Annotated in this window: 54 protein-coding genes and 1 pseudogene (1 of these 55 only partly in view); 15 read left to right on the top strand and 40 right to left on the bottom strand. The window is 46.2% G+C overall.

Annotated features, from left to right (window positions below; translation table 11 throughout):
• Positions 1 to 5 precede the first annotated feature (5 nt).
• Both MHB49_RS03940 and MHB49_RS03935 read right to left on the bottom strand, forming a co-directional pair.
• Positions 6 to 440: a BrxA/BrxB family bacilliredoxin gene (locus MHB49_RS03940; RefSeq protein WP_247900640.1), complete on the bottom strand. Its 435-nt coding sequence runs from the start codon at positions 438 to 440 to the stop codon at positions 6 to 8.
• Between the two features lie 168 nt (positions 441 to 608).
• Entirely contained in the window at positions 609 to 2,303 is a 1,695-nt protein-coding gene (locus MHB49_RS03935) for an ATP-binding protein (protein ID WP_405155115.1), read from the bottom strand.
• 196 nt (positions 2,304 to 2,499) lie between these two features.
• Here MHB49_RS03935 and MHB49_RS03930 point away from each other — a divergent pair, with 196 nt between their 5' ends.
• Entirely contained in the window at positions 2,500 to 3,765 is a 1,266-nt protein-coding gene (locus tag MHB49_RS03930) for an NAD(P)/FAD-dependent oxidoreductase (protein WP_405155114.1), read from the top strand.
• Positions 3,766 to 3,940: 175 nt separating this feature from the next.
• On the opposite strand, the gene MHB49_RS03925 is transcribed toward MHB49_RS03930, so the two are convergent.
• The 4 genes from MHB49_RS03925 to MHB49_RS03910 all read right to left on the bottom strand — a co-directional run bounded on the left by MHB49_RS03925 (position 3,941) and on the right by MHB49_RS03910 (position 8,145).
• Positions 3,941 to 4,324 carry a hypothetical protein gene (locus MHB49_RS03925; RefSeq protein ID WP_405155113.1) on the bottom strand — a complete coding sequence of 128 codons (384 nt, stop codon included), beginning with the start codon at positions 4,322 to 4,324 and terminating at the stop codon, positions 3,941 to 3,943.
• A gap of 109 nt (positions 4,325 to 4,433) precedes the next feature.
• The gene (locus MHB49_RS03920) at positions 4,434 to 5,684 is read right to left on the bottom strand and encodes an ABC transporter permease (RefSeq protein WP_405155112.1); all 1,251 of its coding nucleotides are present in this window, start codon (positions 5,682 to 5,684) and stop codon (positions 4,434 to 4,436) included.
• 17 nt (positions 5,685 to 5,701) lie between these two features.
• A complete protein-coding gene (locus MHB49_RS03915) occupies positions 5,702 to 6,427 on the bottom strand; it encodes an ABC transporter ATP-binding protein (protein WP_405155111.1) in 726 nt (241 codons plus the stop codon).
• Positions 6,428 to 6,825: 398 nt separating this feature from the next.
• The gene (locus MHB49_RS03910) at positions 6,826 to 8,145 is read right to left on the bottom strand and encodes an MFS transporter (RefSeq protein ID WP_405155110.1); all 1,320 of its coding nucleotides are present in this window, start codon (positions 8,143 to 8,145) and stop codon (positions 6,826 to 6,828) included.
• 434 nt (positions 8,146 to 8,579) lie between these two features.
• Between MHB49_RS03910 and MHB49_RS03905 the strand changes: the two genes are divergently transcribed.
• A complete protein-coding gene (locus MHB49_RS03905; RefSeq protein WP_405155109.1) occupies positions 8,580 to 9,041 on the top strand; it encodes a MarR family winged helix-turn-helix transcriptional regulator in 462 nt (153 codons plus the stop codon).
• A gap of 83 nt (positions 9,042 to 9,124) precedes the next feature.
• Here MHB49_RS03905 and MHB49_RS03900 read toward each other — a convergent pair whose 3' ends face one another.
• From MHB49_RS03900 to MHB49_RS03880, 5 genes are all read right to left on the bottom strand, one after another.
• Positions 9,125 to 9,310: a hypothetical protein gene (locus tag MHB49_RS03900; protein ID WP_247900631.1), complete on the bottom strand. Its 186-nt coding sequence runs from the start codon at positions 9,308 to 9,310 to the stop codon at positions 9,125 to 9,127.
• Between the two features lie 31 nt (positions 9,311 to 9,341).
• The gene (locus MHB49_RS03895) at positions 9,342 to 9,827 is read right to left on the bottom strand and encodes a hypothetical protein (protein WP_405155108.1); all 486 of its coding nucleotides are present in this window, start codon (positions 9,825 to 9,827) and stop codon (positions 9,342 to 9,344) included.
• Positions 9,828 to 9,945: 118 nt separating this feature from the next.
• The gene (locus tag MHB49_RS03890; protein ID WP_405155107.1) at positions 9,946 to 11,472 is read right to left on the bottom strand and encodes an MDR family MFS transporter; all 1,527 of its coding nucleotides are present in this window, start codon (positions 11,470 to 11,472) and stop codon (positions 9,946 to 9,948) included.
• A 33-nt stretch (positions 11,473 to 11,505) separates the two neighbouring features.
• Complete coding sequence (locus MHB49_RS03885) at positions 11,506 to 12,078, bottom strand: GNAT family N-acetyltransferase (protein WP_405155106.1); 573 nt, start codon at positions 12,076 to 12,078, stop codon at positions 11,506 to 11,508.
• 198 nt (positions 12,079 to 12,276) lie between these two features.
• On the bottom strand, positions 12,277 to 12,573 hold the full coding sequence (locus tag MHB49_RS03880; protein WP_247900628.1) for a hypothetical protein: 297 nt from the start codon (positions 12,571 to 12,573) through the stop codon (positions 12,277 to 12,279).
• Between the two features lie 186 nt (positions 12,574 to 12,759).
• On the opposite strand from MHB49_RS03880, the gene MHB49_RS03875 reads away from it, so the two are divergent.
• Positions 12,760 to 13,248, top strand: a complete 489-nt coding sequence (locus MHB49_RS03875; protein WP_064642430.1) for a GAF domain-containing protein — start codon at positions 12,760 to 12,762, stop codon at positions 13,246 to 13,248.
• Between the two features lie 156 nt (positions 13,249 to 13,404).
• Here the strand turns inward: MHB49_RS03875 and MHB49_RS03870 are convergent, their stop codons facing one another.
• From MHB49_RS03870 to MHB49_RS03840, 7 genes are all read right to left on the bottom strand, one after another.
• Positions 13,405 to 14,226: a TipAS antibiotic-recognition domain-containing protein gene (locus MHB49_RS03870; RefSeq protein ID WP_405155105.1), complete on the bottom strand. Its 822-nt coding sequence runs from the start codon at positions 14,224 to 14,226 to the stop codon at positions 13,405 to 13,407.
• A 304-nt stretch (positions 14,227 to 14,530) separates the two neighbouring features.
• Entirely contained in the window at positions 14,531 to 15,955 is a 1,425-nt protein-coding gene (locus MHB49_RS03865) for an aldehyde dehydrogenase family protein (RefSeq protein ID WP_405155104.1), read from the bottom strand.
• 87 nt (positions 15,956 to 16,042) lie between these two features.
• Positions 16,043 to 16,465: a universal stress protein gene (locus MHB49_RS03860; protein WP_405155103.1), complete on the bottom strand. Its 423-nt coding sequence runs from the start codon at positions 16,463 to 16,465 to the stop codon at positions 16,043 to 16,045.
• 19 nt (positions 16,466 to 16,484) lie between these two features.
• Positions 16,485 to 17,705, bottom strand: a complete 1,221-nt coding sequence (locus MHB49_RS03855) for an MFS transporter (protein ID WP_247900624.1) — start codon at positions 17,703 to 17,705, stop codon at positions 16,485 to 16,487.
• A gap of 181 nt (positions 17,706 to 17,886) precedes the next feature.
• Positions 17,887 to 18,327 (bottom strand): MerR family transcriptional regulator, encoded by a 441-nt coding sequence (locus tag MHB49_RS03850; protein ID WP_247900623.1) that lies wholly within the window; start codon positions 18,325 to 18,327, stop codon positions 17,887 to 17,889.
• Positions 18,328 to 18,576: 249 nt separating this feature from the next.
• Positions 18,577 to 18,936, bottom strand: coding sequence for an SdpI family protein (locus tag MHB49_RS03845; protein ID WP_405155102.1), 360 nt, complete (start codon positions 18,934 to 18,936; stop codon positions 18,577 to 18,579).
• Positions 18,937 to 19,036: 100 nt separating this feature from the next.
• A complete protein-coding gene (locus MHB49_RS03840) occupies positions 19,037 to 21,445 on the bottom strand; it encodes a heavy metal translocating P-type ATPase (protein ID WP_405155101.1) in 2,409 nt (802 codons plus the stop codon).
• A gap of 264 nt (positions 21,446 to 21,709) precedes the next feature.
• On the opposite strand from MHB49_RS03840, the gene MHB49_RS03835 reads away from it, so the two are divergent.
• Positions 21,710 to 22,081, top strand: coding sequence for a metalloregulator ArsR/SmtB family transcription factor (locus MHB49_RS03835; RefSeq protein WP_053779670.1), 372 nt, complete (start codon positions 21,710 to 21,712; stop codon positions 22,079 to 22,081).
• Positions 22,082 to 22,220: 139 nt separating this feature from the next.
• On the opposite strand, the gene MHB49_RS03830 is transcribed toward MHB49_RS03835, so the two are convergent.
• The 10 genes from MHB49_RS03830 to MHB49_RS03785 form a co-directional block, all read right to left on the bottom strand.
• Entirely contained in the window at positions 22,221 to 23,381 is a 1,161-nt protein-coding gene (locus MHB49_RS03830) for an AI-2E family transporter (RefSeq protein WP_405155100.1), read from the bottom strand.
• Positions 23,382 to 23,726: 345 nt separating this feature from the next.
• A complete protein-coding gene (locus MHB49_RS03825; RefSeq protein WP_247900620.1) occupies positions 23,727 to 24,761 on the bottom strand; it encodes an LLM class flavin-dependent oxidoreductase in 1,035 nt (344 codons plus the stop codon).
• A gap of 164 nt (positions 24,762 to 24,925) precedes the next feature.
• Positions 24,926 to 25,237: a helix-turn-helix transcriptional regulator gene (locus MHB49_RS03820; protein ID WP_063567799.1), complete on the bottom strand. Its 312-nt coding sequence runs from the start codon at positions 25,235 to 25,237 to the stop codon at positions 24,926 to 24,928.
• A 92-nt stretch (positions 25,238 to 25,329) separates the two neighbouring features.
• Positions 25,330 to 25,911: an NAD(P)H-dependent oxidoreductase gene (locus tag MHB49_RS03815; RefSeq protein ID WP_405155099.1), complete on the bottom strand. Its 582-nt coding sequence runs from the start codon at positions 25,909 to 25,911 to the stop codon at positions 25,330 to 25,332.
• Between the two features lie 187 nt (positions 25,912 to 26,098).
• On the bottom strand, positions 26,099 to 26,521 hold the full coding sequence (locus MHB49_RS03810; RefSeq protein WP_405155098.1) for a MarR family winged helix-turn-helix transcriptional regulator: 423 nt from the start codon (positions 26,519 to 26,521) through the stop codon (positions 26,099 to 26,101).
• 379 nt (positions 26,522 to 26,900) lie between these two features.
• On the bottom strand, positions 26,901 to 27,578 hold the full coding sequence (locus MHB49_RS03805; RefSeq protein ID WP_405155097.1) for an NAD(P)H-dependent oxidoreductase: 678 nt from the start codon (positions 27,576 to 27,578) through the stop codon (positions 26,901 to 26,903).
• A gap of 264 nt (positions 27,579 to 27,842) precedes the next feature.
• On the bottom strand, positions 27,843 to 28,202 hold the full coding sequence (locus MHB49_RS03800; protein WP_405155096.1) for a DUF523 domain-containing protein: 360 nt from the start codon (positions 28,200 to 28,202) through the stop codon (positions 27,843 to 27,845).
• Positions 28,203 to 28,262: 60 nt separating this feature from the next.
• Positions 28,263 to 29,522 carry a hypothetical protein gene (locus tag MHB49_RS03795; RefSeq protein ID WP_405155095.1) on the bottom strand — a complete coding sequence of 420 codons (1,260 nt, stop codon included), beginning with the start codon at positions 29,520 to 29,522 and terminating at the stop codon, positions 28,263 to 28,265.
• Positions 29,519 to 30,097 carry an RNA polymerase sigma factor gene (locus tag MHB49_RS03790; protein ID WP_405155094.1) on the bottom strand — a complete coding sequence of 193 codons (579 nt, stop codon included), beginning with the start codon at positions 30,095 to 30,097 and terminating at the stop codon, positions 29,519 to 29,521. The genes MHB49_RS03795 and MHB49_RS03790 overlap by 4 nt, the downstream gene beginning before the upstream one ends.
• 177 nt (positions 30,098 to 30,274) lie before the next feature.
• Complete coding sequence (locus tag MHB49_RS03785) at positions 30,275 to 31,009, bottom strand: class I SAM-dependent methyltransferase (RefSeq protein ID WP_405155093.1); 735 nt, start codon at positions 31,007 to 31,009, stop codon at positions 30,275 to 30,277.
• A 138-nt stretch (positions 31,010 to 31,147) separates the two neighbouring features.
• On the opposite strand from MHB49_RS03785, the gene MHB49_RS03780 reads away from it, so the two are divergent.
• Positions 31,148 to 32,503, top strand: a complete 1,356-nt coding sequence (locus MHB49_RS03780) for an MATE family efflux transporter (protein WP_405155092.1) — start codon at positions 31,148 to 31,150, stop codon at positions 32,501 to 32,503.
• Between the two features lie 134 nt (positions 32,504 to 32,637).
• On the opposite strand, the gene MHB49_RS03775 is transcribed toward MHB49_RS03780, so the two are convergent.
• A complete protein-coding gene (locus MHB49_RS03775; RefSeq protein ID WP_405155091.1) occupies positions 32,638 to 32,994 on the bottom strand; it encodes a FlxA-like family protein in 357 nt (118 codons plus the stop codon).
• A 392-nt stretch (positions 32,995 to 33,386) separates the two neighbouring features.
• Between MHB49_RS03775 and MHB49_RS03770 the strand changes: the two genes are divergently transcribed.
• The 6 genes from MHB49_RS03770 to MHB49_RS03745 all read left to right on the top strand — a co-directional run bounded on the left by MHB49_RS03770 (position 33,387) and on the right by MHB49_RS03745 (position 40,113).
• The gene (locus MHB49_RS03770; protein WP_405157034.1) at positions 33,387 to 34,244 is read left to right on the top strand and encodes a carbohydrate ABC transporter permease; all 858 of its coding nucleotides are present in this window, start codon (positions 33,387 to 33,389) and stop codon (positions 34,242 to 34,244) included.
• Complete coding sequence (locus tag MHB49_RS03765) at positions 34,241 to 35,125, top strand: carbohydrate ABC transporter permease (protein ID WP_405155090.1); 885 nt, start codon at positions 34,241 to 34,243, stop codon at positions 35,123 to 35,125. The genes MHB49_RS03770 and MHB49_RS03765 overlap by 4 nt, the downstream gene beginning before the upstream one ends.
• A 53-nt stretch (positions 35,126 to 35,178) precedes the next feature.
• Positions 35,179 to 36,570 (top strand): ABC transporter substrate-binding protein, encoded by a 1,392-nt coding sequence (locus MHB49_RS03760; RefSeq protein ID WP_405155089.1) that lies wholly within the window; start codon positions 35,179 to 35,181, stop codon positions 36,568 to 36,570.
• A gap of 130 nt (positions 36,571 to 36,700) precedes the next feature.
• A complete protein-coding gene (locus MHB49_RS03755) occupies positions 36,701 to 37,708 on the top strand; it encodes a LacI family DNA-binding transcriptional regulator (RefSeq protein WP_405155088.1) in 1,008 nt (335 codons plus the stop codon).
• 34 nt (positions 37,709 to 37,742) lie between these two features.
• Positions 37,743 to 38,735 (top strand): N-acetylglucosamine kinase, encoded by a 993-nt coding sequence (locus tag MHB49_RS03750; protein ID WP_405155087.1) that lies wholly within the window; start codon positions 37,743 to 37,745, stop codon positions 38,733 to 38,735.
• 52 nt (positions 38,736 to 38,787) lie between these two features.
• On the top strand, positions 38,788 to 40,113 hold the full coding sequence (locus MHB49_RS03745; protein ID WP_405155086.1) for a 6-phospho-beta-glucosidase: 1,326 nt from the start codon (positions 38,788 to 38,790) through the stop codon (positions 40,111 to 40,113).
• 255 nt (positions 40,114 to 40,368) lie between these two features.
• On the opposite strand, the gene MHB49_RS03740 is transcribed toward MHB49_RS03745, so the two are convergent.
• Complete coding sequence (locus MHB49_RS03740; protein WP_405155085.1) at positions 40,369 to 41,598, bottom strand: glycosyl hydrolase family 8; 1,230 nt, start codon at positions 41,596 to 41,598, stop codon at positions 40,369 to 40,371.
• A gap of 564 nt (positions 41,599 to 42,162) precedes the next feature.
• On the opposite strand from MHB49_RS03740, the gene MHB49_RS03735 reads away from it, so the two are divergent.
• Complete coding sequence (locus MHB49_RS03735) at positions 42,163 to 42,723, top strand: hypothetical protein (protein WP_405155084.1); 561 nt, start codon at positions 42,163 to 42,165, stop codon at positions 42,721 to 42,723.
• A 201-nt stretch (positions 42,724 to 42,924) separates the two neighbouring features.
• Here the strand turns inward: MHB49_RS03735 and MHB49_RS03730 are convergent, their stop codons facing one another.
• Positions 42,925 to 43,614, bottom strand: coding sequence for a hypothetical protein (locus tag MHB49_RS03730; RefSeq protein ID WP_405155083.1), 690 nt, complete (start codon positions 43,612 to 43,614; stop codon positions 42,925 to 42,927).
• Positions 43,595 to 44,107 carry an RNA polymerase sigma factor gene (locus MHB49_RS03725; RefSeq protein WP_405155082.1) on the bottom strand — a complete coding sequence of 171 codons (513 nt, stop codon included), beginning with the start codon at positions 44,105 to 44,107 and terminating at the stop codon, positions 43,595 to 43,597. Before MHB49_RS03725 ends, MHB49_RS03730 begins: the two co-directional genes overlap by 20 nt.
• 151 nt (positions 44,108 to 44,258) lie before the next feature.
• Between MHB49_RS03725 and MHB49_RS03720 the strand changes: the two genes are divergently transcribed.
• Complete coding sequence (locus tag MHB49_RS03720) at positions 44,259 to 44,840, top strand: RNA polymerase sigma factor (RefSeq protein ID WP_405155081.1); 582 nt, start codon at positions 44,259 to 44,261, stop codon at positions 44,838 to 44,840.
• A gap of 966 nt (positions 44,841 to 45,806) precedes the next feature.
• Here the strand turns inward: MHB49_RS03720 and MHB49_RS03715 are convergent.
• Together MHB49_RS03715 and MHB49_RS03710 are read right to left on the bottom strand one after the other, a co-directional pair.
• Positions 45,807 to 46,013, bottom strand: a pseudogene (locus MHB49_RS03715) (hypothetical protein); the annotation flags it as partial.
• A 7-nt stretch (positions 46,014 to 46,020) separates the two neighbouring features.
• Positions 46,021 to 46,419, bottom strand: coding sequence for a winged helix-turn-helix transcriptional regulator (locus MHB49_RS03710; protein WP_405155080.1), 399 nt, complete (start codon positions 46,417 to 46,419; stop codon positions 46,021 to 46,023).
• Positions 46,420 to 46,555: 136 nt separating this feature from the next.
• Between MHB49_RS03710 and MHB49_RS03705 the strand changes: the two genes are divergently transcribed.
• On the top strand, positions 46,556 to 47,590 hold the full coding sequence (locus tag MHB49_RS03705) for a zinc-binding alcohol dehydrogenase family protein (RefSeq protein WP_405155079.1): 1,035 nt from the start codon (positions 46,556 to 46,558) through the stop codon (positions 47,588 to 47,590).
• 330 nt (positions 47,591 to 47,920) lie between these two features.
• Here the strand turns inward: MHB49_RS03705 and MHB49_RS03700 are convergent, their stop codons facing one another.
• The 6 genes from MHB49_RS03700 to MHB49_RS03675 form a co-directional block, all read right to left on the bottom strand.
• Positions 47,921 to 49,141 carry a TraB/GumN family protein gene (locus tag MHB49_RS03700; protein ID WP_405155078.1) on the bottom strand — a complete coding sequence of 407 codons (1,221 nt, stop codon included), beginning with the start codon at positions 49,139 to 49,141 and terminating at the stop codon, positions 47,921 to 47,923.
• 888 nt (positions 49,142 to 50,029) lie between these two features.
• Positions 50,030 to 50,749 (bottom strand): glutamine amidotransferase-related protein, encoded by a 720-nt coding sequence (locus MHB49_RS03695; protein WP_405155077.1) that lies wholly within the window; start codon positions 50,747 to 50,749, stop codon positions 50,030 to 50,032.
• A 372-nt stretch (positions 50,750 to 51,121) separates the two neighbouring features.
• The gene (tkt, locus tag MHB49_RS03690) at positions 51,122 to 53,134 is read right to left on the bottom strand and encodes a transketolase (protein WP_405157033.1); all 2,013 of its coding nucleotides are present in this window, start codon (positions 53,132 to 53,134) and stop codon (positions 51,122 to 51,124) included.
• Positions 53,135 to 53,236: 102 nt separating this feature from the next.
• Complete coding sequence (locus MHB49_RS03685) at positions 53,237 to 54,496, bottom strand: PTS ascorbate transporter subunit IIC (RefSeq protein WP_405155076.1); 1,260 nt, start codon at positions 54,494 to 54,496, stop codon at positions 53,237 to 53,239.
• 28 nt (positions 54,497 to 54,524) lie between these two features.
• Positions 54,525 to 54,794 (bottom strand): PTS sugar transporter subunit IIB, encoded by a 270-nt coding sequence (locus tag MHB49_RS03680; protein WP_405155075.1) that lies wholly within the window; start codon positions 54,792 to 54,794, stop codon positions 54,525 to 54,527.
• A complete protein-coding gene (locus MHB49_RS03675) occupies positions 54,791 to 56,857 on the bottom strand; it encodes a BglG family transcription antiterminator (protein WP_405155074.1) in 2,067 nt (688 codons plus the stop codon). Before MHB49_RS03675 ends, MHB49_RS03680 begins: the two co-directional genes overlap by 4 nt.
• Positions 56,858 to 57,586: 729 nt before the next feature.
• On the opposite strand from MHB49_RS03675, the gene cynS reads away from it, so the two are divergent.
• On the top strand, positions 57,587 to 57,671 hold the start of the coding sequence (gene cynS / locus MHB49_RS03670) for a cyanase (protein WP_253497794.1). 359 nt of this gene lie beyond the right edge of the window; only the first 85 of its 444 coding nucleotides appear in the window; its start codon is at positions 57,587 to 57,589; its stop codon lies beyond the right edge, outside the window.

Below are 57,671 nucleotides of genomic sequence, written 5' to 3'. Positions count from 1 at the left end.
GCTGATTAACGGCAATAACGGTCAAACGCACTTGTGAGCTCAGCCGCAATTTCCGCTGCAGAGCGGTCTTCCACTTGATGACGCTCAATAAAGTGAACGAGTTCTCCATCTTTCATCAGAGCGATGGAAGGTGAAGATGGAGGATACGGTGCAAAGTATTCACGTGCTTTCGCTGTAGCTTCCTTATCCTGACCAGCAAATACCGTGTACAGGTGGTCTGGTGTGATATCATGCTGTAATGCTTCGGCTACACCTGGGCGGCATTGACCTGCCGCACATCCGCAGACGGAGTTAATAACAACCAAGGCTGTACCTTTGGCATCCGGCAGACTTGCTTCAACTTCTTCTGGTGTACGCAGCTCCTGAATTCCCAAACGAGTCAAATCATCCCGCATCGGTTGAACCATATCTTTCATGTATTGATCAAATGACATAGACATTCGGTTTCACTCCTTAAACATTTGAGTTCTATTATTTAAAAAATTAAATGCTTTTGTGCTATTCCTATTATACATCCCTAATCAATGAAAGCAAGGTTCAAACACCGCCTGCGGAAGGGCTTCTCCTTCAATATTATGTCTCATTCCTTGGCAAAACATGCTTGAAGTTCAGCGTTGAAATGCAACCTTGAACGTTGTACCCTGGCCTTCCTCCGATTCGATGCTAATAGTTCCATTATGCCGTTCAATAATGCTCAGACACATGGATAATCCCAGTCCGGTTCCTTTCGCCTTGGTCGTAAAAAAAGGTTCGAACAATTTCTCCTGCTTCACTCTGGGGATACCCGTGCCTGTATCTCTCACACGCAGTTCCACGGTATCATCCACTAACCGTGTCTCAAGGGTAAGCACCCCTTTTTCATTCATGGCTTCCATGCCGTTACGAGCCAGATTAAGAACCACCTGTTTGATTTCTTTTGAATTGAGATGCAACTTGGGTATATTATGATCCAGCATAAATTCAATACTCTGACCACGCAGATTCGCATCCGCCCATAGCAATGGACTTAGTTCATGGATGATATCATGCAGTTGGGATTCTTCTTTCTCGGCAATTCGATTCTGAGCCAATGACAGAAAATCATTAATAATGCTGTTCGCCCGATCAAGCTCTTCCAGAACGATTCGGTAATAGTGATCCAGAGTCTCAGGACTCTTTTCCTGCATCAATTGAAGGAAACCACGCACAACCGCCATCGGATTCCGTACCTCATGGGTAATACTTGCCGCCATTTGACCTACAAGACTGAGGCGATCCACATTATCAAGCTCACTTCGCAGCATTTCAAGCTCAGTGATATCCTGAATGATCAGCATTGCCCCTATAGCCTCTCTTGGCAGTTCTTCTGAAAACGAGTAGATGGGAACTGCACGGGACTGGAACACATTTGAACCATAACGTACTGTCAGCCCACTCACTTCTCCATGGACAATGGCTTTGCGGATACTGTTCTCCATCTTGTCTGCCTGTGCTTGTTCAACAAATTGGCTCACAGGTTGCCCAACCAAATCCGGCGTTGTTGTGCAAGGCAGTTGATCCCGCGCCGTTTGCACCATGGTATCATTAACGAACTGCACGGTTCCCTCCTTATCTACAGTCGCTATGGATAAAGGAACGGCATTCAAAATTTGGTTAAGCTTCTCGGTTTCGGCTATGTATCTATGATGAACTTCGGATAGATGTTGCTCAAGTCCCCGGTGATGCTGCATCTGTTCAATCCAGAGCATACTAAGACTTCCGGCAAGAATTGCGCCAAGCGTATAACCTAGAGCTGTAAGTACCCACTGTACTATTGAGAAAGTTGGCTGGCTTGCCATGAATGGAATATATAATACATTGGCTACAACCAGCTCGGCCGTAATGAGGGCAATCACGGTTCCCATTTTTCTTGAACGTGTATAATGCTTGAATCGTGTGGCTGACAACCATACAATAGGATAGAGAAGAATGCCCGTTTGAAGTAGAAATCCGTACAAATTATAGGGATGCGCAAAGAGAAAATAGAAGAGTAACTGTAGAAGAGACAGCGTTAGGCCTATTCGAGGCCTGCAATACAATATGACGAGAGTCAAGGGCACAACGCCCAAGGAGATGGGAAATGACACAGTGCTTCCATAGTGAGCAAAAAGCAGACACAACAACATGCTCACCACACTGGTCATGGCAAAACTGATCTGTACCATCCAATGATACCCTGCCTTGGCGGCGGCTTGCCTAGAGAGCCCCAAGTGAAATAATGGAATCAGGAAAACCGCAGCTCCTGCAAGCAGTATTTGTAAAAGAATGTCCTTTAACGCAACCACAACCCCATCTCCCTCCTCTGCCTGCACATTCCCTCATGTATTTCTGATTAAAACATAGGCGACAGTATATTACAATATATCCCTTAAGACTGCATAGTAGAACTGCTAATACATTTGAATTGTTTCATAAACAGGCAGGAGTAGACAGAAGTTTCGGAAAACAGACAAAATCAATGAAAAAAGAGGGTAATAAAGCATGTATGATGTCATTGTAATTGGTGGTGGATCTGCAGGCCTCATGGCCTGTGTTGCTGCTGCTGAGCATGGAGCCTCGGTGCTTCTGCTGGATAAAGGCGATCAACTCGGCCGCAAACTCGGAATCTCTGGCGGCGGTCGCTGCAATGTAACCAATGCCAAGGAGACGGATGAACTGATTCGGCACATTCCGGGCAATGGACGCTTTTTGTATAGTTCATTTCAGAATCTGGACAATCAGGGCATTATACGTTTTTTTGAAAATCTTGGTATTGCCCTGAAAGAGGAGGATAACGGGAGAATGTTCCCGGTAACCGACAAAGCCAAAACGGTCGTTGATGCGTTGGTAGGCAAAATCGTTTCCCTTGGGGTAGAGATTCGCACCAAACAGCCGGTTAAGGAATTGATTCAGAATGGTCAACACGTGCAGGGCGTAAAGCTGGCTTCCGGCACAACGATACTTGCACGCTCTGTTATTATCGCTACCGGGGGCAAATCAGTCCCCCAAACCGGATCAACCGGGGATGGCTATCCTTGGGCTGAAGCGGCTGGACATACAATTACAGAGCTATATCCGACGGAAGTGCCCATTGTGTCCGGCGAGAGCTGGATTCAATCCAAAGAACTGCAAGGTCTGTCCTTGCGGGATGTTGAGTTATCTGTTCTGGATGCCAAAGGTAAATCGGTTATTTCCCATCGCGGTGATATGATCTTCACCCATTTTGGCGTATCGGGACCGATCGCGCTTCGCTGCAGCCAGTTCATTCGCAAGGTGCAAATGAAAACCGGGAACACCCAAGTCACGATGAGTATTGATCTATTCCCGGAACTGTCCGCTGGAGCACTGGAAAACCAGGTTCAACAGGTGTTGGAGCAAGAGTCCCGAAAGGCCGTCAAAAACATACTCAAGACGTGGGTTCCTGAGCGCATGATTCCATTGATAATGAAGCGAGCGGAAATCAGCGAAGACCTCACATTTCACCACTTTCCCAAAGGCATGTTAACGACGTTAGTGGGGCTAATGAAGAGTTTTACTTTCCGAGCAGACGGAACTCGTTCTCTCAAAGAAGCCTTTGTTACTGGCGGGGGAATTCACCTTAAGGAAATATACCCAAAAACAATGGAATCCAAGCTGCTGCCGGGGCTATTCTTTTGCGGTGAAGTTCTGGATATTCATGGCTACACGGGAGGGTATAATATTACTGCCGCCTTCTCTACGGGATACACGGCTGGTATGCATGCTGCAGAGTATAAAAACACTCGCTAAGGCCTTAAAGACATGACGTTGATGAACCGATTCTCGTTTCCATATTAGATAAGATAGATAAGATAAATATGAAAAAACCTCGAACTCCCGCTATCGGTGGGGGTTCCGAGGTTTTTTTGATATCTATGCCAATTCAGAATCACTGTAATCAACAAGGCAGTTGCCCATGTTGTATTTACGCCTTCACACTGCCTGAGAAACCATCGACTGAATCATCGAATGTCGGATCTTCATCCCGGTTATGCATCTCCTGTTCGGAATTACTTCCCTGCATTCCGCTCGCGTAACCTTCATTCCAATCTTCATTCACGAGATGAGCTGGAATGGAAATATTCTGAAACTGGTCCAATCCATCTGTTTCGGAGAGAAACACGGCACTGCCTCCGTGTGACTGTACGATTTCCACAGCGGACTGCGTATCCTGTCGATCTGTAGGAATGTACAATTCGAGTGGTCCTGACTGGTAAGGCTTATATCCCAGTTCCTCCAACGTTGCCTGCGCTGCGAGCAGCGCTGCATGATCTGCGAAGTGCACCTGAAGTTCACTATCATCCAACATGTTTTTTTCCTCCTTGCGAGAGCTGATCCCTTACTTTCAAAATGGTAAGATCCGTCTCCTATAGCATGGTCAGTTACTTCATCTGATATGCTACTTCACAAGGAAGAATTTAAGCAGATTGGATGTAACGAACCCAGCCTGTTATAGACAGGACGAATAGGCCAAATGCCACTACAGCCGCAGCTGTAAATATACCTTCGAGCCAGCCCAGCCAGGCTGCACCTAGTGAATATCCCATCAGAATCCCGATTGGAACGTATAACATTCGGACCATGGTCACACCTGCACGATTTAACGCCTCCGAATCGTAGGATACGAGCTGAACATAGTCCGAGGTTGCAAATACTTCCCATGAACGATAGAAGAGCACACTCAGCATGATGACTAACAATCCACACACAATGACATTGACCGGAAAGGGCGGCAAAGCAACGGCAGCAATGGACAGGCCTCCGATCTGTAAATACAGCTTCATGGTCGATGAGTTACGAAAAAATGCCTTGAATGCCGTCTCCGCTGTCCGATTAGAGATGGAACGATGACGCAGCAGCTTGCGCGGCTTGCGGAAGATCATCGTCCGTGTACGCGGTGCTTTCGGCTTGGTGATGGATCTGCTTAGTAAAAGTGCAGTAAACTTCAGCCTTTCCCGTAAATCCTCTCTCACATCGCCCTCAAAGGTTCCCTTCATCTCCAGCCTCATTCGACCAACCATAATCAGAAGGAGGATTGCGACCACGATGCCTGCAACCAATGACCAAATGTGTCCATGCATCCAGGACGTTACCCCAATCGTGATGATGCCCATTGCGATTACCAAAGGAATCATGCGAAGCCAGCGTCTCCACCCGGTATAACGCACTTTCGTCATATGGAGCACAATAACCTGAAATGAAGCTACTGTGCCAAACCAAATCGCTATTAGTGCGATATGAATAAATGACATGTCATACACACGGGACCATAGTGGTGAGGTCAACACCATAATGGCAATCATTTTACCCAGATGCTGCAAACAAGCCCGGTAGATCCCCTGTCTCATCAATGTGCGCATCCACAGTGATCTTGACTTTAGGAATAACACATCCGCTTCCTCTACAAATATAAGAATCCCACCTGTAAGCATTACGAGGTCGATTATTCCTGTAAGTGTCGGCAGCGTTAATCCGGTTGCCCATGATGGCAGCGGTTTGGACCATAAACTTGCATACCATCCGCTAAAATACAGCAGACCCGGAACAAGCAGGTATACCCATACCGTCCAATCTACTACCAGTTTCAGGTTTTTCAACTGTTCATTGAAGTGCTCCTTGCGCCTGCGTCTATATAAGCGAAGGGGTGTGTATGCTTGAAAGCTCTCCATCTCTTTTCCCCCTCCGTTTAGGATGTCAGTGTGTCAAAACAATCAAACAACGAGGCATCCGGCAAATCTGCGGCTGCACGGATTTCGTCCAGTGTTCCTTCGGCAGCGGATCGCCCGGAGTGGATAAGAATAAAACGATCACAGATTCGCTCAGCGGTATCCAGTACATGCGTTGACATAAGTACACCTGCACCACGGCGGCGCTCATCGTCCAGCAATTTCAAAAAATCCTTGGTTGCTCGTGGATCCAGTCCGATGAAAGGCTCGTCCACAATATATACATCCGGCGAGGACAGGAAGCCGATCATCAGCATCATTTTCTGCCGCATGCCCTTGGAGAAACTGGCCGGGAGATCATTACGAACATGATCCATACCGAAACGAACCAACAGCTCCTCCGCCCTGGCGACAAAAACATTTTCCTCCATCTCGTAGGCGGCCGCAGCCAGGTCGAGATGTTCCCACAGGGTCATATATTCGTAAAAAACAGGTTGTTCCGGTATATAGGCATAGCGTCCCTCTTCACCAATGGTTACTTCATAATTTGCGTGCTCAAGCAGGCCAAGCATCGTTTTGATCGTCGTGCTTTTGCCAGCACCATTCGGTCCAATAATGCCCACCAATTCCCCCGGTGCCACATGTAATCGGATGTTTCTTATCGTGGATTGACCGGCCTCATATCCTGCTTCCGTAATATGTACGTCCAATATGGACTCCTGTACAGCTGTATTTTCGTTTTCCATATCATTCACTCCCTGTCCTATCAGGTGCTTGTTCGGTTCTTTATTGATATTGTAATCGAGTTCGTGAGGAATTGTTTGATCATTTTGAGCTTTTGTATAATGATTTTACACCGTATTCCTTTAATGCAGAGGGCATCGCAAATATATTAAAGGACCATTCAATAATGCTGTAACATAATTTAGTATAAACGAAAAAAAGCAGGGGTTCCGGAACCCCTGCTTCTTTATATTACAGTGAAAATCTCATATTACCGATTTGACTCCACCACAGTTGAAGACGTTTGATCAAACGCTTTTCTCCAAAAAGTTTAAATTTTATATGAAATTCCTGCCAAGGGATATTCCTTTCTCTACCTCTGAAACTAAGGTGTTTGCAAACTCGCTTCACTCATCTGAAATCATGAATTTGCTGCAACTCTGCTATCCATGTCGTGCTTTTTTTGTCTGCGAATCACTACATAAATCACACCGAGTAACGTCAGCAAAATGCCTGAGCAGATAAAAGCCGGAATAACTCCGAATGAAGTGACCAGCAATCCACCTACCACCGGGCCCATGATGTTACTCGCCGTCATAACGCTGCCAACCGTTCCAAAGACACGCCCTGTCATGGATTCAGGTGTTTGCTCCTGAAGCAGAATCTGGAACGGAACAATGGCAAACCCAACACCCACACCTGCCAAGGCAAATAACGATATCAGCAGCAAATTGGCACCAATCCCTGCATGCGGCCATACGCCAACGATCATTCCTACTCCACCAATGACAAGACCCATTAATGATGTTCCAAGCCCCATTTTGATGACATGCCCTGCCCTTTTCCATTTCTGAACACTCATCGCCGCAATTAACGTCCCTACCCCGCTGGCCGCGACGCACCATCCGAGCAGATCACTTGAAATGCCGGGAAGCTGTCTGAACAGGACTACCGTCTGTGAATCCGCAAATTGCAGAAACAGAAGGGCTGATGCAAGCAGAAACAGCGAGGTACCCACATGAGGAAGAGAAGCGAGCATACGGATGCCTTCGATTGTATCTTTCAAAAACGTAGTTTTTTTACCTGCTTGAGCAACAACTGCTGCCTCTTCCCTTACTTGTTCTACGTTCTGATTTGCGGATTGGATCACTCGTGCTCCAGGAATCCATAGCAAAATAATGCCGGAGATCAGAAAGGACGCAGAATCCAATGCAAAACACCATGTGATTCCAAAAACAGCAACCAACAGGCCGCCAAGTGCCGGACCGATAATTTTGGACATCTGTTCAATCACCGAGCTGATCGATACCGCTTGCCCCAATTGATCCTGCGGTACAATCTCTTTCAGCTTGCCGTTCTTGGCCGGTGAGAACACCACATCGAACAAAGACTTGAGAATAAGTAATACATACACATGCCAAATTTGATCGGCAAAAATGAGCCCGCCAACAATCACAATCCGCGCTCCATCAGCAACAATCATCAACCACTTCCGATTCACCCGGTCCGCGAGCGCCCCTGCGAATGGACCCGTCAGCAAGACAGGCAATGCTGCACAGAGCGTAGTAAACGTAATCTCCCACGGCGTGGCATTCCAGCGAATACCCACCAGCGTGAGGATTGCCAGCAGATGCAGCCAGTCACCCAGATTGGAAATGGCCTGCGCAGCCATCAACGTTATGAAAGACCGATTGTGCCTCAAGGATCTTGGTTCTTGCATCGTTAATTCGTTTGTCATCATTCTTCTCCTCCGCCCTCAACCCATTCATGATATGGATTTATTATAGAGAGCAGGCTGAGCCCCCACCTCCTGCCAGAGACGGAGAAGAATCGGCGCCTTCAGAATGATTTTTTCGAGGACAGAAATAACTTGAAGAAGTGCCACGTTCGCTTTTATCCCCGGATTTTCCCCCTTGAAAAGGGAATCCCAAAAATCTGGGGATAACAGCAATCGGAAGGTTGTTCTGTCAGCGCAGTGACAAGTGTAAATTTTCTTTAGTTCAATCTATATAGACAAAAAATGATTAAATTTTAATTGCTAAAAATGCAAATCTTGTGACATATCGCATGTTTTTCACACCAACAGACGCTTACAATAAAAACATGGCGAACCTTTGAATCGTCAAATGTAAATTCATTATCAATTTCAAACTAATCTGAAAAGGCGGGATCAGCATGCTGGAATTACAGGAAATCGGAACCGAACGTTCTCTTCATCTGTACCGCACCTTGGCCCAGACATTTAAGAGCGTGAATGAACACGCTGTATCCGGAAGCAAAGTGCATGGCTTCAACCCCACCGCTTACGGGGTGCTCGAAGTGTTATATATGAAAGGAGCACAGCCTATTCAACAAGTTGGTGCACAGCTTCTGCTGCAAAGCGGGAATGTCACTTATGTCATTGACAAGCTGGAGCAAAAAGGACTTTTGCATCGAAAACACTGTCCGCAGGACAGACGCATCATTTTTGTAGAACTGACCGAGGAGGGCCAGCGTACCATGGATGACATTTATCCAGGCTACGCACACAAAATAGATCGTGCTGTCAGCGGACTGAGCGAGGATGACAAAATATTGCTGTCTGAGCTGTTGGAAAGGCTTGCACTCGGTGCAGATCGTTTATCTGCAAACGGCTAAGGCCAGTCCCACATCAACTGATACAACTTAAAAATAACCGGTCCGCCTAAATAGGCGGTACCGGTGTTAATCGTGTTTGTTAATCAAAAATACAGGATCCACATCAACACCGTGAGGGCTGCGACGACCAATCCACCTGCAATCAGCAAATCGACAACGTATCTGGACAGATCTGAGCGACTATGCCCCTCAATCTCCCTCTGAGTCTCTTCATACTTGCGTTTGGCTTCATCTTCCTTCGACGAATTCAGATTATTGGGAAACATCATCCTCACCTCTACTCCCAATGAGATATCTATATTATTTTGTGTTGGTTTGCGCCTGATTACGGGCTCTATTCCATATCCATCCCAAACCGGATTGCCACAACAAAAATACAAAGGTTGTTATTACTACGTATGGATAAGCGCCGACATACTGAAAGGCATCCATTTTGAACACAAAAATGGCGAACAACAGCGCACTGCCTAAACCAAGAAGAAAATAAACTAAGATTGTACATATCACCTTGGTTATATGTCCTTTCATTTTCAGGGAAGCAAGCACACTGTCCGCAATTAACGATAAAGGCAGGATCAGAAACAGAAGAACAGCCAGGTTGATAAGAATGCTTATGATCAATGTATACCAGAAGGGATAGTAATATGTATGTTCCGCTCGTTCCGCCAAGGGAACATATTTCATGAGTCCGACAACGATGGAAAGCGAGACGCAGGTTATAAGGACTGCCAGCAGCTTAATTGGAAAGTGTACATATCGGTACGATTGCAGGGATTGCTTACTCATCTTAACTTGCCTCCCACTCCATGACTGTAAATTATAGATAATCTCTCCTAGAAAATAATAACAAAAAAGCAGCTGAGAAACAGCTGCCTTGATTCAATAATTATTCTTTTCACTTCGTTTACTTCCCAGAAGTCTGCGCTTGCGGCGGAGCATCTGCATCTTCGGGAACGATCAACCGTTTGCGCAAGGCCAGAGTCGTCACCCACGAGATTATAGCGATGACAAACATGATGACGAACAACGAGTGCAGACTTCCTTCCAGCACATTACGCAGCAGTGCCCATTTTTCATCCGACAGAGCAGCTTCCGTATGCGGAGCAAGCAGTTGGTTCAGATCTCCATCCGAGATCCCCGCTTCAGCCAGGTGCTGCTCGCTTGACAACGTTGATATTCGGTAATTCAACCATGTGCCGAAGGCTGCTGCACCAATGGTTTGTCCAAGCGTACGCATAAAGGTATGCAGCGCCGTGGAAGATCCACGTTCCTTATATCCGACAGATGACTGCGCAATAATGGTGAATATGGTGAACGCAAATCCGAAGCCAAGTCCGTAAATAAAAGTCAATATGAACAGCACGGCTTGGGGTGAGGTCCCACCAACCAAGAAGAGTCCTCCCGATCCGATGGCGATTCCGGTTAATCCAATCACCGCTGTTAAGCGTGATCCAATCTTCATCAACAGACGGCCGGCAACAACACTGCCGATCAGCCAGCCAACAGACATCGGTGCAAGCAACAATCCGGATTCTGTCGCGTTACCGCCCCGAACCCCCTGGACCCATAGTGGCAAATAACTGGTTAGGCCAATCATCAGGGTACTTGTGAGTAATCCGGCAATATTCGCCACCCGGATGTCACGAATACGGAACAGATGGAGAGGAACCATCGGGGCCTGGGCTCTTTTTTCCACCACAAAAAATAAAATCATAAACAAAATAGCTACAATACTCAGTCCCACAATAATGGGAGAACTCCAGGCATAATACTGACCACCCGCGGACAGTACAAAGAGCAATGCGGTGATACCGACCGTAAAGGTCAACGCACCCATATAGTCAATTTTCGCGGTACGCGGAGACATTTCTTCCTTCAAATAACGAAATACAAACCACATTGCCAGCAGTCCGAACGGCACATTGAAGCCAAAGATCCACTGCCATCCCAGATTGTCTACGAAATAACCGCCCAGCAGTGGTCCAGCCAGAGATGAAATGCCCCATACGGAGCTGATCCAGCCCTGTATTTTGCCCCTTTCTTCAATACGGTAGATGTCACCGATGATGGTAAACGTAACTGGAACAACCGCACCCGCTCCAATCCCTTGAATCGCCCGAAAAATAATTAATTGCTCCATGTTCTGCGATAGACAGCAAAGAAGCGAGCCTAGTAAAAATAAGGCACAGCCAATCAGGAATACTGGCTTTCGTCCGTATATATCACTGATTTTACCGAAAATCGGCGTACTCACAGCCATTGTTAACAGATAAGCAGTGAAAATCCAGCTCAACAGCTGCACACTTCCCAGTTCACTGACAATGGTTGGCCCTGCCGGACCAATAACTGTACCTTCAATTGCAGACAAAAAAGTCGCCAGCAGCAATCCCGCCAGGATGAAACTGCGGTTCAAACCTCTGGTTGCATTCACACGAACCCTTCTCTCTTTAAATCGTTCTAATCTCTATTTATCTCCCTTACGCAAAAACTCATCGTACAGCAAGGAATACATGACCATATCCTTATATCCGGTAGACGTATGCTGCACCTGACGCAGCAGGCCTTCCCGCGTGAAGCCGCGGTTCGCCAGAAACTCTCCCGAAGCGAGATTACGTGGATCAACCAGCGCTTCAATCCGATTAAGACCCATCGTCTCGTACCCGAAGGGCAGCATAACCGAAAATGCTTCCGTCATATAACCATGACGCCAATAGTCGCGCCCCAGTTCATAACCGATCTCCCCACGAAATGCGCCTTCAAGCTGCCACGTGTTATATCCGCAGCTTCCGATGAGCTGGCCCGTTTCCTTGAGTTCAATGCCCCAGCGAATCGCCTCCTCTTCTCCTGCCATATGATTCAGCAGCCCAATCATATCCGCAGCCTCACTTGTCCCAATCATGGGCGCCAAATTCATATAACGGGTCACTTCCCGGTCTGACCAGCAAGCGAACATCTGGGCCGCATCCCGGCGGCGCATTTTGCGCAGACGCAGTCGCCCTGTCTCTAGTTCGGGAATTCTCCCTTTGCATCTATACATGAAAAGACACTCCGATCCGATCTATCCCACAGACCTCATATTCATTAGCCATCTAACCATAACCTGCGCCGAATGGCAACAGTTCAGTCAGTGTAATTACGTTAAAAAACCGGGCTGCTTCCGCTCCCGGTCTTGCTGTTCGTATGGTTCAATTCAAGTTCACATCATATTTCGGCATATCCTATCCAAAAATTAGGTTCAGGCTGTAGACGTCTTTTGGTCCCTTGCCAGCAATTCATCACTAACCCGGCCTAACACGGCTATGATATCCTTAAATTCCTCAATACCAGTCCCGGTAAGACTCCATTGATCTCCGTGGGCCGTCAGGAAGTTCTCCTGTGTCAGATGTTCAAGCTCCTGCTTGATCTCCCGTTCTCCAACGCGATATCCCCGTTCTTCCAATAGAGGCAATGCGTCGCTAATGGTTAAATCCTGATTCTGGGCCAAATATAGAAGATGAATTCGTACAAAAAGATTCTGTACCTCTGCATGCATAAGCCAAGCTCCTTCCCGGGTTGTAGCCCGCCGTGGTTGCTAAGTAATTACCCCACGCAGGAAGATGAGAAACAACAGGCATATTAGGGCATGACCTGCTCTTTCCGAAATCCTCCGCTTGACTAACCGCAAACTCTGCACTATCTTGAAAATAAGTATCATTTTTGCTCGGGAGGGTGATTCATCATGTTTCAAGCTGTTTCTTATGAAGGAACACGAAGCGAGCAGCAAACCGCCGTCCTGGGACAGTTAAGCGCTCTGATCCGCGATGAACCTAGCGCCATTGCCAATCTGGCAAACGCTGCGGCGCTGCTCAATGTATTTATGACCGATACCAATTGGGTCGGATTCTATCTGTATGATGGAAAAGAACTTGTACTCGGTCCATTCCAGGGACTGCCTGCCTGCATCCGTATTCCACTTGGACGTGGTGTATGCGGCACCTCTGCTGCGGAACGACGTACGATGGTCGTTGAAGATGTTCATGCTTTTCCAGGCCATATCGCCTGTGATGCCGCATCGAACAGTGAAATTGTTGTACCCATTATCAAAAACGGCGAATTGTACGGAGTGCTCGACATCGACAGCCCGCTGAAGAATCGTTTTGACGATGAAGACCGCGTCTTCCTGGAAAAGGCGGTAAGTCTGATTACAGAACAGTTGGAACTATCCTGACTGCCTGAAGTACGGTCCGTAAGCCGAATAGAGTTCCATCGGCTTACGATGATGTACAATAACAAAGAGCGCACTCCTCCTTGGAGGATCTGCGCTCTTTGTTATGATTATTTTTCTTCACACCCATGTTCTGCTCGCCCATAACATTTTATGCATCTAGGATAAATCCTGTTCCGCCTTAATCATCATCCCGTCACGCAAAAACTCGGCCAACTCGGGGTGGTAACCATCATACATCTGGCGGAAATTTTTGTGCTCGACATACAGATTGGCCAAATCACGGTAAATCTCGGCCGTTGGGGTGTAATAACCCTTGATCCACTCAAGATGTCTGCCAATAATCTGTTGTACCTCCGAACTTTCGGGTGTTAAACCATCCTCAATGGCCGCCTGCAAATCCAAATGAATTCGGTCTATTTTCGCCTGTGAATCGAGAAAATCTTCCTTTGATTTCATCTCCTGAGCCTCAGGTAGTGTGGAGCGCTCCGGCTCATTCGCATTGTACTTCTGACTCGTCTCTGTTGTCCGCATCTGTTCAGAATAGTCATTCTTCGCCGCATGATCAGAGGTCGTTTCATTCATTAAAAGCGGGTGTCGCCCCTTATTGGAAAAACCAGCGTACAGTTCATGTTCATCCATGTCCTGCTCTCCACGTAAATGGGAGATGGTTTTGTCCAGTGTCTGAATCAATCCATGCAAATGAAGCGCCTTCTCCAACATCTCAATCCGATGCTGCTGCATGATACGGATCATATCACGGGGAGCATCCCTGAGCATGGGGCCGATCTCTTCCTCCTCCATGCCTACCTCTTTACAAAACAGAATCTGCTGCAATCTCAGCAGCTCCCGCTTCTCATAGTAGATATCCTCATCTTGACCCACAAAGGCAGGATTCAATAGACCCTTCTCTGCGTACTGCCCCAATTCACTTAGACTTACACCGGACATCCCGGATACATCTTCCATGGAATATGCCATTTTGAATACACCTCCTGTCTGTCCTGCAGCTCCCAGGCTCAGGCTTGTTCATACTGTATTTTATTTATAGTTTAAGTGTTGGATTTTAAGACTTTCGACAATTTTGCACCCAGATTCGAGGTATGATAAGTATTTATACCCTTCTCATCGGATGTGAACCCGCGGTCAGTGAAAGAATGGCTATGTATTTTTGTTACGGAATGGACCGGATATAAACAGAAAAAATCCTGGACCCGCTGACGTGGGCACAGGATCATCTTGCTCTATTTTTCACCCAGGTGTCTGCTCACCCTGAGGTTGTAGCTTAATTTTTGTTAAACATGACAAACTTCAATTCCGTCATTTCCTCAACGGCATATTTGACACCTTCACGACCCATCCCGCTCTGCTTCACACCACCATATGGCATATGATCCACACGGAATGTAGGAATATCGTTAATCATCACTCCGCCAGCTTCGATGTGGTCCGCTGCATGCAATGCGGTATGAATATCATTGGTGAATACACCTGCCTGCAGACCATAGATGGAATCATTCACATGCTCAATGCCTTCTTCAACCGAATCCACTGTATTAATGACAACAATCGGCGCAAATACCTCCTGGCAAGACACTTTGGCATCCCGCGGAACGTTAACAAGCACGGTTGGACGCAATACGCCTCCCTCGGCTTCGCCGCCTGCCGCCACCTCAGCGCCTGCCTGCTTCGCTTCATCGATCCAATCCAGCGTACGCTGTACATCCTTGGATGTGATGAGCGCAGACACAACGGTATCCGGATTCAATGGGTCTCCAACTATGACTTTTTGGGCTGCTTCCGCAAAACGACGAATGAATTCATCCGCGATCGTGCTATGCACATAAATCCGCTGGAGCGAGATACACACCTGACCTTGGTAAGTAAACGCTCCGGTCACACATCTCGGTACCACCTTGTCCAAATTGGCATCTGCGTCTATAATAACGGCTGCGTTGGACCCCAGCTCCAAGGTTACGCGTTTCAGTCCGGCTTTGCTGCGAATGCTGGTGCCTACAGCGGGGCTGCCTGTAAACGTAATATGGGCCACGGCAGGATGCTCTACTAGCACATCACCAATCGTTTTGCCGTCACCGCTCACCACATTCAATGCGCCATCCGGTAATCCGGCTTCCTGAAGCAGACTGGCGATATAATACGAAGACAGCGGCGTCTGCTCCGCAGGCTTCAGCACAATCGTATTGCCTGCCGCCAGTCCCGGACCTACTTTGTGAGCCACCAGGTTCATTGGAAAATTAAACGGCGTAATGGCTCCAATAACGCCCAAAGGCTGCCGCATCGTGTAGCCTACACGTCCTTCCCCGCCTTTGGCTGCGTCCATGGGCACGGTTTCTCCGGTGAGCCGCTTGGCTTCCTCTGCGGCGAAACGATACGTTTCCACGGTACGATCCACCTCGGCAAGCGCCGCAGTAATCGGCTTCGCTGCCTCCAGCGCAATAATCCGTGCCGCTTCTTCCTTGCGCTCTTCCAGCAGGGTGGACAGCTTGTAAAGGATGTCTGCACGCTGGTGGGCAGGCATTCTGCGCATCTCTTTGCCTGCCTGAACTGCGGCGGCAATCGCTGCTTCGACTTCCTCAGCTGACGCCGAGGCTACTTCTGCCAGTGTTTCTTTCGAGTACGGTGCCTGAAGTGTTATATAGTCTACTGATTCGGCGGGCTTGCCCCCGATGAACAGATGTTGTTTTTTCATTGCTGTATCCTCCATTCATGTTTAACGCAGCGTTCCCCCATACCTATTAATACACCACTTTAACAGCATCAACACAAGTCACTCTTCTTATTTGACAGTCATCACCGGACTTCCTGCCTGTTTCAATACACCGTGGCTGACACTGCCCACCACAATTTCAGCGAGTACGCTTTTTCCGGCCGTTCCCATTACAATGAGATCACAATCTCTATCCTTCGCTACACGGCAGATCTCATTCACGGGATCACCAGCAATCAGCAACGTTTCATAATGAACAGAGCGAGCAGCTAACAATTCATTAACAGGTTGTATAATATGCTGCCCTTCTTCAGCGATCCGGGCTTCCAGATCCACACCCAGTGCGGGCTCATTCAGCGAGATCGAAGGATTAACGTGTACGATGATCAAGGAAGCCGGTTGTTTCAAACTTTCTGCCAGATCAACAGCTTGCTCCAAAGCCTTGTGTGCATGATCCGACCCATCGACAGCAACCAATATTCGTTTCAGCATTTTCCATTCCTCCTGTTCATTAATGATGCGTAATGGCAGCATCGATATCACGCAGATGTCTGCGGCGTACCAGAAGCACAACGACCCCGATCAGAACCATCAAAGCGCCAAAATAAAACGGTGTCTCCGGCAGGAACCACTCGGATAATTTACCAGCAAGCCAAGGTGCCAGCGCACCGCCAAGGAACCGGACAAAGCTGTAGGCAGCCGATGCCACAGAGCGTTCCACTGGCGCAGCTTCCATAACTGCCGTTGTAATTAACGTGTTGTTAATCCCGAGGAAAATCCCGGCAACGATAACAGCTACGATAACGGTTGTGGATGATCCCATTACCGTACCTACCGCCATCACCAGCAAATCAAGAGCAAATAGCGTCAGCATAACGCTCATGGAAGGAACCGATCCGAATCGGCGTTGCAGTCTTGGGGCGACAAATACAGACGTAATCGCCAGCATCAAACCCCAACCGAAGAATACATACCCGAGTCCGTGCTCATCCAGATTCATAACATAAGGTGAATAAGCCATCAAGGTAAAGAAACCAAAGTTATACAGGAAGGCCGTAATCGCCAATGTTTTCAGTGAAGGATAGCCCAGAGCCTTGAACGGATCGGACAAGGAGCTGCGTGTTTTCGGTTTGGCCATCTTGGGCAGCATAAACATAATACTGATAAAAGCAATCGCCATCAGAACAGCTACACCATAGAACGGGCCACGCCAGGAGATGGAACCCAGTTCACCACCGAGCAGTGGACCAACGGCAATCCCCAAACCAAGCGCTGCTTCGTATAAAATAATCGCTTTGGCTGTCCCCGAAGTGGACAGTCCTACAATAGCGGATAATGCAGTTGCGATGAACAGGGCATTCCCCAGTCCCCAACCACCACGGTAACCGACGAGTGCACCTACAGTGTCAGACGTCCCGCCGAGGAAAGAGAAAACAATGATCAGCAAAATCCCGCTGAGCAGCGTCCACTTCACACCAATCCGGCTGGATACAACACCAGTAATCAGCATGGCTACCCCGGTAACTGCGTTATAACTTGTAAACAATAAAGATACCTGGCTTTTGGAAGCATGCAGTTGATCCGCAATGGCAGGCAAAATCGGGTCAACCAGTCCCAGTCCCATAAATGAGATGATACAGGCGAAGGCTACTGCCCATACCGCTCTGGGCTGGGATAATAGACCTCCACGGGATGACGGCAATTCGTCAGGTAATGAGGGTTCTCTTTTCATACGTAATTCCTCCTGGTTCATGATTTATGTTGTGAAACAAATTGCGAAAAACAATGAAATATCATCTTTATTTTCAGAAATACAGGAATGAAAACGGCACAAATGACACCGGATCGCCCGGTGCTTGTTGTGAAATGCGCATTCATTATTCTGCATCTTTCGATTCCATTCAAATTCTTAATTATGTGTCATTCTCGTGCCCTTCCAATCGTCGAATGCCGTTCTGAACTCGTTCACGCAATTCCTCCAGTTCCGCCTGCACGGCATGAATGCTCTGAAGTTTCTGCTCAATCAGTTGCAGCTGGTCATCCAGCGTCGTTTCCATCTTGGTGAGCTTCTCGATCCGCTCTCTCACTTCAGTGGTCTGCTGGTAGTCAAAACGCTGTTCGTTCAGCGCATCCGCCGTTGCCACATAGGTATGCAGCTCCTGAAGCGAGAAACCAAGCACTTCCTTCGCTCGAACTACTTTTTTCAAATAATCAATATCTTCCCGAGTGTATAATCGTGTGCCACCGTCCGTCCGCTGAGGTGAAGGCATAACACCAATCTCTTCGTAATACCGAATGGTACGCTTGGTCAAACCACATTCCTTGGCTACGTCATCGATTTTATATAAACTCATTTCCTTCACCTCACTTTCATTATATGTCTATAATGTTATGTACATAATTATATATACTATTAACGTTAACGTCAACGTTAGATTTAGGACTCGAATATGTAGTATGTCTCAAACATGGACAGATTATCTGCGTGGTATTTTTTGCAATTCGTTGTTAAAAGTATTTCACTGTTATTTTCCGCCTCTATAAGATGCAAAAAAGATCCGCTTTCGCGGATCTTTTCAGAATGTTGAAGACGCATCATGCCTTTATGCACCTTGTTCCTTCTGTTCCTCTTGCTGTACACGCTGCATTTGCTTCAAACGGCCTTCGACTCTGGTAAACAGCCTGAATGTATAGAATCCTGTAGCCACAAGACTTAGAACCAAAGCTCGTACATCCGTAAGCCAAAAACCAATTATGCCGAATACCGTAATAATCACACCAAACTGCATCATTAGATTGGCGCTATAACGTTGCGCTTCTTCCCATAACTCGGGATGACTCATTGCTCGCGGAGTACGATAACCATAAATGCCATTAATCCTTTTCGGCGGCTTTTTGTACACCATTAATCCCAGAATGAAATAGCACACTCCGCATATAATCCCAACTACTGCTCCTGCCACAATGTTCTCCCCTAACTCCATTAAAAATACACCAAAGATATTAAAACAAAAAAACGGCTCTACGTATATACGAAGAGCCGTCCGGATCGTTTCGTAAAACTTAGATGTCCTTCACGCGCAGTACACGCATGGCGTTCAGGACTGCCAGCACGGTCACCCCTACATCAGAGAATACCGCTTCCCACATGGTGGCAATTCCGAACACACCCAGCAGCAGGAAGATCGCTTTGACACCCAACGCAAAACCGATATTTTGCCAAACAATGGTTCGTGTGCGTTTGGCAATCCGGATTGCACTTGCCAGTCTGGATGGTTCATCCGTCATGATGACAACGTCTGCCGCCTCAATCGCAGCATCCGAACCGAGTCCGCCCATCGCTACACCTACATCGGCACGCGCGAGCACAGGTGTATCGTTAATGCCATCACCCACAAACACCATTTTCTCCTTCGGCGATTTGGCAGCTTCGAGACGCTCCAACTGTTCGACTTTATGCTGAGGCAGCAGCTCAGCGTAGACTTCATCAACACCCAGCTCACGTCCTACAGCTTCACCAACAGCCTTGGCATCGCCGGTCAGCATGACCGTTTTGCGAATACCGAGCTTCTTGAGTGCCTGAATGGCTGCCGCTGCGTCATCCTTCACCTCATCGGCAATGATCAGGTGACCGACATACGAACCCGATTCGGCAACGTGCACCACTGTGCCTACGGTTTGTGGAGTCGTGTAGGAGATACTTGCCTGTTCCATTAATTTGGCGTTACCCGCAAGCACTTCACGCCCATCCACACGGACCTTGATGCCATGCCCCGCAACCTCATCGTAACTATCCACACCCTGAGTCCGGATATCCTTTGCCCAGGCTGCGCGAATGGATTCAGCAATCGGATGATTGGAATGGGCCTCGGCAATTGCGGCAAGCTCCATCAATTCATCTTCGTTACGCCCACCTTCAGGGCGAATAGCTGTTACTTTGAAAACACCTTTGGTTAGTGTACCCGTTTTATCAAAAACAACAACTTTAACATCGTTCAGTGCTTCAAGGTAGTTACTTCCTTTGATGAGAATCCCGTTACGTGATGCAGCTCCGATGCCGCCAAAGAAACCAAGCGGAATGGAAACAACTAGTGCGCATGGACAAGAGATCACGAGGAAGACCAGTGCACGATAGATCCAATCGGCGAAGGTCGCACCACTAAGCACCAGCGGCGGAACAAGTGCAATCAACGCGGCAAGAATGACAACAACCGGTGTATAATAACGGGCGAATTTGCTAATAAAATGTTCCGTTTTGGCTTTGCGGCTGCTCGCATTCTGCACCAGGTCCAGAATTTTGGATACCGTGGATTCACCAAAAGTTTTTGTTACTTCAATCGTTAACATTCCGTTTTTGTTCACGAACCCACTCAGTACATCACTGCCGGGTTCCAGTTCACGCGGAACGGACTCACCTGTCAGAGCGGACGTGTCTACCATGGAACGACCTGCTTTAACGATCCCGTCTAGGGGTACCCGCTCACCCGCTTTGACCACGATGCGATCTCCAATGCGTACTTCGTCCGGAGATACCCGCTTGGTTTCTTCTCCCGCGCCAATCAGCATATTGGCATAGTCCGGGCGAATATCCATAAGCGACTGGATCGACTTCCTTGAGCGGTTGACCGCCAGCCCCTGAAACAGCTCACCGAGCTGATAGAAGAGCATGACCGCAACACCTTCTGGGTATTGCCCGATGGCAAAAGCACCAATCGTCGCCACAGACATCAGGAAGTATTCATCGAATACCTGACCGCGAATGATATTTTTGAACGCCTGGAGAACGATATCTCCCCCTGCGATCAGATAAGCAACAACATAGAGTGCAAGCTGTGCCCATCCTTCCAGTGGAGACCAGATCGCTGCTGCCACCAGAACGGAGCCTGCCGCCAGGCGTGCCAACAGCACCTTCGTCTGCCCGGCGCCATGTTCATGCGAGTGTCCGGCATGCGCATCATGATCGTGACCGTCTGCATGAACGTGATCATGTCCGGCATGACTTTCATGATCATGCGCGTGGTCATGTGCTTCGTGATGATGACCGTGGTCATGGGCATGATCATAGGCATGCGGTCCAGGTTGATGGCTATGGTTATGGCTATGACCATCATGCTCGTGGCTATTCGAAACATGTTCATGCGTGTGGTTCCCGTTGCCTGCGTCTGCGTGCACATTGCCGTTGGTGTGGTTTATTGAATCAGCAGCCCCACGACTTCCTTGTGATGATTTACCTTTTTCCGAGATACGAATATGCGGCTCCAGCCGAAGCACCTTGCGCTTCGCTTCTTCCACGACCTGCTCATCCATATCGGATGTGGTGTGCATGGATAAGGTTTTAGTTACAAAATTAACGGAGCAATCGGTAATGCCTTTAATCTTTTTGACGCCATTTTCAATCTTCAATGCGCAGTTCGCGCAATCCAATCCATCCAGCAGCAGTTCCCTTTTCACCTGTTCCTGTCCGGTTCCCATGTGAACTCTCCCCTTTGCAGTACGTAAAACAAAATTATCCGTAATGTTTTTGATCTTATAATCAATATATGAGCAATCATTCATATGTTTTGTTAACCCTATTATATGCACGCTTAAACATGAGTGTCAACAATTCCAGTTGATTTTTCATACAGAATATGCTAATAGTAATCATTTCGCTTTAGACGTTTTTTGGATATAATAGGCTTATTGAAGAATATTTGACCAGATCAAAGGTTGAGTTCATATAGGTGGTGATAGGAAATGGAACAACCGGTTAAAGCTCCAGCCGAATGCGACGCGGCCTGCTCTGGAACAGAGGCTGACGTGCAGACCATTCGTGCTTCTCTCATGGATCGCGAAACCTCATCCGAGATGGCTGATTGGTTCAAGGCTTTCAGCGACCCGACACGGCTTCGTATTATTGATGCGCTGTTGCAGAAGGAATTATGTGTGCACGATCTGACGGTGCTGCTCGATATGGGACAGTCGGCCATTTCGCACCAGCTGCGATCACTCCGCAACATGCGGATTGTCAAGCGGCGCAAAGAGGGCAAGACCGTGTATTATTCTCTGGATGATGCACACATTGAGCAGATTTTCCTGCAGACGCTTCAGCATATTAAACATGGCTAGGCATTAGCCTGCCTGTTCACACAACAGAACCCCCGCCTCTCGGCTGTTAGCCGATGGACGGGGGTTCTGTTGAATAAGGGCACCGTTTTGCCAAAAGAAAAGTTAGTCACAGGTCCAGCAAAGAGCTTGCCCACTCCGGTCACAATAGATTGTTATTCTTCGGATCATATAGACCGGATCGATCCTTGAACCAGTTGAAGATATGCGACACACATACTTTCAGCACCGCGTATCCCGGAACGGCCAGCAGAATGCCCACCACACCGAACAGATTGCCTGAAGTCAGAATGACAAAGATAATCGTAATCGGGTGAATTTTGAGCGTTTTGCCCATAATCTGAGGTGAGATGAATTTACCCTCAATTAATTGCACGATCGTCCACACCGCCACCATCTTCAGCAGCATCACCGGGGAAGTCACCAGAGCCACGATTAACGCAGGCGTAATCGCGATTGCAGGTCCCAGGTACGGTACAACACTTGTGAATGATGCGATAATCGCAAGAATCAGCGCATAGTCCAGACCGATAATCATATAACCGATGTAGAGCAGAATACCGATGCAGAAGCTGACGATGATCTGTCCGCGAATGAACGAACTGATCTGGTGATTGATATCTTCCAGCACATGCATTGCACCTGTACGGCTCTTGATTGGCAGGAAAGACAGAATTTTCGCTGGAAGCTTCTTGCCGTCTTTCAACAGATAGAACAGGATAAACGGAACCGTAACAATGGACAGCACCGTCTCGGTGAACGCTCCGAGGAATCCGCCCAATTTGGTCCAGGTCGAATTCAGAATTTCAGTGGCTTTCTGGGAAATGGTGCCCCACCAGTCCTGGGCATTCAGATTCACCGTCTCCTGGAACTGACTAAACAGCTGGCTGCCCGTAAGTTCTTCAAATTGATGCTTTACCGTCTCACTGTACGTTGGAAAATTCTCGATCAGCCCCATGATCTGGTTACGCACAACCGGAATGACCGCCAGCACGACAACTGTCAAAATACCTCCGATAGCGAGATATAAAATCAGAATGGACCAGCCGCGCTTGATCTTCCATCGTTCCATCACATCCACAATCGGATTCAACAGGTAATAGAGAATACCCGACAGAATAATCGGCAGCACAATCGTCTTGATCAGCACTGCGAGCGGATGCAAAACAAAGGATACCTTGGTGAGAACCATTACGTTCAGTCCTACCAGCAGCAGAATTAACAGAAAAAGGACAAATTTGTTATTCAAAAAAAATCGCTTAAACCGATCCGGCCAAATGCGGGGTTGCTCGGGCTGCTCCATAGGCGTGTCTTCCTCTCTTATGTATCCTTTATCCAAGCATACGTTGTAAACCTATATGTTTCTTGTCTGCGCATAAAGTTGCTTGTACAAGCCAACATATGTATAACACACTGAATTTATACGTATGGCGCTGTTTAACCGTTTCAAATTAGACCGATAAGATTATTTTACCCTAAAAAGAATCTTCTGCCCCATACGTCTCCTTTGAAATTTGAAAAAAACCTACCAAAAAACGGCTCGCCTCCGAAGAGACCAGCCGTTAATATGTCAGCGCCATCCACATCTATGTTTACATCGAATATTGCGCCTTAACTTTAACTCTTTAGCTTTAGCTTTCACTTCCGTTTATGCTTTTCCCGCCAGTTGAGCGATCAGCTCATACGAGTGCAGACGTGCCTGATGATCATAGATCATCGACGTAATAATCAGCTCATCCGCTTGGGTCTGAGCAATAAACGATTCCAGTTGACCACGCACGGTCTCCGGAGAACCGTTCACAGCTGCTTTCAGCGTCTGCTCAACACCAGCTTTCTCGCGATCCGTCCATTTGCCTTCCATATCGGCTGGTGGCTGCACCAATCCGGTTGTGCCACGAATAATGTTCAGGAACTGCTGCTGCATCGTTGTACCAAGCCATGCGGCTTCTTCGTCGGTATCCGCAACGACTGCATTTACACCCACAATAACGTGGGGCTCTTTCAAGTGATCGGATGGCTGGAAACTGCTCCGATACGTTTCAAGTGCAATCCGGGTGTAATCCGGTGAGAAGTGGCTGGCAAAAGCAAACGGCAGTCCCAGCTGTCCAGCAAGACGAGCACTGAAATCACTGGAGCCGAGCAGGTAAATTGGGATATTTAATCCTTCGCCGGGTACAGCGCGAACAGGCGCATGATACGATGTAGCAGAAGCATCAAAGTATGCTCTAAGTTCAGCCAGCAGTTCGGGGAAGTCTTCACCGCTGTTCAGGTCTTTGCGCAAGGCAAGTGACGTACGACGATCACTACCCGGTGCACGGCCAAGTCCCAGATCAATACGGCCTGGATACAGGGATTCCAATGTGCCAAACTGCTCGGCAATGACAAGCGGCGCATGGTTAGGCAGCATGATACCGCCTGAACCGAGACGGATCGTCTTCGTTCCACCTGCAAGGTAACCAATGACAACCGAGGTCGCGGAAGAAGCGATGCCCGGCATGTTGTGATGCTCCGCTACCCAGTAACGGTGGTATCCCCAACGCTCCGCGTGCTGAGCGAGATCCAGACTGTTGCGAAGCGCATCCGCAGGCGTGGCACCCACAACAACAGGAGCCAAATCCAGAATGGACAATTTAACGTCGTTAATATGTTTTTTAGGGGATGAAGCTGTGTTGTCGGTAGACATAATAGAAAGTTCTCCTCTGTGAGTATATTTTTATTTTTGTATATCCAGATATATAGATGTAAAAGCACAAAAAAATGACGTGACAGCGCTGCTCCCCAAGCCGTTTACATCCGGACGGAATACCCGCCTGCACCTGCATTCTTGCTTCCGTCTCGGCGTCCGGCTTATAGCTCGTGCTGTACGTACTCGGCAAATTGACGAATGGTTTCTTCGTTGCGGCGATAATACGTCCACTGTCCCCTGCGCTCGGAGATCAGCAACCCGGCTTTGAGCATGGTCAGCAGATAGCTGGATATGACGGATTGAGCCAGTCCGGCCTTCACCTGAATCGTTCCAACACATATGCCGCTCTTTCCAGCATCCGGATGCTGGGATAATTCCAGCGGTGGAAAGTGCTGTTCCGGGTTTTTGAGCCACAACAGAATCTGTCGACGTGTCTCGTTGGATAATGCTTTGAATATGAGTATAGGTTCCATGGGTAGATTATACCGCCTTTCTTTCATTTTGCAAACCAAACAGACCGATTCGACGAACGAACCGGCCTGCCAATAAATACATGTGTATACGTTTAGAATTTGGTGCTGACCGTTTCTTTTACTTGTTCCAGCATGGACTGATAAGCCGATGTCTCCAAATAACCGATACTGCCGAAGAGCAAGTGATCTACCGTTTCAATACCTACAAAATCGAAGATACCGATATCAGAAGTCATTTTTATGCTGGCAGTCATGCCGATTTGGTTGTAAATTTCACTTGGTGTGCCGTGTGTGTTAATGATCAGACCTTTTTTGCCTGTCAGCAATTTCTCGATGCCTGCTTCACCCGACGCATAAGCGAAACCGTAGGCGAATACACGATCGACGTACCCTTTCATGATAGCGGGAAGACCTGTCCACCAGATCGGATAAATAAAGGTAATGGCCTCTGCTTCAGCAACAAATTGCTGCTCGGTTGCGATATCCTGCGGCGTCTGTCCTGCACGCATGGATGCTGTGTCCGCTGCGCTCAATACGGGCTGAAATCCAAGTGCGTACAAATCGCGTACAACGACTTCGTGCCCTTGAGCCTCAAGTGTTTCCACTGCGGTTTTCAAAATGGCATGGTTCAAGCTGTCTGTGTTCGGGTGTGCATATACGATTAGATGTTTCATAAGAAAAATCCCTCCAGGTTTATATATATTTCTTTTGCTGCCAAAGACTTAAATAGTACTCCGCAATATGCATAGATATCTATATATATGAGTAAAAAAAGGGAGGTGAAGCATTTTGCGTTTTTTTATCGTCCGATCGTCTCGGCCTGTTGATTTATGCAAAATGCTTATGGTTATATGGTTTTCGTTATAACTTGCGAACGATACCGGTCAACAAACTCTCCAGCTGATCCGCCTGATCGTTCGTCAAATGACCATATACCATCCCGTTAATCTGTTGTGATACCTGATGAAATACAGGCTCCAATTGCCGTCCCTGCTCTGTCAAACGAATCATCGTCACTCGGCTGTCTTCGGCACTCTTACTGCGTTCTACATATCCCAGCTTCTCCAGTTTGTTCACCAGTACGGTGACGGTTGGCTGGGTCCGATGGACTCGCTCCGCCAGCATCTTGATGGACAGTGCATCTTCACGGTAGAGGAACATCAGGATGTCACCGTGGGACGGGACAATTCCTGTAACATTATGCTGCTCCAGCTCCTGAACAATCTGTTTGTTAATGTGATCTCTGATTCTTGCGATCAGTGCAATTGCGTTGTATTTTGGCATGAGTTCACTATACATAGACATCTATGTATTTTCAAGCTTTTTTATCATAGGAAACTTTCGAATGGGTTTTCCCCCTCGCATCAAAGCGCTAACGAACCTACTGCACCTTAAAAGGTAAATAATCAGGGAACTCTAAATTTAACGAACCTCAGGGCAGTTATTCATTCATAAACTTAGCCACGGAACGTAAAGATCGACCCACTGGATGAAATAACATCTCTGTGATTCGTTACATCTCAGACCTATGTATATAGAAGCGAATAGCGTGTGCTCGGTTCATTAGAATAAAACAACAAAGGGTGGTCCCATATAATTTTTCAACTATATTGGACCGCCCCCGTTATGATTTATATATAAATAGAAGATCACACGTTAATCTTTAATCAATCCACTGCGTGATTTTATCCAGAGACTGACGGGATTTTTCGCGTGGTGGATCTTCCGCCCGATAACCAAAGGCAGCCATGACGGAAATATCCCATACTCCATCCTCTAACAGACCTTCCTCTTCCAGAATACGATGTACGTCTTCATAGATAAATCCTTCAATCGGGCAGGAGTCGATACCAATCAGCGCTGCCGCAGTCATCATATTACCGAGAGCGATATAAGTCTGTTTGGACGCCCAGTCAAATAAAGTACGCGGGTTCTCAAGCATTCGTTGGTTCTTTTGAAATTTGCCATAAGCTTCACGGGTCAACTCAAAAACGTCATTCGGCATACCCTTGATTTCCTTCAGCATATATTCCGCGTATGGCGAGTTATAACTCGCATCGGATCGCGCCAGAATGACAATAAAATGGCTTGCCGCCGCCAATTGTTTCTGAGCCCCGGAAGAAACTTCGGCCAGACGTTTTCGGAAATCCGGGTTTTGCACAATCAGAAATTTCCATGGTTCCAATCCGATCGAGCTTGGCGACAATCGTCCCGTTTCCAGAATATACTCGAAATCTTCTGCTGAAATGGTACGTGAAGCATCAAACTGTTTGGTTGCATGCCGAAAATGGTAAGCGTTCAAGACGTTTTCTTTTGTAATGGCATTTGCCGAGAATTCCATATGATCTGCACATCCTTTTTTTGTTTATGTTCATGTTTATGGTCTAAACCTGAATGACTTAGTATTATTTTAGATTCTATAATCAAAATATAAAAGTACGCACAATAATGTTTCTTAGTTTATAAAAGTAACTATTGTTTTTTTAAAAGGTTTTCAATGGCCAGTTGCACGCCCTGTTGTAATAAAAACAAGTCGCCATGGATCTACTGCTTCCCATGGCGACTTACCTGTAATTCGTATCAGAGATTATTGTGATAACAACAATTACAACTGTTCCATGAACTCATTTTCAGAGATAACCGTAAATCCCTCTTGCCGCAGCAAAGCAGAAGTAACCCCTTCGCCCACGACTTTGTGGTTAGCAAAATTCCCATCGTAGATCATCTGTGTACCACAGGAAGGACTGAATTCTTTGAGCACCACACAGGTGACATCCAGTTTTTGCGCCCATTCAAGTGTCTGATAGGCCGGCTCCCGCGGGGTGGAAAATCCTCCAAGCAGCTCCGGGCAGACCATCTTCGCCTGTTCCTGCTCCACAAGCTCTTGAATCTTTGCATCCAGACTCGCTGTTCCGTTGTAACGGCAGGCTACGCCAGCAAGACATGAACTCACCAAATATTTCATCGTTATGCTCCTTATGCTCCAATCATCTATTTAATTGATTGTACCATATGAAACCAAATTTTAGAGGTCAACTCTTGTAATCATTGTAATCCTTCCATCGTATTCATATCGAACCTTAAAAGTGTTGTAGATCTTTGTCTCTGCTGAACGGAATGTGACCAATCCAGGCGTATTAGGATCTCTTTCAAGTTTATAATGATTAAGATCGATATTGAACATTTGTTTGATTATTGGTGCTGCTTTCTGCCTGATTACACTTTCCTTCATGTTAAGTAACTTCTCAAAGTAAAGCTCATACTCTTCCCGAGTTTCAAGCTCTGGAATCCCCCTCTGGTAATCCATTACTGTATATCCGTTGCTAAATCTCCCACCAATTCTACTTACTAAATACCGATCTCCAAAATACAGGTCCGTTGTATCTTCAAGCGTCTTGCCATTTTGTTCAAAAATTATATTTTTCAAATCAGGTGCGGGCTCACCAGACAAGGCTTCAATCGACATTCTGGCTTCTGTTATTAATTCTTGTGATACAGTGGCAGAACTCACACTACCAGAAACGGATACTGCTTCATCCCTCGTCCATTCGATACTGCCACTGCCCCTACTATTCTCCAAAAACACTGTTGTGAACCATACCGGTTTGTCTTGACCCTGCTTCATTTTCACATAACGTCTGGCTGAGATCGGTTTTAGCGTAGGGTCACTATTTATCCCTTCAAGCAGTGAAGGAATTTGACGCAAATAACGATGCTCCAGCTCATTAGCTGCCATCTCCCGTCTCATTTCCACCTCACGCAGATTGCCTGTTGCTGCATCAAGCCAGATCAAGGCATATTCTGCATCGCCTTCTTTTCCAGCCTCGACGGACACTCTTCCAGAGACAGGCAGGTCCTGCACTTTGGTTATGAGCAGTTGTTTGCCAAGATAGTCTCGCATCGTGACAGCTACATTCTTTTTCATCTTGTCTGTGAGTAGGCTCATGCCGGCATCATCCGTATATTGCAGCGCTGCTGTGGGATATACTTTTTCGATTACAGGCTCCACAATCTGTCCGTTCCAGAGAATGACCGCCGCTGCCACGGCTGCAATCGTCGTGCACGCCATAACGGCTCTGCGGGATCGAAAACGGCGTCTGTGTGGATTGGGCAGTTTTTTTTGCTCGGCAAACTTATCCCCAGCATCAGTCATTTCCTGTGCAGATCCCGTTTTGAGCCAGGCTACCTGGCGAAGTACGTTCTGCTTATGCTCCTCGGTAAAAGGAGACGCCGCAAACGGCTCCTGTCTGACTACTTTTTCCCATTCGTCATTCATATGTTTCATTCGCTTCGCTCCTCCCACTGTTTCCTTACTTTGGCCTTCGCCCTGGACAATCGGGATTTGACCGTCCCTGCGCTGATGCCCAGCATTTCCGCAATTTCTCCCGTCGTAAGTTCATACTTCAGATGCAGCAAAAGCAATTCCCGGAATTTATCCGGCAGAGCCATGATGATGTCCCAGATTTCATGAACGTGCTCCCTGCTGATCGCCTCTGCTTCGGCAGAGGGGTGAACATATTTTTCAGGCTTCATTTCACCCTGGCTCGTATTAACCTGCTCTGTTTCAAATGGAAGCGTCTCTCCCCATAAACTGCTGCGAAAAAATCTGGACTTCCGGTATGTAAATGTCGTGTTCCTAGTAATGGTCAGCAGCCATGTCTTCAATGAGCATTCTCCTCGAAAATGGGCGATCCCGGAATACGCCCGGATAAACACTTCCTGTGACAATTCATCTGCCTGCTCGGCACTTTTGGTCAGAAAGTACGCGTAGTTCCAAACGTCGTTCCCGTACTCATCCATCATGCTGCTAAGTGTGTAATTATCGATCGTCTGAGCGTGTGCCAGATATTGATAGTCCAACTGATATTCACCTCACTTAATAAGACTGCGTCCAGTCGGGTTTGGTTCCCAAACGCAATATTTTCCCACCCCATTCCTGCAAAATAAAATAAACCAGCAAGGTCCAGATGCACTGAACGCGCTGGTCTATCGATGATAAAGCGAGCTATAGCTCTCATTTTCCAATCTCACAGCCACTTATGCCTTAACGGCAGCAATCATCAGAAACATCGGCCGACGATTCTCGTCTCGCATACCGGGAACCTGCTCCATCATCTCAGGAGATGGCTTAGACTCGGCTACCTGTTGAATGACAAAACCAGCCTGAATCAATTCATTCAGATGAGTCGCCATCGTACGATGATATTTCACCACGTCCTGATTCAGAAAGTTCGCTACCCTCTGCCCTTCCTCTTGATAATGATCCACAGGCCAGTGCTGTATCTCACCCTGAGGTCCGTAATGCCAGTCCTGCTCCGCCCGCGCCGTAAAGATGGGATGTTCCGCAGACAGGACAAACGTACCTCCCTGGACAAGACATGCATTGATTTTGGCATATACCTGATCCAGGCGCTCGATATAATGCAAGGCCAGTGAGCTGATCACCACATCAAACTGTCCGGGTGCAAAATCAATATCCTCTATCGCCATACGCTGGTACTCGATCTGAGGATCATCCGTCATCTCGCGTGCCCGTTGCAACATATTTTCAGACAAATCCACGCCAACCACAGAACTCGCCTGTTGCTCACGTGCATATCGACAGTGCCAACCAAAGCCGCACCCCAGATCCAGTACGTTCTTACCCTTTAATTCAGGCAGCATCGTTTGCAGTTCATGCCACTCGCCAGCAGCCTCCAGCCCTTGGGTTGATCGGGCCATCTGACTGTAATTGCCGAAAAACTCGGCTTCATCGTATTTGTTTTGCTTCATAAAGAGATTCCTCCCGTAACATAAAAGATGCTCTATTAACTCTACCATATAAACGGTCATCTTTTGGAAAAGTTGCCAACCAAATTCTCGGCATGTTATTATACAGAACGAACGTTCAGTATAATAACGGAGGTCACCATGAACAGTAATTGGATGCACCCACTGGAAAGGCAATCTGTAGGTAAGGCATTTGTAAGCTACCTCGTGCCTTCCATATTAGGGATGCTGGTTGTCGCTTTCAACTTTATTATCGACGGCATTATGGTTGGACACAAACTGGGTTCTACAGCACTGGCCGGAATCGGGATTGCTTCTCCTGTCTACACGCTTTTTGTTGCCATGTCACTATGGATTGGAATGGGCGGGGCAACCTTGTATTCCACCTATATGGGTAAGAAAGATCTCACGACAGCGAGACAACTCTTCACCAAATCCATTGCGATTATTTTGCTGATTACGATGCTTATTGGATATACGGCATATACTTTCAGGGATAAACTTGTCTTCGCCCTTGGCGCCAATACTGAAACATTCCCGTTTGCTGCGGACTATATGAACATTATGCTGTTGTTCGGTTTTGTCTTCACCATTGAGAATGCACTCACAATTTTTGTTCGTAACGACGGAAATCCCAACACATCCATGTATGCTCAGATTACGTTTGCAGCAGCAAACATTGTGCTTAACTATGTAACGTTATATGTATTGGAATGGGGCGTACGTGGTGTTGCGATAGGTACAATTGTATCGGCATCTCTGGCCCTTCTTGTGTTGCTAACTCACTTTTTCAAAAAAAATAATAATCTTAGATTCACCCGATTCAAATGGAATACCAAAATGCTGGCTTCCATAGTACTCATTGGTTTTCCCAGCTTCCTGGCTGAACTGGGCATGTCCGTCTTCTCCATCTCTCACAACATTTCATTGGATCGGATTGCGGGCACGGATGGCGTGGCATCTTTTACAGTTTTAAACTATATTCATGGCGTTGTACTGCTGGCATTTCTCGGCCTGGCCTCCGCTGCCCAGCCTTTGGTCAGTTATTATCACGGAGCCAAACAGATGGATCGGGAAAAACAGACCATTCGTTTAGCCTCCAGAACGGCTCTGGCATGTGGAGTTCTGCTGTTACTCGTTGTACAACTCGGCGCACCTTATTTTGTGCAAATCTTCGGAAACTTCAGTGACAGCGTGACGGATAACGCCGTGTACGGTTTGCGAATCTTTACTTTTGCGTATTTGTTCATGGGTATTAACTTTGTCATGAGCACGTACTTCCAATCTGTCGGAAATGTCAAAATGGCCATCTGGATTACAGCTGCACGAGAGATGATTATTATGGTAGCGTTGATTGCGATCCTCCCTTCATTCTTGGGTGTCACTGGCGTATGGCTTGCCGTTCCGCTATCCGAGATGGTGGTTCTGGTGACTATCGGCATGTACTATAAAAAACGGTCCATCTCTGAACGGATCAACGGTTTAACGATTGAATAAAACATGTACATGTGAACAAAAAAGACCTGCTTGATCTATGGAGATCAGGCAGGTCTTTTGGTTGAGCTAATCAGCTATAACTTATCGATTAATCGTTCGTTTAATATAATTTATATTCGGTTTTGTATAACATCTTATATCCGAATATCAAATCGGCCATTGCTGTCCGTCGTTGCATTGGCAATTTCTTGCGGGGATGCTGCTTTCATGCCATTGTTCGCAGGTTTAGCTGGCGGCGCTTCTTTGGTGCCTGTTGTAGCGCTGCTTTGGGAGCTTTGCTGCGAGATTTGAGCCTCAATTTGCTTGATTTGCTGCTGCAGCTGCTTCGTTTTGGTCTCCTTGGTTTTCTCATCGTCCTTGCTGGATTGTACTTTCTCCAATTCGGCCTCAAGCTTCGTCTTTTGTTTTTCCAACTCACTTGTGCTGTTTGAACTGGATGAAGACGTCGATATGTAGGATGTCGTAGAACTTGCTGCTGAAGAAATATTCATTATGATCTCCTCCTCTTTCTTGGTTCCACTATATCCCATCCAAACAAAAGGAACGTTAAATTCAACTGAAAGGTTGCTGAATAATTGGCTTCCGCACCTTTCTATATCAGCCTTTGTCAGGCATTTTGAAAGAACTTCCAAGGCATCAATGAAGGTAGCCCTTTCACATATCCAAAAAAAGGGTTGATAATTGAGAAACCATCCACTATGATAATCTCATTAGTCCGGACAATAAAGTTAAAGCACTTTAACTTTCAATTACATAACATCATATGAAACCTTTTATTAAAGGGATAACTTAATTACAAAAGTTAAAGCGTTATAACTTTATATCCAATAGGAAGGTTGGTGTTTATGTGACCCATCGCGAAAGCCGGCGGCAGACATTTTACATGTATCTCTTCATCTCTCCATGGCTTATCGGTTTCATGGTGTTTGCCTTGTATCCGATTCTGTCATCCTTGTATTACAGCTTCACGGACTATGACATTATCCACCCGCCCAAATATGTCGGATTCGCGAATTACAACGAAATGTTTCACAATGACCTGTTCTGGAAATCTGTTGTCGTAACGGTGCGCTATACCTTTATCAGTGTACCGATTCAGCTGCTGCTGGCACTTGGATTTGCTCTCCTGCTCAATATGAAAATACCGTTCCGCGGATTTTTCCGCACGGCCATGTATTTTCCAAGTATGGTATCCGGCGTGGCGATGTCCTTGCTGTGGTACTGGATTTTCAACCCATCGATTGGTCTGTTTAATTACGTGCTGTCCTGGTTCGGCATCAGTGGACCATCGTGGCTTATGAGCCCTGATTATGCGCTTTACGCTCTCATGATCATGTCCTTCTGGACGGTAGGCTCAGGCATGATTCTGTTCCTGGCGGGACTTCAGGGCGTTCCTGCCAGTCTCGTGGAAGCCGCCAGGCTTGACGGTGCAGGCCGATTCCGGATTTTCCTGAACGTGACCCTGCCCATGATTTCACCGGTACTATTGTTCCAGCTAATTATGGGCGTCATCGATTCCTTCCAGGTGTTCACGCAGGCGTATGTAATGACCCAAGGGGGCCCAAACTACTCGACCTGGTTCTACGTTTACAACCTGTACACCAGTGCCTTCAAGGAATACAGAGCAGGATACTCATCGGCACTTGCGTGGGTGCTGCTGATTGTCGTCATGGCGTTTACGGCCCTCATTATTAAACTCTCGAACCGTTATGTTCACTATGAAGGAGGCGGACGCAAATGAGTACAATTCCGACTACCGGCCCAGGCGCTACACCTTCTGTGAATAAACGCCGACGCAAAATTGACGCGGTCAGCATTGCCAGCTTCATTGCCCTGGTGGTCACCACCTTTCTCATGCTTCTCCCTTTGTTTTTCATGGTCTCGACCTCGCTGAAATCGAAGAAGGAACTGCTGAAGTTTCCTCCGACCTTTCTGCCGGAATCATGGCAATGGAGTAACTACAGAGAGATTTTCGACACGCTGAACTTCGGTCAAATGTATATGAATAGTCTCATTATCGGCATTTTGACCGTTGTCGGCACCCTGTTTTCGTCGGCCCTTGCAGGCTATGGCTTCGCCAGATATCGGGGTAAAGGCAGCAACTTGTGGTTCATGCTCATGCTCAGCACCATGATGCTTCCATATCCGGCGATTATGATCCCCCAGTTCATTCTCTTTTCCAAGCTGAACTGGATTGATACCTTCCTGCCGCTGATTGTCCCTGCGTTTTTTGGTTCGGCATACAACATCTTTTTGCTGCGACAGTTCTTCTCCACCCTGCCGGATGAGCTGTTTGACGCAGGGCGCATCGATGGCTGCAGCGAGTTCCGGATGTGGCGGCAAATTGCTCTGCCTCTGTCCGGACCGGCGCTTGCAACCGTTGCGATCTTTGCCTTCATCTACAGCTGGAATGACCTTCTTACGCCTGTGCTCTATTTAAGCTCATCGGATAAGTTTACGCTTCCGGTCGGTATGTCTTCCTTCACATCTTCGCGTTTCCGAATTCCGCCGTGGCATCTGCTCATGGTTGCATCTGTGCTTGCCATGCTGCCGATCGTGGCCCTATTTGCGATAGCCCAGAAGCGGTTTGTGGAAGGAATTGTACTTACAGGCATCAAGTAAAGGCTCCGCCGCAGCGGCGGCAAAAAACTTGAATTTATGGGGGACTGTCATTCATGAAAACATTAAGGATCAAAAAGTCTTTTACACTTTTGCTTGCAACCAGCATGCTCGTCGTATTGGCATTGTCCGGCTGTAGCGGCGGCAAATCAGCGGGAGATGTCGTACCTGGTAACGATAGCGATAGCGCTAAATCAGGTGCCTCAGGTGGGCAAGTAACCATAACGCACTATACCATCGATTCCGAGGATCGCACCTTTATTGAAAAGCTGGTTCCGGATTTTGAAGCCAAACATCCGAACATTAAGGTCAAAGTTGAAAAAGCTCCTTACGAGCAGTTCGACAGTAAGCTCCAAACGCTGATTGCCGGCGGCAAATCCCCTGACGTCACAAGCCACTATGGCTACGGCGGTTTTGCGGAGTATTACAACAAAGACATGCTGCTCGACATGAATGACATTATTAATGAAGACGGATTTAAAGCATCGGACTACAGCATCCCGGATGACCTCATGAAAATCTATACCGTCAAAGACCATGTGTACGGTATCCCGGTCAACATGTACGTTACTTTGATGCTCTACAACAAAGACATGTTCGACGCTGACGATGTCCCATATCCTCCAAGCGATTACGAGGACAAGAGCTGGACTTTTGACAAAATGGTCGAAGATGCAAAGAAAATGACGCATGTATCCAACGATATTGCCAAAACCCAATATGGCGTTGACTTCACATGGTCCGAGCGCGATATGCGCCCGCTCTATTTTGGAGCAGAACCCTACTCCCAGGACACCTGGACGAACGGTGGCGTACCATCCGAGACTTATTTCACTTCGCCGGAAGTCATCGCAGCCTATAACAAGCTGTTCAACCTGATCTTAAAAGATAAAGTGTCTCCGACAACGGAATGGAGCAAAAGCGTAGCAGGGCAAAACGGCGATGCTTTCGTAACCGGTAAGGTAGGCATGACTGTCAGCGGCTCATGGAGTCTTGCCGGCTCTAACGACTTTCCGTTCAAGGTTGGCGTGGCTGCAGTGCCTGCCGGTGGCAATGACAAGGTCCGCAGCGTGCTGTTCGTCGACCCGCTCTTGATTCTGAAGGGCTCCAAGCATCCGAAGGAAGCTTTTGAATGGATCAAGTATCTGGTCAGCGACGAGGTTCAGGAAAAATCCATTGAACTGAGCGGCGGCAATCCTCCTGTAAATACGAAGGCAGCCGAGACCTATTACAAGCATTTTGATGGCATCGATCCAGCAGATGTGAAGAAGGTATACGAAGGTGCAGTGAAATACGGATTTGAATCCTATAACCACCTGATCACCCACTATTCTCAGATCAACGACATGTTCATCAACGAGATGCAGCCAATTGATACGGGACACAACACCGTTGAAGAAGTGATGCCGACAATTCAGCAAAAAGTCATGGAAATTATCAAACGTTAACATTATAGTTGTGCCGTCCCGCAAGGGGCGGTGCATCTACTAAATTAGCTTCGCGGCTAAGCCTCCGTACATGTATACTAGTGTTAAATCAATATAAAGTACGGAAAATCTGCCGCAGGGAGAGTAAACAATGAAGGTTAGCATATTTGATGTAGCAAAAAAATCAGGATTATCCGTTGTAACGGTTTCTCGGGTACTCAATGGTGCCGAATCCGTTCGTGAGAAAAATAGACAAAAGGTGCTCGACGCGATTAAAGAGCTTGATTACCATCCCAACGCCGCTGCGCGGAGTTTAGCCCGCGGCAAGACAGGAATCGTGGGTCTGATCATGACCACTCTTCAGGACTCCTTCTTTGACGCCGTTGTTAAGGAACTGAACGAAGTGCTTTCGCTTCACGGCTATTTTCTTGCCGTTTCGGTCTCTACCGGCATTGGCTCGGATGGAAGTCATTACCTGATTCAGGAGGACCGGGTGGACGGTCTTATTCTGCTCTCGCCGATAGAAGAAGATAATTATATTGTGGAACTGAAGCGGCGCAATATCCCTTATGTCCTCATCGACAATCAGAAGCCGGACAATGATACTTTTTCGGTAACAATCGATAACTACAAAGGCGGCTATGCCGCTACGAAGCATCTGCTTGATCTGGGGCATACCTCCATCGCACACATCAGCGGAGACGACATGTTCCGCAGTACGAAAGAGCGCCGCAGCGGTTTCCTGCAGGCCCTTAAGGAACAAGACCTGACTCCGTTTGACATGATTACAGGCGATTTCGAAATCGATTTTGGTTATGACATCTGCCGCAAATGGCTGCGCGAGGGCCGCCTCCCTTCTGCGGTGTTCGCGGGCGATGACCATATCGCGCTCGGGGTCGTGAATGCCCTCATGGAAGAAGGCATCAAGGTCCCTGAACAGGTAGCAATTGTCGGCTATGACGACCAGTATATTTCATCCAAGCTGCACCCCCATCTGACTACGGTCCGGCAGCCTGCCGACCGCATTGGGATTGCTGCTGCGGATATGCTGCTGAAACGTATGGACGGTACGATGAAACGTGGGGCTAATGTGCAAATCGACCCTGAACTCATCGTGAGAGAATCTACCGGAGCACCAATAGAAGATACGACCGGATAAAAAAATATAAATTTATATATAGGAGTGACGACCATTGACGTACTACTTGGGTATCGATGGGGGAGGAACAAAAACATACGCCCTGCTGACTGATGAATGCGGCAATGTGCTTGGCAAAGGCATGGGCGGCAACGGCAATCACCAGATTGACCGCGCCTTGGCCGCACAAAGCATACGGGAAGCTGCAGAAGGAGCCCTGAACGAGGCAGGACTGCAGATTCATGAAATCGCGCACACTTATTTCGGACTTGCGGGAGCGGATCGGGAGGCAGATTACCGAATCCTCCACCCTCTGGTTCAGGGAATCGGATTTACCCGGAATTATTCGATTAACTGTGACACCATGATCAGCCTGCGCTCAGGTACGAACCAGCCTTACGGTGTCGCACTGATCTGCGGCACAGGCACCAACTCCGCAGGCCGCAATCCGGCAGGAGAGCATGTACAGGTCGGCGGTTTTGATTATATGTACGGCGATTTCGGCGGTGGCGGTTCCCTCAATATTGAGGTGTTCCGCTCTGTCATCCGTTCCTGGGACGGTCGTGAGCAGACAACGCTCCTGACACCCCTGCTGCTGAACTTCCTTGGGTATGACAGTGTCAGCGATATGTTCGATGATTTCCAGGATCATGGCAAGCATGTGCCTGTCCACACTGCGAAGCTGCTGTTTGAAGCTGCCGCAGAGAACGATGCTGTAGCTCTGGAAATTCTGAACCGTCAGGGCGTCGAGCTTGGCAAATCAGCGGCAGCAGTCATCCACAAGCTCGGAATGGAAAAGGACACCTTTGACGTGGTACTGGCAGGAAGTCTGCTAACAAGGGGAGACCGAGGCTGGATTCGCAGTAAGGTTGCACAGGCTGTCGCAACCATCGCCCCGAATGCGACCATCGTAACGTTGGCCACTGAGCCTGTCGTCGGTGCTTTATGGTCTGCTATGGATGCAGACGGACATGAGGTAAGCCAGGATGTATATGACAAAATGCGGGCATTCCGCGAGTTCGAACATATTAAGCAAACAACAAGATAAACGCAGGGGACGTCATCATATAAAATCTTAAAAGACTGGAGTGTGGTATGAAGTGGATAATAAACAAGGACTGAAAATAGCGGTAATCGGCGGTGGATCCTCCTATACTCCGGAGCTCGTTGAGGGCTTCATCCTTCACCATGCCGAGCTTCCGGTACGCGAGCTGTGGCTGGTCGATATTGAGCCGGGACAGCGCAAACTAAATATTGTTGGCAACTTGGCCAAACGCATGGTGGAGAAATCCGGCCTTCCGATTGAAGTCCATTTGACATTCGACCGCCGCGAAGCCATCAAGGGTGCGGACTTCGTCAGCACTCAAATGCGTGTCGGCATGCTTGACGCCCGTGGCCGCGATGAATCCATCCCCCTGAAATACGGCGTGATCGGTCAGGAAACCACTGGTCCCGGAGGCATGATGAAGGCGCTGCGGACGATTCCGGTCCTGCTTGATATCTGCCGTGATATTGAAGAACTCGCTCCTAATGCCTGGCTGCTGAACTTTACGAATCCGGCGGGTATGGTCACAGAAGCCATTCTAAAGTATTCCAACGTTAAAAGCATTGGTCTCTGTAATGCGCCGATCGGCCTGATCAAGCAGACTTCGGCCAAATATGGCGTAGAAGCGGACCGCATCTATGCTGAGTTTGTCGGCCTGAACCATCTGCACTGGATTACGCGTATTGATGTGAACGGAGAAGACAAACTGGATGAGATGTTGGCTGATACAGCCGGTTACAGCGCGAAGAACGTGCCTGCAAGGGAGTGGAATCCGGAATTCCTGCAATCCCTGCATGCCCTTCCTTCCTACTATCTGAAATATTTCTACATGACCGATGCCATGCTTGAAGAACAGCTGGAATCCTTACAAACAGGCGGAAACCGTGCGGAAGTGGTTAAACGCGTCGAAGAAGAACTGTTCGAGCTTTACAATGACCCGGACCTGAAAGATAAACCGAAACAGCTGGAGCAGCGGGGCGGCGCCTTCTATTCCGAAGCAGCCGTAAACCTGATGCGCTCACTGTACAACGGAACGAATGACATTCAGACGTTGAACGTAGCCAATCAAGGCATTATTGATTTCCTGCCGAACGATGCCAGCATTGAAGTCAACTGCGTTGTCACCAAAACCGGCCCGCTGCCCCTGCCGCTAACCAAGGTTCCTCCTATGGCCGTCGGACTGATCCATGCGGTTAAAACCTATGAGCGCCTCGCCATCGATGCTGCCGTAACCGGCGATCGTGGTTTGGCCATACAAGCATTGGCTCATCATCCTCTGGTCCCTTCGGTCGAAGTGGCGATTCAGATGCTGGATGAAATGCTCGAAGCCAACAAGGAATATTTGCCGCAGTTTTTTACTGAAACTGCAGCTAATGCATAATAATTCGGCTATGACCCATTCTTCCTAATGCCATAAAAAACGTCTATCAGCGTACCTTCACACCAAACGAAACCGCCGTAACCCAGGATTTCCTGAGCTATGGCGGTTTGTCGTTTCCAAGCATTTGCCCATCTATATCACTCGCTCCAATAGGTCAATAAATCATTCTTCTAGCTCTCCTTCCATTTAAAAAGCAGGCTGGGAGCTAATCTCCCTGCCTGCTTGCATATGAGCAATCAATCCATTTCAAGTTGTTTAGTATGTCCACCAGTTGCCAGACATCACGATCATGGAGAACAGCTTGATGCTGTCTTCATAGTAGCCTTCATTGGAGCTGCCCGCCGTTTTGGTCCATACGGAATTCAGCCAGTTTTGGTTCGTGGACAAGGTCATAGCGCTGACACCAAACGGTGCATAGAACGCGCCGCTGCCGCCGGAACCTGTAACCGTGCCGTTGAGTTTATAACCATCCTTTACGCTGCTAGGGTTGCCACTTACTTTGGTCGTAATCCAGCTGTTCATTTGGCTGAGCTGATTGAGCGCCCGGCTGTCACCCGTCATCAGATAATCCGTTGCGATCCGCCAAGGCGTACGACACGAGTTGTAATCGTAGTTCCCATCGTTCGCCCCTTCCAGAAAATCAGCTGAAGCCGGCTTGTACGTTGAACCCGACAGAACGACGAAGTCTGGAAGCAATCCGGTTGATGAACTATACCCGTTGTATAAGGAGTTGATAATGGTATAGGTTTTGTCGATCACGTTCGCCCATCTGGCATCACCCGTTGCAGCCTGGAACGCCTTCAAGTGATTCAGCATAAAGTCTGATGGACGGGTAGCATTTTTGTAGGTGTTGTCCGTTGCCCAGTCGCCAAGACGCAGCGTCCATTGAGACTGATTCACGTCACTTTGCATAATGGCATTGATGATGTCCTTGCCGGCCTGAAGGTAGTTGATGCTGCCGCTGCTCCCCCACTGCTTGTCCGCAAGCAGGAGCGAATAAGCAATGTCCATGTCTCCATCCGTGGCCGAGTCGGCGCCTTCAATGTTCTGGAAGCTGCTGTTTTGTTTCCATGCCATCAGTTTCGAATTGTTCGTACTCGGATGAGCCTTATAATATTGATAAAGTCCGTCGAAATAGGTCTGCGCGTTGCTGTCATAACCAGCCATTAGAACTGTTGCCAGCATTCCATACCCGTGAGCTTCAGATACAGTATCCCCGTTGGACTGATATTTCACATAATACTTGCCTGTGCCTGCTGTTTTCAGATAAGCTGATTTCCAACTGTCCCATTTTGCTTTCACGGCGCTGTCCATCGCACTTTGTGTAACATGGTTCGGCTTGATCGAACCGCTGGTATATGTCGTATGCTGCGGGAATGGCTTGTTTGGAGCGGCGAAGGCAAAGCCCGCCGGAATAAGAAGAAAAACGAGACAACACATCATAACAGCCTTGCTGCTAACCGAAAATCTCCTGTTTTTTCTCATAAAATTACGCTCCTTTTTAGGTCCAAATGGGTCTTGATCCATGACATAACCTTTAAGCCGAAATTCAGTGCAGCATCTTGATGGAAAAACCATGATCCATTATTGGCCTTACGAGACACAAATCACCTCCACCTAAAAGTTAAAGCGATTTAACTTTTATAGCGCTTACATTTATTCTATCTGTTCTACTAATATTTGTAAATATGTATTTCTGAGATTGAATCTAAAGTCCTGAATCGACATTTTACAGTAAAAAACGAGAACGGATGTCCTTGGGGTTACTTGCCCTAGAAAGGCAATCGGAATTCAGCCGTAATAAAACAAACATATGTCTAATGGTATATAACACACGGGTGACTAATTTTTGTATACTCCGCAGATTATGAGAGAATAAAAGTAATAATTATTTCTTTTTTATAACAAAAATAAAATAAAACGTTAGATTTTTCAATTTATTGAAGTCTATATTTATAGATAGTCTACTACAAGAAACTTCAGAGGGATTGCTCTCCTTTGAAACCAACATCTGAAAGAGCAAAAATATACCATGGAGGTTGATTAGCTTTGAAGAAGAAATTGTTAAGTGTAGGTCTAGCCACTGTAATGGGACTTTCTTTACCTGCTGTAATTTCAGCTAGTCCAGCTACAACTACAACTGCCGTTGAAAGTTCCGTAGTAGCCAATGATTCTATTGTACTCAATGGAGAAATAGGGACAGTTATTGAGCATGGTGGACTAACCTTTGTTCGAGTTGAAAGCACTCCTGAACCTACAGAGCCTATCATTACACCTTTTGCCAGCAAAACGGATTTCTCCATATCTCTATCCGGTACGGAGAAATCGCAAGCATTCACACTTGATAAAGATTATCCATATGTTAAGGTATACATTAACAATACATCCTCAAGTGGTCACATCATATTTACTATAACGAAAAATTCAAGCACTGGCTCGGTTGTAAGTGGAAGCAGTGTAACTATTCCAGCCAACGCAGCTTGGAATGTCTACAGCACAAATGCTTGGACTGCAGGAACCTATTATGCTAACTTTACATCAGGCAAGACAGGTTTGAGTGGTTCATCCTATGCAAGACTAGCCTCAACCTACGCTGAATTGGATATTTAAAAGAGACGGGACTTCCCCAAAAATCTAAAAATCATTTCAGTGTAGAGAAGTACTCGAAATGTACAAAAGAAGCCCTCCCCCAAATGGTTGCTCGACACTTCCATTTTTCAAAGGGAAGGCTTCTTTTTGTTTTACATCTTTTGAGGAAAAGGCATTCTGTAATTCTTCCACTTATGAGAAAGCCCTCATTCCCTTTAAAATTTATTTTTCATATTCACTCCAGTATTTCAGTAAATATTTTTGTAACATCTCATCAAGATCACCATCTCCATTAGATACGTCAGTTTCAGCAGACATAATTGCAGTTGCCAGTGCCCCGCTGATCCCTCTGCTACCACCACTCAGTCCATGTTCAGGCAACCATTCAAATTGAGAATACCAACGTTCTGAATAATCCTTAAAGCCCCCTGCATTCTTGACTACGTAAACCCTGTGTAAAATGTCGGAATTATTATAATAATCGTAGTAGAAGTAACCTTTGTCTAAAAGAGAATTCGAGATATTGATTTTTTCACCGTTTATCTCTAGAATTAACTCCTCTCCAACTTCTTCAACCACCCACGCACCTTCTTTTCCGCTAACCCCTACAAAAACTTCACCTTCGTCATTAGAATGGATTTTAATCGTATCTCCATTAGCAAACAGGATTTGATTCACTTGATTTTTAATCAGGGTTATTATTTTCCCATCTGTAGCTGCATATGTTGTCGCGGATACAAGAAGGAAGAACACTGCTACCAAGGAAGCTACTATCCTACTTCTCCCCCACGAACTCACACTTGTTTTTTTACGTGAGGCTCGAAATTGCACGTTAATTTCGCTCCGCATTTTCTCCTTTTGTCTCTCGCTTGGTCCAACTGCTTCAAAAGCATCATGGATAGGATTTTTCATAAAAGCCTCCTAAAGTAAATTTTAACCGTTTTCTTCCTGTAGATAATCTCGTTTGAATCGTGCTTTCCTTATCACCTAATAACGAGGAAATTTCCTTAACAGAATATCCTTCAAAATAGTAAAGAAAAAGAACTATTTTGTATTTAGCAGGCAATTCAAGAAGCTTTTCCAGAACGTTTCCTGATAACTCATATCCAACTTTAGAGGGCATATCCGGCAAAGACTCCACATCCACTTTACGAACTTTCCACCAGCTTTTTAGAATATCCTTGCAATGATTTTTTGTCGTCAGAATAAACCATGCTTTCTCATGATTACGATTAGAAAAAGAGATATCCGAATCGAGTAACTTTAAAAATATGGACTGAACAGCATCCTCTGCATCAGCGATATTTTTTAAATATACGTAGCAGAGCCGGTAAACTGTATCAACGTTGCGTTTGTAAATATCATCAAAAAAAACCTCCTTATTCTCCGGTGCAACTCCTCCCATGTCTTCACCTCCACTTATAAAACGATTGAGAACATTAAAATATCCTATAATCATAAAATTATTTTTCTTGATTTTTTTAAAAATATTGGAATTAAAAACCTTTTGTTATATAATAAATACATAATTTACCTTTATTTCTTTGGAGGTACCTGTGAACAGTTGCTCTTACTTATTTCAAACGTCCTTTGATAAGCTTTCTCCACAGCAGCAGGAAATGGCCTACCGATCTTTTTATAACCTTGTCTATAAAGATATTCTGTATTACCTGCATGATCATTCACTTACAGAAGATGTTATTCAAGAAGCTTTTTTGAAGATTACCCGAATCATACATAAATACAAAATTGAAAGCTACCCTGCTTGGATGAAACAGGTTACTCGTCACATTGCTATTGATTACTTCAATAAGACAAATAAAAGTCGTCAGACAATTAGTTTGGATTCCGTTATCAGAGGAGTGGAAGATGAATTACAATCATGTTTAGAGCAAGTCAGTGTTGCTACAACCGTAGAGAATAATATAAGGAATCAATTGCTCCATCAGAGCATTACTGAATTGCGCCCCTCTCAGCAAATTATAATTAGAATGTTTTATATTGAAGATCTATCCTATAAGGAAATATCTTCCACACTTGACCTGTCTGAACAAGCCGTAAGCCAAAAATTAGCCAGAGCACGAAAAAAATTACTTCAGAATTTTCAAAGAAAATGGGATGACTTCTATGAACCGTGAAAAATAAAGAGAAGACCCTACTATCACAGTAACATTGAAGTAACAAGCTAGGGAAACTACCGCTTGCTTAGGCTTCAGTTGTTTAATGAATAACCTCTTTAATCGTTAAACGATCCTGCTATTAGCTTAATTCGGAATAATGAATCTTTGGTGTCGCAGAGACAATTAAAATGAGTAAACTGAGAATAACTTCATTCGTTTTTCAAAAAAATTGTTGTATTATACCAATCAGTTAACTATGCATTCTTGAAAAGTGTTTCTTTGATCTTCTTTTCTCCCACTTATCCCCTAGTTTCGACTTATTCATCATTGAGGCATACAAAAAATCCCATGAGTCGGGATTTTGTGTTGTTGTCCTTTCGGAAACCAGTTGTACTGCAAAGCCAAATAGGCCCTTACCATTTTAGTGAATATAATGTTTTAAAGTAGGAAATAATTGTTAGTATAGAAAGGGCGTAGGACGATACTGATCCTCGTCGGCTCTCCAAGAGCTTAGTATACTTTTATGACATCGCGCATCTCCGATTTGCTTTCCATGTACTGTCTCCTCGTTTCCTATCTATATTTTCTTATTTCTAAAAATATAAAAATATAGTATGGTATTTTTTCTTATTTGTAACTCCCCAACATAAAAAAATTTTTAAGCGTGATGGATTTAGCTATGGTGAGCAAACGTTTTTCTCCGAATTGCTTTCTTATTCTCAAGAATGCGGTATTCTCGAGAAAACAATGGCCATGACTGATTGGAACAGTTATCATGGTGAAGAAATTTTTGGAGGCGGAGAAAGCGCAAAGCAACCTCTCCTGAGACCACCTGCTCTAAAAAGTGGTTACTTAGGGAAGATCTAGCTCCCACATCCTTCATTCAACCTATCCATGAGGTGGAGGGCAGATATGCTGCCCGCCAGGATCTACGTCCGTATAATAGTTAGTCCGACTCATCCGTGGTTCTGTTGTTATGCTCCGTTAATACCTCGTTCGTGGATTAAGCGGCAACCGATTCGTTTGCAAATCGAGGGATATCAGCCAGATCTTATCCTCGCAGAATGCATGGCCTTTCTTCAGAATTCCAAACAGTGTCCGAATGAGCTTGTTGCATAGCGCAATGAGTGACTTCATTTTCTTGAGTGGATTATCCGGTCTTCTTGTGTAATATTCATGCAAGGCCTTAAAAGGAAAGTCACATCGAATCCACCATGGAATCTGCCACGTTTTCTGTCTGTCTAGAAGCAGCAATTAATAAATTTTTGTGTTTTTCTCCCCAGATTTTCATTTCCATAATAATTGGCACTAATGTGCGTCCGAATTCCGATAGCGAGTATTCCACTTTGGGAGGAACTTGCGGGTACACCTCACGGTGCACGATCCCGTCTTCTTCAAGCTCTCGAAGCTGTAGCGTCAGCATTCTCTGGGTAATGTTCGGACATATTCTACGAAACTCATTAAATCGTATGGGACCTTCGATCATATGATACAGAAGTACACCCTTCCACTTGCCGCCAATGACATCCAACGTATACTCGACGGGACAACCTTCTTCATTCGGGCATTGGCCATATCCCGATTTGCGGTCACGCATGTATTTATCCTCCCCTTCTAACAGTATACAAATTGATACTACATCACACTATTGTGCGTACTATTCATGATAGTTAATATACGTTATATTACCACCAGAAAGCAATAAGTGATGTACATTCAAGGAGGAAACGACAATGTCAAACCGACAAATGAAAGCCATCGGCTTGCTGAAGTATTTACCCATTAATCAACCTGAGAGCTTGCTGGACGTTATGATGGATGTACCTGAACCTACAGGGAGAGACTTGCTGATCCGAGTCAAAGCCATTTCTGTTAATCCCGTCGACGTTAAAGTGCGCGCTCCCAAAAATAGGACCGAAAACACCCCAAAGGTTCTCGGTTGGGATGTTGCAGGTATCGTCGAACAAGCCGGACCGGAATCTTCACTGTTCAAACCCGGCGATGAAGTGTATTATGCCGGCAGCATTGCCCGTCCAGGTGGGAATAGCGAGTTTCACCTCGTTGATGAGAGAATCGTCGGTTTTAAACCAGCAACACTGAAATTTGCGCATGCAGCCGCTCTGCCGTTAACCGCTATCACCGCTTGGGAAGGATTATTTGATCGTTTGGGCGTGTCTGCTGCCACCGAGCGCAACGAAGGTAAAACCATTTTGATCATCGGGGCAGCGGGTGGTGTTGGTTCTATTGCGACACAACTGGCCAAACACGCTGGTTTGACTGTCATCGGCACAGCTTCACGCCCGGAATCTGCTGAGTGGGCTAAAAACATGGGAGCTGACCACATCATCAATCATTACGAAGCATTTCTCCCTCAGCTCAAAGCGCTAGGTTTAGAATATGTTGACTATATTTTCTGCTTGAACAGTACGGAGAAGCATTGGGTCAATATGGCTGAAGCCATTGCTCCCCAAGGGAAAATCTGCTCCATTGTGGAGACGGATGAGCTCCTCGATCTGACCTTACTGAAAAACAAAAGCGTCACTTTTGCCTGGGAGCTGATGTTCACCAGACCATTATTCCAGACTTCGGATATGATTAAACAGCACAACCTGTTAAACGAAGTTTCCCGTATGATCGATGAAGGACGCTTACGAACTACGGTTGCCCAGATCCTCTCTCCCATCAATGCAGCCAATTTGCGTAAAGCCCATGCAATAATGGAAGAAGGACGTATGACAGGTAAAATCGTGATTGAGAACTTCGAGTAACTAATCGATTGCTAAACGCAAGGGCAGGAACGTTTGTACTCGAAACGAATGTACTGCTTAAGACATCGCCGCAAACGAATCATAGGAAAAGCCCAGTTTATGTATATATTATTGCGATATTATGCTATTCTGTCCGTTGGTTAAACAAAAGCAGCCGATCACTATGGTCGGCTGCTTCTCGGATTTATTTAACTAACGTTTCCCGTTAGCTTACAAGAAAATTAGAGAAAATTGATAAAAGAAAAGAAACGAAATACAACCGTAGATCTTCCATTACATTAACTATTCTCCGATATATTGGTACTCAAGCCAAACTTATGGCTGAATAGCTTATTTCCGCTCTACCGTGTACCCTTTATCCTCCAGCAACTTCACAATCCCTTTATCACCAAGGTAGTGCGCTGCACCAACCACGATGAAATATTCCTCACCTTTGCCGTTTTTCAGATAACCATCGATCTTGTTGGCCATCCCCACATTACGATCAGTGAGCATTGCTTTGTTGTACTCTTCATCATCAGAGAAGCTGTTCGTCAGCTTCAGCAGTTGCTCGTCATTCCCTGTCTTCCACATTTCGGCCATTTGGTTCACGCTGTCATCCAACACATCAAAATTGTCCAAAGTCGCTTTCAACGTTTTCTCTTGCAGCTCCTTAGAGAAGTCATTGAACATTCCCAATTGAGATTCATAGGATTCCAGCTCGATCACCGGAAGTTTGCGCTCGATTGCTTTCTGGATAAAATACAGGTCAACCCCCGCAGATGCTTCATACCCTGCTTTCATGGATTTCAGACTAGCTAACGTGCTCTCCACTACCCAAGGCTTAAAGGTATCCAGGGCGTTCGCTTCCAATCCATTCTTCTTCAAAATATCGCCCAGTTGAGTATACGTCTCGTTGGAGATGTGATCTTTCAGCGTAGTACCATCCTGGTATGTGCCCAGATCCGTAACAATCTTCTGCTGCGCTTCGTCAGCTGCTTTGCTGAGATCGATCTCTACACCTAGGTAATCCGCCTCAACAAAAGCTTCTTCAAACTCCTTACGCAATGGATAAAAGCTTTCATCCGCAATATGCATAGAACCAACCAGGTACACGGTATTGCCGTTACTTTCGACTTCCCACATGAAGCCGCGTCCACCGGTTTGAACAGTTTCTGTTTCGCCACCTTTGGAAACCAGCAGCACTGTGCGCGTAGCAGCATCCCAGCGCACTTCATAACCAGCAGCATCCCCGACGATGCGAATCGGTGCATAGGTTATGCCATTAATTCGAGTAAGCTTGCTTTTCAGCGTAATTGTCTTGCCGTTAACGACGGCTGTAATCGTATCATCTGTCGCTGTCGTCAGCTTAACATCCATCGCGTCCAGCGTGGAGCGCAGCGGCACAAGTGTTGTTCCTTTATTGTTAATCGGTGTACCAACCGTGTATTCGACCGTTTCGTCATTTACCTTTACCGATGTCTGTTGCGGAGCGGCCATCGCAGGTACTGCGGATGCGAGCAAACCGGCTGAAATGGTTAGGGATAAGAGCATACGTTTCCAGTTTTTCATATTATGTATTCTCCTTTAGTAAAATAGTAGTTTTAATACAACCTTATTTAAAATAGAAGATTACTTGCGTAATACGACTTAAGGTCGAGAAGGTGCTACTCACTATTAAAGCGTGCAGCACCTTCTCCCCTCAGATTATTACTTTCAGATCATTCACAGAACAGACCACAGCTTTACTGATTCGATCGATCGGTTGTGCGTTGTCATAATTAGTGAGAAAGATTCATCAAAAAAGCTTATGTATCAATACAAATTTTCATAATTATTGAGAGGAATTTATTTTTACAATTTAAATTGCTCAATGATTTTCATAATGAGCGAGAAAAAGCGCAAACCTCACTTTGCATCTTTATGCATGATAATGAATGCGGGTTTTGCGATATCTTAATCTCAATTATACAGCAAAAAAAACCACTATCTAGTATTAGATAACGGTCTCAATTTAACATACTCTATTCACTTAAATTAAAATCAATTTGCCTTCAACTCTTCTACAGAAACATAAGTACTTAATCCAGATTATGTAGTATTAAATATACTAGCATACGGTATACCACTAAATATCTCTTTGTCTACATTTGATATCTTCACATAGTATCTGATAATATCCTTAGCAAGTTTTGAAGTAACCTTTGAATAAGAAGTACCAAAAATCATTTTGAAATCGCAAGTTTTGCCTGATATAGCCTCATGTTGGAGTACTTCGAGATATTATTATTATAATTGAGCAAAAAAATTTAGTTTCCTCTTTTACTCCGTACCCCTCTAAAGCTCAAATAAAAGAGCGATCATATCGATCGCTGTATGGATTAGCTTTTTTTTGACAATCGTGACATTGTACAAATGGCTAGCCTTGCAAAATAATTAATATTTCGAATTAATAGATAATCATCTGGAGTTATATTCTCTAACTAATTTGGTCAAAAAGACATTTAATTGCTCTTCCATTTTTTTATAATTATTTTCACGCAAACTTTCAGGCTGTTGAACAAAACGTTTATTTAATCCCCGAGACAGTTCTTCTTTTGAATTTTCGATCAATAACTCAATCAACTCAGGATTAAATTCCAGATGGCATTGAAATCCGTACACAAACTCCTGATACCTTACAATTTGTCTAGGGCACCCCTCGCTATATGCAATTATCTGACTATTAGATGTTAATCCTGGCATATCATTATGCCAATGTCCAACAACGCTTGTTTCACCAAAGTGTGAAAATAGATCATTATTCCGACCTTCTTCAGTAAAAGTGATTGGGTAGCACCCTATCTCAGTCTCAGGACTATGCTCATATTTCGCACCGAGAGCTTCTCCAATAAGCTGGGCTCCCAGGCAAACTCCTAATACTACTTTTTTTGCATCTATACAATTTTTAATAATTTCAATTTCAGCTGCCGCATCAAAATGTGGGCATTCCTCTATAGTTGTGTCAGGGGATTGCGGTCCACCTAAAACGATAAGAAAATCAATCTTTTCTATGGCATCAGGTACCTTTTCTCCTAGATATACAGATGTGCAACTAACATTATATTCTTTTGCTTTAGCCCAAGACATAAAAGTCCCCGGCCCCTCAAAAGCTTCGTGAATAATAAAATGAATGTTCATATACAATCTCCTTTATATTTTGATTCTTTTGTAATACGAACGTTGGTTAACCCTAAATTAGTATAACAAGTTTTTAGTTATGAGAAATCATCAGAACCTCTATATCGAGAGAAATTTTTATTAGATGATAGAGGATCGAAAACTACCATTTTAAAATGGTACCCGAGTTTAGAAATTATTTTGTCCTCGCTGGTATTGTCGAATTTTTTGAGGTTACCCGGGGATACAGGGGATTGGGTAGTTCTGGCCTATAATAGCGATCGGGGAAACCACTCCAAGCCGCGCTGGATTCACAAACAATTAAAAACAAGGAGCATCTGCCATAGGCAAACTACTCCTTGCATAGATCAGCATCATTTAATGAGCAATCCGCTATCCTAATCTTTCCAATAACCCCTTCACTCTAGCTACTACATTATCTACGGTAAACCCGTATTCCCGCAGAACTCTGGATTCCGCCCCGGAAGCACCGAAGCTATTGATAGTCAACACTTCACCTTCAAAGCCTACATACCGGTCCCATCCCAGCGAAGATCCCATCTCTATGGCCAACCGAGCCTTTACCGATGGTGGGAGAATCGAGTCCCGATATTCCCTTGGCTGAACCTCAAATCGATCCCATGAGGGGAAGCTTATTACCGATACAGCAATATTTTCCTTGGCAAGTTCCTGCTTGGCCTCCAGTGCCAACTGCACTTCGGAACCTGACGCCAACAAAATTGCCTGAGGAATCTCGGTTTCCGACTTGGCGACCACATATGCTCCCTTGCCAACATCGGAATAGGCCTGCTCCTTTGTCCCGGTAATCGTAGCAAGATTCTGTCGTGAAAGAACCAGAGCCGTCGGTGTGCCGCTGGACTCCATGGCGATCCGCCATGCGGCCACTGTCTCATTGCCATCCGCCGGACGAATAACGCTTATATTCGGCATTGCCCTTAACGATGCCAATTGCTCAACTGGCTGGTGAGTTGGTCCATCCTCACCGACAGCAATACTGTCGTGCGTGAACACATACGTAACAGGCAAATTCATGAGAGCTGCCAAGCGAATAGCCGGGCGGAGGTAATCAGAAAAAACAAAGAAGGTACCACCGAACACCCTCAGACCACCATGAAGCGCCATTCCATTTAGGGCTGCTCCCATCGCAAACTCTCGTACACCAAACCAAATGTTACGTCCAGCGTAATTGGAAGCGAAAAAGTCACCAGCACCTTTTAATGTTGTTTTGTTTGAGCTGGCGAGATCAGCAGAACCTCCCACGAATTGCGGAACGGCTTTGGCAATGGCGTTAAGGGCATCCATGGAAGATGCGCGTGATGCCAGGCTCGTTCCGATTTCATAGGAAGGCAAACCATCCGCCCAGTCTTCATGCAGACGGCCATGAATGGAATCGTCCAACTGCCCCGCTAGTTCAGGATACTCTTGCCTGTAGGCAGCATATAACGCATTCCACTCTATTTCCTTCTGATGCCCCGCCTCAGTTACAAGTGAACGGAAGTGGCTATATACCTCTTCTGGAACATGGAAAGCATCTTCAAACATCCATTGATAGGTCTCTTTGGTTAATTTCGTTTCTTCTTTCCCGAGGGGTGATCCATGTACATTTGATGTCCCCGCAAAGTTCGGTGATCCATATCCGATAACAGTTTTAACCTCAATTAATGTGGGGCGACTCAAGTCTCCCTTTGCCAGCTCAATCGCTTTACCAATTTCCTTCAAATCATTCCCGTCGTCTACACGGATGACTTGCCAGCCGTACGCCTCAAAACGTTGTTCCACACTTTCAGAAAAGGTATGCTTCAATTCCCCGTCGAGACAAATATCGTTGGAATCATACAACACTACAAGGCGCCCAAGCTTTAAGTGAGCCGCGAGAGATGCCGCTTCACCGGATACGCCTTCCATTAGATCACCATCACCGCACAGAGTATAGGTAAAGTGGTTAATCACATCGTAACCCACTTTGTTATAAGTTGCTGCCAAATGACGTTCAGCCATAGCCATCCCCACGGCCATTGCAATCCCTTGTCCCAAAGGTCCAGTTGTAGCTTCAACACCCGGAGTGTGTCCGTATTCGGGATGACCCGGTGTCGTACTGCCCCATTGGCGGAAGTTCTTGAGTTCTTCCATGGGTACACCATATCCAGATAAATGTAGCAAGCTGTAGAGTAACATCGACCCGTGACCGGCAGACAGTACGAACCTGTCCCTGTTGAACCACTTAGGGTTGCTGGGATTATGATTCATATGCTTCACCCATAACTCATAGGCCATGGGAGCGGCCCCCATGGGCAGGCCTGGATGACCGGAGTTAGCCTTCTCTATGGCATCTATGGACAGTGTTCTAATCGTTTTAATGGATAACTCATCTTGTATATTCACTATTTAGTTCTCCCTTTTGTCCATCAGAAAGAATTGCACAGCCCGTGAGTTCTGTGCAATTTTTCCTGGTGGTCTATTCTTTTTGCACTCATGAAACTGGGCTGCTCAAAATACCTTCGCAAGTCCAAGAATGATGATGCCGACGATACCAAAGTCCGAGTCACCAAATGTTGTTCCGCTAAATCCAGCATCCCCTAGGAATACCAGTAGAAGGGCTGGAAGGAAACTGATAATGAGTCCATTGGCAAAAGATCCGAGTACCGCTCCGCGTCTGCCACCTGTTGAGTTTCCGAACACCCCTGCAGCGGCACCTGTGAAGAAATGAGGCACCAGACCTGGAATAATCACACTTAATCCAACTGCAGGAAGAATGAACATCGACAGCAGTCCCGCCACAAAGCTGGACAGAAATCCTATAATTACCGCATTAGGAGCAAAAGGAAATACAGTTGGGCAATCAAGCGCAGGTTTTGTATTCGGCGCGATTTTTTCAGCAATCCCCTTAAATGCTGGAACAATCTCAGCAATCAGCATACGCACACCGGCGAGGATAACATATACCCCGGCAGCAAATGTGATCGCTTGCATAAGGGAGAAGACAATGAAATTAGAACCGCCCGAGAGCTCGGACTCGATGTAGCCCGGGCCTGCAAATAAAGCCACGACTACAAAGAAGATTGCCATAGTCAACGAGACGGCTACTGAGGTATCGCGCAGGAATCCTAGGGACTGCGGAACTTTGATTTGTTCTGTCGTCTTTTCCTTATTTCCGAACCATTTTCCGATCTTTGCCGAGATAAAGTAACCAATGGTGCCAAAGTGGCCAATGGCGAAGTCATCACTCCCGGTTATTTGCCGTACAAACGGTTGAAGCATAGCGGGGAAGATAACCATACACAGACCCAGAAGGATAGCACCAATCAGGATCAAGGGAAACCCTTCAAGTCCTCCGACGGATAAAGCCACAGCAATTAAACAAGCCATGAACAACGTATGGTGGCCGGTTAAGAAGATATACTTGAGCGGCGTAAACCGGGCTAGCAAGATATTAACGACCATACCAAATACCATAATGAGAGCGGTGGAAGTGCCGAAACTGCTCTGTGCAGCGGCGACAATGGCTTCATTGTTCGGAATAACACCCGTTACTTTAAAGGCATGGTTGAACATCTGACTGAATTTATCAAGCGAGCCAATCAGAACCGTTGCTCCTGCTCCAATAATCACAAAGCCCATAACCGTTTTTAAAGTACCGGAAACAATATCGGCCGCAGATTTGCGTTGTAACAGCAATCCTATGAGGGCAAAAAGGCCTACTAATATGGACGGTGTACCCAGAATATCTTTCATGATGAGGTTTAACATAACAGGCCCCCCCTTTTATAGTTTTATTTTATGCCAAATGCGGTTGCAATTTGGAGGTGATCTCCGGGATACTCATCATGTTCTCAAGGGTAACGATCGTCCGGCTTCCATCATTCAGTTGCCCCATGATATCCGCTGCTCCGATGTAAATATCCGCCTGCACGGTTCTGGCGGACGCCAGATCGGTATGATCCACTTCCGCCGCCTTGCCCATCTCAGTCAAAGCCTTCTTAACATTTATTTCCATAATAAAGCTGCTCCCGAGCCCGTTTCCACATACAACCATAATCTTTTTCATATTGTTTCCTCCTTAGAATATTTACGAATGTAATCCAACAGAATTGACTTATCCTGGCTCTGCAAAATATCTTCAATATTGGATGGTTCACCAAGCATTTGTGATAGCTGCACCAATGCGCGCAAGTGGGATGATCTATCGGCGGCAGCCAATACTATGATCAGCCGTACTGGCTTATCTGGAGAGAAATCCACGGCTTCATCCAGTCTTAGCAGACTCATGGATAGAGACAGGACACCTTGATCAGGACGTGCATGTGGAATCGCTACCCCGGGAGTAATGACCACATATGGGCCATTCCCTTCTATGGAGTGGATCATGGCTTCAACATATCTTTCTTCAATGGTCCCCGCTTCAAGTAGAGGCATCGCCGCAATCCTAATTCCCTCTCTCCAGTCGGATACGCGGGACTCAAACCGGATCATTTTCTCTGTAATTAATTGTTCCAACACTGGTTTCTCCGCCCCTTCCAAGGAATGTTTATTTGTCTTTTGTGTATGCGCATAAATGTGAGATTGAAGAGCACTCTCAAGTTGGTCATGTTCATGGATAGTTGCATGCTGGGACACAACCTTCAACAGCACCTCAATATCCGGGTTCTGCATGGTATAACCATACAATTCCTGCATTACTTGCTGACGCAGCTTTTGTTTATCCTGAATCTCCAAAATAGGGGGTACTACGAACAGAGTCGCTGTTGTTCTCAGGTGTACTGTTGAAAAAACAAGATCATAGGCTAAGTCGTAATTTGCCGCTTCCCTTACAGATAGTGCATCTAGGAATAGAATATCCGGGAAAATTTCCCGTAAGGTATAGATTAATATGTTACTTATTCCAATTCCGTTAGCGCAGACTACAATCGCACGCTTCCGGTCATCCAGCGTAGTACCCTGCCTGCGGAGCCATCCCCCGAAATGAGTGGTAAAGTATGCCACTTCACCTTGCGGAACCGGATATCCTATCACCTGTTCTATCGGCTTCAAGGATTTTTTTGTAAGATGATACAGTTCGGGATACACCTTCTGAATTCGTTCTTCCAGAGTATTGATATGAGGGTTACGATATAGCATCCGATAATAAGCAGGCCGGAAATGAACGTAGAGTTGCTGATAGAACAACTCCTTGTCATGCAGATTCACGCACGCCAGCCGCTCGAACTCCTCCACGATCTCTAGGATAAGCTTCTGAACCACATGGTCCTCTTGGAGAAGAGAAGTGTCTCTCGTTCTATTCATGCTTAGTAGACGTAAGGTCGCATATAGACATTCCTTCTGACTCCACACCGATTGGAACAAGCCTTGCTGCGTCATTCGCTCGACAACCTCATATTCTTTCGTAAAAATAAGCGGCTCCCAGCTTATATCGGTGTAGAGCGTTTCTCCCTTTGCGATAAGCTGATCGGTACAGACAAATAGAAAAGTCAGCTCCTGGAGGCGTTCATCGGTAAATGCAATCCCCAGTTCCCTCTCCATCTGCTCCAACTGTCTTTGCACTAAGAGAATTTGCCCTTCGCGATCTCCCCATACGCATTGGATAATGAGATGGTTGCTGGTACTATGCAACACATCATGTATGAGTCGTTCGATGAAATATCTCTTGTTATTGCTGTCGCCCCGGATGAAATAACCCTCTTGCTTGGAATATTGAATCTGAAGATGGTGCTGCTGTATTTTGATCTTAAGCCTCTGTAAATCTTTCAGTACGGTATTGCGAGAGACTCCCGTGATGGATTGAAAGTGATAGACAGACAGCGGTTCTCGGCTGAGGAGAAGCATCAGGTAGAACACCCTCTCCCGGTCCGTCTCAGAAAACACATAGGTGCGTTTCGTGAGCTTTTCCGGCAAATCCTCATCTCCGATTTTATCAGTCAGGTAGTATCCAGCTTTTCGATCATAGCTGATGGGTAGGTATCCATGGGATTTGAGCCAGCCATTGGCTTTTCCGATGCCATACTGGATTTGTCTCCTAGTCAGGCCAGTCTGTGCCTCGAGCTCAGCCATGTTCAATACAGATGATTGTCGTAACAGCTGCAGTAAGTCGGCGCTTCGCTCATCTAATACCATTGCATTGCCCTCCCCTTGCTTTACAATACAACATGTTCCACGGAACCTGTATTGTTTTTGGGTCCGATTATTGTTGTAGCATCTGCACAATAATATGCTCTTTGAAAGTGCTTGCAAGAATCCAGTCTTCCAGCCAGCAAGGACCGTGCTTTACTCGCCATCAGGGGACAACATAACCGAAGACAATTCACATTCTTCTTAAGCCCTATCCTGTTCAGTAGATGTTCTAAAACTCAGTCCAAACCAGGGGTGACCTCCCTACCACTCCTGCTTTCTAGGTAGCAGATTGTAATGCCCTAGAAACTTTTAACAGCTTTGTGTTCAGTGCCATACATAGTGTTAAACGGTTCTTACCTGAATTGCACTGATATAATTTCTATGCGAGAAAAATAAGGTGGAAGAAACTTTTCCTGTTGGTGTAAGTCAAAACTACTCCCTCTCTTCCATCAATTGCGCACCGATGACCTTTGTAACAACTGAAATGTTCAATGCTTCACTTCATCTCGATATCAAATGTCATATTCGTGTTACATTTTAGTAATGCATGTAATAAAACCTAATTAATTTTTATTGATAAACACTTGACCACACCACTGGATTAAAGTATTATCGACAACATGAATTTATTTCACGTCACATTACATAACATCTAAGGTCCAAAGAACATGCATTGTGACGGAGCTTCAAGGATTAAAAAATATGAACTCATGACAAAGGAGAGGAAATTTCATGGAAAGAACACAAACTACACAACTGATTTTGAAAGCAAAGCGCAAGCTGGGATTAAAATGGATCGACATTGCCAACGCAATCG

Source organism: Paenibacillus sp. FSL K6-0108 (assembly GCF_045040695.1).
GTDB lineage: Bacteria > Bacillota > Bacilli > Paenibacillales > Paenibacillaceae > Paenibacillus > Paenibacillus pabuli_B.
The sequence above is the reverse complement of the archived record's forward strand: the minus strand, read 5'-3'. Positions and strand labels throughout refer to the sequence as shown.

What these genes read in the sequence shown, in the direction of transcription:
- MHB49_RS03710 (WP_405155080.1), bottom strand. Translation starts at nt 46,419, where the DNA reads ATGCGTGACCGCAAATCGGGATATGGCCAATGCCCGAATGAAGAAGGT.
- MHB49_RS03770 (WP_405157034.1), top strand. Translation starts at nt 33,387, where the DNA reads ATGTATCTCTTCATCTCTCCATGGCTTATCGGTTTCATGGTGTTTGCC.
- MHB49_RS03780 (WP_405155092.1), top strand. Translation starts at nt 31,148, where the DNA reads ATGAACAGTAATTGGATGCACCCACTGGAAAGGCAATCTGTAGGTAAG.
- MHB49_RS03850 (WP_247900623.1), bottom strand. Translation starts at nt 18,327, where the DNA reads ATGAGTTTATATAAAATCGATGACGTAGCCAAGGAATGTGGTTTGACC.
- MHB49_RS03825 (WP_247900620.1), bottom strand. Translation starts at nt 24,761, where the DNA reads ATGTCTACCGACAACACAGCTTCATCCCCTAAAAAACATATTAACGAC.
- MHB49_RS03835 (WP_053779670.1), top strand. Translation starts at nt 21,710, where the DNA reads ATGGAACAACCGGTTAAAGCTCCAGCCGAATGCGACGCGGCCTGCTCT.
- MHB49_RS03940 (WP_247900640.1), bottom strand. Translation starts at nt 440, where the DNA reads ATGTCTATGTCATTTGATCAATACATGAAAGATATGGTTCAACCGATG.
- MHB49_RS03855 (WP_247900624.1), bottom strand. Translation starts at nt 17,705, where the DNA reads ATGAAAAGAGAACCCTCATTACCTGACGAATTGCCGTCATCCCGTGGA.
- MHB49_RS03875 (WP_064642430.1), top strand. Translation starts at nt 12,760, where the DNA reads ATGTTTCAAGCTGTTTCTTATGAAGGAACACGAAGCGAGCAGCAAACC.
- MHB49_RS03820 (WP_063567799.1), bottom strand. Translation starts at nt 25,237, where the DNA reads ATGGAACCTATACTCATATTCAAAGCATTATCCAACGAGACACGTCGA.
- MHB49_RS03760 (WP_405155089.1), top strand. Translation starts at nt 35,179, where the DNA reads ATGAAAACATTAAGGATCAAAAAGTCTTTTACACTTTTGCTTGCAACC.
- MHB49_RS03810 (WP_405155098.1), bottom strand. Translation starts at nt 26,521, where the DNA reads ATGCCAAAATACAACGCAATTGCACTGATCGCAAGAATCAGAGATCAC.
- MHB49_RS03880 (WP_247900628.1), bottom strand. Translation starts at nt 12,573, where the DNA reads ATGCATGCAGAGGTACAGAATCTTTTTGTACGAATTCATCTTCTATAT.
- MHB49_RS03840 (WP_405155101.1), bottom strand. Translation starts at nt 21,445, where the DNA reads ATGGGAACCGGACAGGAACAGGTGAAAAGGGAACTGCTGCTGGATGGA.
- MHB49_RS03895 (WP_405155108.1), bottom strand. Translation starts at nt 9,827, where the DNA reads ATGAGTAAGCAATCCCTGCAATCGTACCGATATGTACACTTTCCAATT.
- MHB49_RS03755 (WP_405155088.1), top strand. Translation starts at nt 36,701, where the DNA reads ATGAAGGTTAGCATATTTGATGTAGCAAAAAAATCAGGATTATCCGTT.
- MHB49_RS03765 (WP_405155090.1), top strand. Translation starts at nt 34,241, where the DNA reads ATGAGTACAATTCCGACTACCGGCCCAGGCGCTACACCTTCTGTGAAT.
- MHB49_RS03920 (WP_405155112.1), bottom strand. Translation starts at nt 5,684, where the DNA reads ATGGAGAGCTTTCAAGCATACACACCCCTTCGCTTATATAGACGCAGG.
- MHB49_RS03740 (WP_405155085.1), bottom strand. Translation starts at nt 41,598, where the DNA reads ATGAGAAAAAACAGGAGATTTTCGGTTAGCAGCAAGGCTGTTATGATG.
- MHB49_RS03785 (WP_405155093.1), bottom strand. Translation starts at nt 31,009, where the DNA reads ATGAAGCAAAACAAATACGATGAAGCCGAGTTTTTCGGCAATTACAGT.
- MHB49_RS03795 (WP_405155095.1), bottom strand. Translation starts at nt 29,522, where the DNA reads ATGAAACATATGAATGACGAATGGGAAAAAGTAGTCAGACAGGAGCCG.
- MHB49_RS03815 (WP_405155099.1), bottom strand. Translation starts at nt 25,911, where the DNA reads ATGAAACATCTAATCGTATATGCACACCCGAACACAGACAGCTTGAAC.
- MHB49_RS03805 (WP_405155097.1), bottom strand. Translation starts at nt 27,578, where the DNA reads ATGGAATTCTCGGCAAATGCCATTACAAAAGAAAACGTCTTGAACGCT.
- MHB49_RS03915 (WP_405155111.1), bottom strand. Translation starts at nt 6,427, where the DNA reads ATGGAAAACGAAAATACAGCTGTACAGGAGTCCATATTGGACGTACAT.
- MHB49_RS03800 (WP_405155096.1), bottom strand. Translation starts at nt 28,202, where the DNA reads ATGAAATATTTGGTGAGTTCATGTCTTGCTGGCGTAGCCTGCCGTTAC.
- MHB49_RS03900 (WP_247900631.1), bottom strand. Translation starts at nt 9,310, where the DNA reads ATGATGTTTCCCAATAATCTGAATTCGTCGAAGGAAGATGAAGCCAAA.
- MHB49_RS03705 (WP_405155079.1), top strand. Translation starts at nt 46,556, where the DNA reads ATGTCAAACCGACAAATGAAAGCCATCGGCTTGCTGAAGTATTTACCC.
- MHB49_RS03925 (WP_405155113.1), bottom strand. Translation starts at nt 4,324, where the DNA reads ATGTTGGATGATAGTGAACTTCAGGTGCACTTCGCAGATCATGCAGCG.
- MHB49_RS03910 (WP_405155110.1), bottom strand. Translation starts at nt 8,145, where the DNA reads ATGATGACAAACGAATTAACGATGCAAGAACCAAGATCCTTGAGGCAC.
- MHB49_RS03865 (WP_405155104.1), bottom strand. Translation starts at nt 15,955, where the DNA reads ATGAAAAAACAACATCTGTTCATCGGGGGCAAGCCCGCCGAATCAGTA.
- MHB49_RS03930 (WP_405155114.1), top strand. Translation starts at nt 2,500, where the DNA reads ATGTATGATGTCATTGTAATTGGTGGTGGATCTGCAGGCCTCATGGCC.
- MHB49_RS03725 (WP_405155082.1), bottom strand. Translation starts at nt 44,107, where the DNA reads ATGGGAGGAGTTGCACCGGAGAATAAGGAGGTTTTTTTTGATGATATT.
- MHB49_RS03680 (WP_405155075.1), bottom strand. Translation starts at nt 54,794, where the DNA reads ATGAAAAAGATTATGGTTGTATGTGGAAACGGGCTCGGGAGCAGCTTT.
- MHB49_RS03775 (WP_405155091.1), bottom strand. Translation starts at nt 32,994, where the DNA reads ATGAATATTTCTTCAGCAGCAAGTTCTACGACATCCTACATATCGACG.
- MHB49_RS03685 (WP_405155076.1), bottom strand. Translation starts at nt 54,496, where the DNA reads ATGTTAAACCTCATCATGAAAGATATTCTGGGTACACCGTCCATATTA.
- MHB49_RS03695 (WP_405155077.1), bottom strand. Translation starts at nt 50,749, where the DNA reads ATGAACATTCATTTTATTATTCACGAAGCTTTTGAGGGGCCGGGGACT.
- MHB49_RS03675 (WP_405155074.1), bottom strand. Translation starts at nt 56,857, where the DNA reads ATGGTATTAGATGAGCGAAGCGCCGACTTACTGCAGCTGTTACGACAA.
- MHB49_RS03700 (WP_405155078.1), bottom strand. Translation starts at nt 49,141, where the DNA reads ATGAAAAACTGGAAACGTATGCTCTTATCCCTAACCATTTCAGCCGGT.
- MHB49_RS03860 (WP_405155103.1), bottom strand. Translation starts at nt 16,465, where the DNA reads ATGCTGAAACGAATATTGGTTGCTGTCGATGGGTCGGATCATGCACAC.
- MHB49_RS03870 (WP_405155105.1), bottom strand. Translation starts at nt 14,226, where the DNA reads ATGGCATATTCCATGGAAGATGTATCCGGGATGTCCGGTGTAAGTCTA.
- MHB49_RS03905 (WP_405155109.1), top strand. Translation starts at nt 8,580, where the DNA reads ATGCTGGAATTACAGGAAATCGGAACCGAACGTTCTCTTCATCTGTAC.
- MHB49_RS03885 (WP_405155106.1), bottom strand. Translation starts at nt 12,078, where the DNA reads ATGTATAGATGCAAAGGGAGAATTCCCGAACTAGAGACAGGGCGACTG.
- MHB49_RS03830 (WP_405155100.1), bottom strand. Translation starts at nt 23,381, where the DNA reads ATGGAGCAGCCCGAGCAACCCCGCATTTGGCCGGATCGGTTTAAGCGA.
- MHB49_RS03730 (WP_405155083.1), bottom strand. Translation starts at nt 43,614, where the DNA reads ATGAAAAATCCTATCCATGATGCTTTTGAAGCAGTTGGACCAAGCGAG.